41 protein-coding genes are annotated in these 56,212 nt (G+C 70.0%); 20 read left to right on the forward strand and 21 right to left on the reverse strand.

The features are described 5' to 3' along the window. On the reverse strand, positions 1-716 hold a 716-nt coding region (gene ilvC / locus ACZ6IM_RS38460), incomplete at its 3' end, for a ketol-acid reductoisomerase (protein ID WP_469563454.1). 337 nt (positions 717-1,053) lie between these two features. Between ilvC and ACZ6IM_RS38465 the strand changes: the two genes are divergently transcribed. Next, positions 1,054-2,121 (forward strand): ferritin-like domain-containing protein, encoded by a 1,068-nt coding sequence (locus tag ACZ6IM_RS38465; RefSeq protein WP_402678018.1) that lies wholly within the window; start codon positions 1,054-1,056, stop codon positions 2,119-2,121. Positions 2,122-2,341: 220 nt separating this feature from the next. On the opposite strand, the gene ACZ6IM_RS38470 is transcribed toward ACZ6IM_RS38465, so the two are convergent. Then, the gene (locus tag ACZ6IM_RS38470) at positions 2,342-2,800 is read right to left on the reverse strand and encodes a universal stress protein (RefSeq protein ID WP_402678019.1); all 459 of its coding nucleotides are present in this window, start codon (positions 2,798-2,800) and stop codon (positions 2,342-2,344) included. Between the two features lie 81 nt (positions 2,801-2,881). Continuing rightward, positions 2,882-4,186, reverse strand: a complete 1,305-nt coding sequence (locus ACZ6IM_RS38475; RefSeq protein ID WP_469563459.1) for a CynX/NimT family MFS transporter — start codon at positions 4,184-4,186, stop codon at positions 2,882-2,884. A 259-nt stretch (positions 4,187-4,445) separates the two neighbouring features. Between ACZ6IM_RS38475 and ACZ6IM_RS38480 the strand changes: the two genes are divergently transcribed. Together ACZ6IM_RS38480 and ACZ6IM_RS38485 are read left to right on the forward strand one after the other, a co-directional pair. Then, positions 4,446-4,883 carry a cupin domain-containing protein gene (locus tag ACZ6IM_RS38480; RefSeq protein ID WP_402678021.1) on the forward strand — a complete coding sequence of 146 codons (438 nt, stop codon included), beginning with the start codon at positions 4,446-4,448 and terminating at the stop codon, positions 4,881-4,883. Positions 4,884-5,011: 128 nt separating this feature from the next. Next, positions 5,012-7,954 carry a SpoIIE family protein phosphatase gene (locus ACZ6IM_RS38485; RefSeq protein ID WP_469563462.1) on the forward strand — a complete coding sequence of 981 codons (2,943 nt, stop codon included), beginning with the start codon at positions 5,012-5,014 and terminating at the stop codon, positions 7,952-7,954. 129 nt (positions 7,955-8,083) lie between these two features. Here ACZ6IM_RS38485 and ACZ6IM_RS38490 read toward each other — a convergent pair whose 3' ends face one another. From ACZ6IM_RS38490 to ACZ6IM_RS38525, 8 genes are all read right to left on the reverse strand, one after another. Further along, positions 8,084-8,917 carry an amidohydrolase family protein gene (locus ACZ6IM_RS38490; RefSeq protein WP_469563463.1) on the reverse strand — a complete coding sequence of 278 codons (834 nt, stop codon included), beginning with the start codon at positions 8,915-8,917 and terminating at the stop codon, positions 8,084-8,086. Positions 8,918-8,926: 9 nt separating this feature from the next. After that, on the reverse strand, positions 8,927-9,709 hold the full coding sequence (locus ACZ6IM_RS38495) for an SDR family NAD(P)-dependent oxidoreductase (protein ID WP_399936850.1): 783 nt from the start codon (positions 9,707-9,709) through the stop codon (positions 8,927-8,929). 64 nt (positions 9,710-9,773) lie between these two features. Then, the gene (locus ACZ6IM_RS38500; protein ID WP_402678024.1) at positions 9,774-10,715 is read right to left on the reverse strand and encodes an aldo/keto reductase; all 942 of its coding nucleotides are present in this window, start codon (positions 10,713-10,715) and stop codon (positions 9,774-9,776) included. After that, positions 10,694-11,509: an RraA family protein gene (locus tag ACZ6IM_RS38505; RefSeq protein WP_402678025.1), complete on the reverse strand. Its 816-nt coding sequence runs from the start codon at positions 11,507-11,509 to the stop codon at positions 10,694-10,696. The genes ACZ6IM_RS38500 and ACZ6IM_RS38505 overlap by 22 nt, the downstream gene beginning before the upstream one ends. Then, positions 11,506-13,524 carry a DUF8034 domain-containing protein gene (locus ACZ6IM_RS38510; protein WP_469563468.1) on the reverse strand — a complete coding sequence of 673 codons (2,019 nt, stop codon included), beginning with the start codon at positions 13,522-13,524 and terminating at the stop codon, positions 11,506-11,508. Before ACZ6IM_RS38510 ends, ACZ6IM_RS38505 begins: the two co-directional genes overlap by 4 nt. A 1-nt stretch (position 13,525) precedes the next feature. Next, positions 13,526-14,485 carry a carbohydrate ABC transporter permease gene (locus tag ACZ6IM_RS38515; RefSeq protein WP_402678027.1) on the reverse strand — a complete coding sequence of 320 codons (960 nt, stop codon included), beginning with the start codon at positions 14,483-14,485 and terminating at the stop codon, positions 13,526-13,528. A 2-nt stretch (positions 14,486-14,487) separates the two neighbouring features. Next, complete coding sequence (locus ACZ6IM_RS38520) at positions 14,488-15,420, reverse strand: carbohydrate ABC transporter permease (protein WP_399936843.1); 933 nt, start codon at positions 15,418-15,420, stop codon at positions 14,488-14,490. Beyond that, entirely contained in the window at positions 15,417-16,694 is a 1,278-nt protein-coding gene (locus ACZ6IM_RS38525) for an ABC transporter substrate-binding protein (protein ID WP_399936841.1), read from the reverse strand. The genes ACZ6IM_RS38520 and ACZ6IM_RS38525 overlap by 4 nt, the downstream gene beginning before the upstream one ends. Positions 16,695-16,830: 136 nt before the next feature. On the opposite strand from ACZ6IM_RS38525, the gene ACZ6IM_RS38530 reads away from it, so the two are divergent. Together ACZ6IM_RS38530 and ACZ6IM_RS38535 are read left to right on the forward strand one after the other, a co-directional pair. Beyond that, complete coding sequence (locus ACZ6IM_RS38530) at positions 16,831-17,493, forward strand: GntR family transcriptional regulator (protein WP_402678029.1); 663 nt, start codon at positions 16,831-16,833, stop codon at positions 17,491-17,493. A gap of 415 nt (positions 17,494-17,908) precedes the next feature. Beyond that, complete coding sequence (locus tag ACZ6IM_RS38535; protein WP_469563472.1) at positions 17,909-20,269, forward strand: carbohydrate-binding protein; 2,361 nt, start codon at positions 17,909-17,911, stop codon at positions 20,267-20,269. A gap of 126 nt (positions 20,270-20,395) precedes the next feature. Here the strand turns inward: ACZ6IM_RS38535 and ACZ6IM_RS38540 are convergent, their stop codons facing one another. Further along, positions 20,396-20,827, reverse strand: a complete 432-nt coding sequence (locus ACZ6IM_RS38540; protein WP_399936835.1) for a VOC family protein — start codon at positions 20,825-20,827, stop codon at positions 20,396-20,398. Positions 20,828-21,080: 253 nt separating this feature from the next. On the opposite strand from ACZ6IM_RS38540, the gene ACZ6IM_RS38545 reads away from it, so the two are divergent. Together ACZ6IM_RS38545 and ACZ6IM_RS38550 are read left to right on the forward strand one after the other, a co-directional pair. Then, the gene (locus ACZ6IM_RS38545) at positions 21,081-21,317 is read left to right on the forward strand and encodes a hypothetical protein (RefSeq protein ID WP_361466706.1); all 237 of its coding nucleotides are present in this window, start codon (positions 21,081-21,083) and stop codon (positions 21,315-21,317) included. A gap of 230 nt (positions 21,318-21,547) precedes the next feature. After that, the gene (locus ACZ6IM_RS38550; RefSeq protein ID WP_469563476.1) at positions 21,548-24,466 is read left to right on the forward strand and encodes an ATP-binding protein; all 2,919 of its coding nucleotides are present in this window, start codon (positions 21,548-21,550) and stop codon (positions 24,464-24,466) included. A gap of 50 nt (positions 24,467-24,516) precedes the next feature. On the opposite strand, the gene ACZ6IM_RS38555 is transcribed toward ACZ6IM_RS38550, so the two are convergent. Continuing rightward, positions 24,517-25,782, reverse strand: coding sequence for an aminotransferase class V-fold PLP-dependent enzyme (locus ACZ6IM_RS38555; RefSeq protein WP_402678032.1), 1,266 nt, complete (start codon positions 25,780-25,782; stop codon positions 24,517-24,519). A gap of 406 nt (positions 25,783-26,188) precedes the next feature. On the opposite strand from ACZ6IM_RS38555, the gene ACZ6IM_RS38560 reads away from it, so the two are divergent. After that, on the forward strand, positions 26,189-26,578 hold the full coding sequence (locus ACZ6IM_RS38560) for an SsgA family sporulation/cell division regulator (RefSeq protein ID WP_402678033.1): 390 nt from the start codon (positions 26,189-26,191) through the stop codon (positions 26,576-26,578). A 39-nt stretch (positions 26,579-26,617) separates the two neighbouring features. On the opposite strand, the gene ACZ6IM_RS38565 is transcribed toward ACZ6IM_RS38560, so the two are convergent. Beyond that, a complete protein-coding gene (locus ACZ6IM_RS38565) occupies positions 26,618-30,376 on the reverse strand; it encodes a S8 family serine peptidase (protein WP_469563480.1) in 3,759 nt (1,252 codons plus the stop codon). A 235-nt stretch (positions 30,377-30,611) separates the two neighbouring features. Here ACZ6IM_RS38565 and ACZ6IM_RS38570 point away from each other — a divergent pair, with 235 nt between their 5' ends. Then, a complete protein-coding gene (locus tag ACZ6IM_RS38570) occupies positions 30,612-31,613 on the forward strand; it encodes a helix-turn-helix transcriptional regulator (RefSeq protein WP_469563483.1) in 1,002 nt (333 codons plus the stop codon). A gap of 190 nt (positions 31,614-31,803) precedes the next feature. Next, positions 31,804-35,085 (forward strand): S8 family peptidase, encoded by a 3,282-nt coding sequence (locus tag ACZ6IM_RS38575; RefSeq protein ID WP_469563486.1) that lies wholly within the window; start codon positions 31,804-31,806, stop codon positions 35,083-35,085. A gap of 1,050 nt (positions 35,086-36,135) precedes the next feature. Here the strand turns inward: ACZ6IM_RS38575 and ACZ6IM_RS38580 are convergent. Further along, on the reverse strand, positions 36,136-38,064 hold the full coding sequence (locus ACZ6IM_RS38580) for an N-acetylmuramoyl-L-alanine amidase (protein WP_402678037.1): 1,929 nt from the start codon (positions 38,062-38,064) through the stop codon (positions 36,136-36,138). 222 nt (positions 38,065-38,286) lie between these two features. Next, complete coding sequence (locus tag ACZ6IM_RS38585; protein WP_402678038.1) at positions 38,287-38,640, reverse strand: antibiotic biosynthesis monooxygenase family protein; 354 nt, start codon at positions 38,638-38,640, stop codon at positions 38,287-38,289. 214 nt (positions 38,641-38,854) lie between these two features. On the opposite strand from ACZ6IM_RS38585, the gene ACZ6IM_RS38590 reads away from it, so the two are divergent. From ACZ6IM_RS38590 to ACZ6IM_RS38615, 6 genes are all read left to right on the forward strand, one after another. Further along, complete coding sequence (locus ACZ6IM_RS38590) at positions 38,855-39,619, forward strand: ABC transporter ATP-binding protein (protein WP_402678039.1); 765 nt, start codon at positions 38,855-38,857, stop codon at positions 39,617-39,619. Next, complete coding sequence (locus tag ACZ6IM_RS38595) at positions 39,616-40,329, forward strand: ABC transporter ATP-binding protein (RefSeq protein ID WP_469563491.1); 714 nt, start codon at positions 39,616-39,618, stop codon at positions 40,327-40,329. The genes ACZ6IM_RS38590 and ACZ6IM_RS38595 overlap by 4 nt, the downstream gene beginning before the upstream one ends. 47 nt (positions 40,330-40,376) lie before the next feature. Next, the gene (locus ACZ6IM_RS38600; protein ID WP_402678041.1) at positions 40,377-41,249 is read left to right on the forward strand and encodes a branched-chain amino acid ABC transporter permease; all 873 of its coding nucleotides are present in this window, start codon (positions 40,377-40,379) and stop codon (positions 41,247-41,249) included. Beyond that, positions 41,246-42,301, forward strand: coding sequence for a branched-chain amino acid ABC transporter permease (locus ACZ6IM_RS38605; RefSeq protein WP_402678042.1), 1,056 nt, complete (start codon positions 41,246-41,248; stop codon positions 42,299-42,301). The genes ACZ6IM_RS38600 and ACZ6IM_RS38605 overlap by 4 nt, the downstream gene beginning before the upstream one ends. Beyond that, positions 42,298-43,488 (forward strand): ABC transporter substrate-binding protein, encoded by a 1,191-nt coding sequence (locus ACZ6IM_RS38610; protein ID WP_402678043.1) that lies wholly within the window; start codon positions 42,298-42,300, stop codon positions 43,486-43,488. Before ACZ6IM_RS38605 ends, ACZ6IM_RS38610 begins: the two co-directional genes overlap by 4 nt. A gap of 152 nt (positions 43,489-43,640) precedes the next feature. Next, positions 43,641-43,862, forward strand: a complete 222-nt coding sequence (locus ACZ6IM_RS38615) for a hypothetical protein (RefSeq protein ID WP_402678044.1) — start codon at positions 43,641-43,643, stop codon at positions 43,860-43,862. Positions 43,863-43,969: 107 nt separating this feature from the next. Here the strand turns inward: ACZ6IM_RS38615 and ACZ6IM_RS38620 are convergent, their stop codons facing one another. From ACZ6IM_RS38620 to ACZ6IM_RS38630, 3 genes are all read right to left on the reverse strand, one after another. Next, positions 43,970-45,979, reverse strand: a complete 2,010-nt coding sequence (locus ACZ6IM_RS38620) for a CASTOR/POLLUX-related putative ion channel (RefSeq protein WP_402678045.1) — start codon at positions 45,977-45,979, stop codon at positions 43,970-43,972. A 181-nt stretch (positions 45,980-46,160) separates the two neighbouring features. Next, a complete protein-coding gene (locus ACZ6IM_RS38625) occupies positions 46,161-49,880 on the reverse strand; it encodes a S8 family serine peptidase (RefSeq protein ID WP_402678046.1) in 3,720 nt (1,239 codons plus the stop codon). A 297-nt stretch (positions 49,881-50,177) separates the two neighbouring features. Beyond that, on the reverse strand, positions 50,178-50,441 hold the full coding sequence (locus ACZ6IM_RS38630) for a DUF2630 family protein (protein ID WP_402678047.1): 264 nt from the start codon (positions 50,439-50,441) through the stop codon (positions 50,178-50,180). A 316-nt stretch (positions 50,442-50,757) separates the two neighbouring features. Here ACZ6IM_RS38630 and ACZ6IM_RS38635 point away from each other — a divergent pair, with 316 nt between their 5' ends. Further along, positions 50,758-51,645, forward strand: a complete 888-nt coding sequence (locus ACZ6IM_RS38635; RefSeq protein WP_469563498.1) for an aromatic prenyltransferase — start codon at positions 50,758-50,760, stop codon at positions 51,643-51,645. A gap of 258 nt (positions 51,646-51,903) precedes the next feature. Here ACZ6IM_RS38635 and ACZ6IM_RS38640 read toward each other — a convergent pair whose 3' ends face one another. After that, on the reverse strand, positions 51,904-52,650 hold the full coding sequence (locus tag ACZ6IM_RS38640; protein ID WP_399936806.1) for an SDR family oxidoreductase: 747 nt from the start codon (positions 52,648-52,650) through the stop codon (positions 51,904-51,906). Positions 52,651-53,013: 363 nt separating this feature from the next. Here ACZ6IM_RS38640 and ACZ6IM_RS38645 point away from each other — a divergent pair, with 363 nt between their 5' ends. The 3 genes from ACZ6IM_RS38645 to ACZ6IM_RS38655 all read left to right on the forward strand — a co-directional run bounded on the left by ACZ6IM_RS38645 (position 53,014) and on the right by ACZ6IM_RS38655 (position 55,442). Further along, complete coding sequence (locus tag ACZ6IM_RS38645; protein WP_402678050.1) at positions 53,014-53,604, forward strand: sigma factor-like helix-turn-helix DNA-binding protein; 591 nt, start codon at positions 53,014-53,016, stop codon at positions 53,602-53,604. 253 nt (positions 53,605-53,857) lie between these two features. After that, the gene (locus tag ACZ6IM_RS38650; protein ID WP_402678051.1) at positions 53,858-54,808 is read left to right on the forward strand and encodes a Dyp-type peroxidase; all 951 of its coding nucleotides are present in this window, start codon (positions 53,858-53,860) and stop codon (positions 54,806-54,808) included. A 196-nt stretch (positions 54,809-55,004) separates the two neighbouring features. Beyond that, complete coding sequence (locus ACZ6IM_RS38655) at positions 55,005-55,442, forward strand: hypothetical protein (RefSeq protein ID WP_469563503.1); 438 nt, start codon at positions 55,005-55,007, stop codon at positions 55,440-55,442. Between the two features lie 77 nt (positions 55,443-55,519). Here ACZ6IM_RS38655 and ACZ6IM_RS38660 read toward each other — a convergent pair. Next, a partial coding sequence (locus ACZ6IM_RS38660; RefSeq protein ID WP_469563506.1) for a fumarylacetoacetate hydrolase family protein occupies positions 55,520-56,212 on the reverse strand: 693 nt, incomplete at its 5' end.

The raw sequence follows: 56,212 nt of genomic DNA on the forward strand, positions 1-56,212 counted from the left end.
ATGAGGTCCACGATCAGCTTCAGCTCGTGCAGGCACTCGAAGTAGGCGATCTCCGGCTGGTAACCGGCCTCGGTCAGCGTCTCGAAGCCCGCCTTCACCAACGCGGTGACACCGCCGGCGAGGACGGCCTGCTCGCCGAAGAGGTCGGTCTCGGTCTCCTCGGTGAAGGTCGTCTTGATGACGCCGGCGCGGGTGCCGCCGATGCCCTTCGCGTACGACAGGGCCAGCGCGAAGCCGTTGCCGGTCGCGTCCTGCTCCACGGCCACGAGACAGGGCACGCCGCGGCCCTCCTCGTACTGACGGCGCACCAGGTGGCCCGGGCCCTTGGGGGCGACCATGCAGACGTCCACGCCCGCCGGGGGCTTGATGAAGCCGTAGCGGATGTTCAGGCCGTGACCGAAGAACAGCGCGTCGCCGTCCTTCAGGTTGTCCTTGATGTCCTTCTCGTAGACGTCACCCTGGATGGGATCGGGGATGAGCACCATGATGACGTCGGCCTCGGCGGCGGCCTCGGCCACCGACACGACGCGCAGGCCCTGCTCCTCGGCCTTGGCCTTGGACTTCGAGCCCTCGTGCAGACCGACGCGCACGTCGACACCGGAGTCGCGCAGCGACAGGGCGTGGGCGTGGCCCTGGCTGCCGTACCCGATGACCGCGACCTTGCGGCCCTGGATGATGGACAGGTCGGCGTCGGCGTCGTAGAACAGCTCAGCCATGAGGCACACCTTTCGAACAGCTCCCCGAGCGGGGGACGGAGGAACAGGCCCAGAAGGGCTCGGGCCAGAGATCGTGACCAGCGGAACGGGGCCGGGAACAAGGGCACGTCCACCCGCCAGCCGATGAGCATGACACTATCTCACCTGCACAGTGCATCGAAATGAGCAGGTGGCGTGCTGGAGACAGTGTGAACGACCTGCGGAGTCCCGGGTCCGTGTCACAGATGTCCGGCTTCGGCGGTCAGAGCAGTGACCCCAACGGCGTGCCCGTTCCGTCGGCTCCCGGGATGCCCGGCGGCCGGGTCCCCTTGCGCTACGACACCGAAATGAGCCCCCCATGTCTCAGGACCAGACCGACACGCCCGACACCGCATCGGCGACCGGCATCGCGACGCTGGACGATCTGCGCAGGCACCTGCAGTGGGCCATCGAGGTCGAACACTCCACGCTGCCTCCGTACCTGACGGCCCTCTACTCCCTGGACGCGGAGCGGAACGCGGACGCCGTACAGCTCATCAGCGGTGTCTTCGTCGAGGAGATGATCCACCTCGCGCTGGCGGCCAACCTGCTCAACGCGGTCGGCGGCCGACCTGTCCTCGACGCCCCCCACATGCTGCCGCCCCACCCACGGACGATGCCGCACGCCGACCCGTCCATCGAGTTGTCCCTCCTGCCGTTCGGCCAGGAAGCGCTCAGGCTGTTCCTGCGTCTGGAACAGCCAGCCCATCCCGGCGACCCGGCCGAGGGCGATCACTACGAGACCATCGGCCAGTTCTACGACGCGATCGAGAGGGGCCTGCGGCGCCTGTGCGCCGAACTGGGCGAGGACCAGGTCTTCGTCGGGGACCCGGCCCGCCAGGTCGCCGGCGGTCCGTTCGTCCACACGGCGGGGCGCCTCGCTCCGGTCACCGACCTCAGCTCCGCGCTCGCCGCCCTGGAGGAGATCGTCGAGCAGGGTGAGGGGGCCTCCCGTGCCGAGGTCTGGGACGGCGACAAGGACATGTTCCACGCCGGGACCCAGGCGGTCTCCCACTACTACCGCTTCCAGGAACTCGCGCTGGGGCGGCGCTACCAGACCGGTGACACGCCCGACTCCGGCCCCACCGGCGAGGCGGTGACCGTTGACGAGGCCGGCATCCGTCCTGTGCGGCCCAACCCGCGGTTGGCGGACCACCCCGAGGGCAGCGCGATCCGAGCCGCGCAGGAAGTGTTCAACCAGACCTACTGCAAGACACTCGAGATGCTGGAGCAGGCGTTCAACGGCAATCCGGCGATGCTGGGGATGTCCGTGGGCACCATGTACGCACTCAAGGCGCAGGCGCAGGGCCTGATGGCACTCCAGGACGACGACGGCCAGGCCGCAGGTCCGACGTTCGACTACGTCGCACCCGAGGACCGGTCCTAGCACTGCCCCCTGCTTCGCTACCGCCCGGATCGCCCTATGGTTCCCGGTGCGCGGCCCTCTTCTCGCCGACGGCGCTCGATGAGCCCGTCGTCCCACCCTCGACGAGCTTCCGCCACGACCGACCGGACGGCGGAGCCGGACCTGCCTGACCGACGCGCGACCGGGTACTGCTCGGTCGCGCGTCGGCGTGCGCGGGGTGCTGGACGGCTGGGACCGGGCCCTACCGTCCTGCCCCCGGGAGTTCGGCCGGATCGTTCCCGTCGCCCTCCGGCACCAGGAGCACGGCCGTGCGCCCCGCGTGGACGACGGCGTCGCTCACCCGGGGGTCCCACAAGGCGCCGAACATGTCGCGGTGGTGCGGTGTCAGAACCAAGAGGTCGGCCTTCCACTCGGCCGCGGTTTCGGAGATCACACCGGCGATCTGAGTGGTGAGCGCATGGACCATGACTCCTTCGGCCGCGACCCCGCTCCGGCGCAGCATGCCAACCGCTTCGTCGAGCACGGACTCGGCTTCGGTGTCGTCCTCGAGGGGAACGACAGCGGCAAACGTGGCAGCGGACGCGGCGACGTGCAGCACCCGGACGCTGGCACCCGTCAGCCGGGCCACCGCGGCGGCCGAGCGAACGGTGGACAGACGGGTGGGGCTGGAATCGACGGCAACGAGTATGCGTTTGAACATGGGCTTCTTCCTCTTCGTGTACGACCGCGGAAGCGCGGCCGTGTGGGTGGTGCCACGGTCCTTCGCGGCGCTCCCGCCCCGTCAACGGTCGGCGAGTTCGTCCTCGACGACGCGGTCGCGGCCCGCCACGTATCCGACGGCCATCTGCGGTACGAGCAGCGCGCTCATCACGGCGATCGGCAGACCCCAGCCGCCACTGTGCTCGTAGAGCGTTCCGATGAGGATCGGTCCCGGGATCGCCAGCAGGTACCCCACGCTCTGTGCGAAGGCCGACAGTTGGGCCACGCCCGTGCTGGTCCTGGCCCGCAGACTCACCATCGTCAGCGCGAGGGGGAACGTGCAGTTGGCGACGCCCAGGATGAGGGCCCACGCCCAGGCGCCGCCCACCGGGGCGAAGTACAGCCCGGCGTAACCGACGAGTCCCGCCACGCCCAGGACCAGGACGACCGGGCCCTGGTGCGGACGGCGTGCCGCCATCCGAGGAATGGCGAACGCGAGGGGGACACCCACAGCCATGGTGACGGCCAGCAGCAGCCCCGCGGTGCCGGCGGGCAGGCCCGCGTCGCGGTAGATCTGAGGCAGCCAGCCCATGGTGATGTAGGCACCGGTGGACTGCAGCCCCATGAAGACCGCGAGCGCCCAGGCCGTGCGGCTGCGTGACACGCGGGGTACCGGGTGGTCCGCCGCCCGCGCCCCGGCCGCCCGGCCGGGGTCGGAGAGCGCGGCCGTATCGCCCTTCCGGACGAAGTGCAGCCAGGGCAGGACGGCCGCCACGGCGAGGGCGCCCCAGACCGCGAGGCCGAGTCGCCAGTCACCTCCCAGGGCGCTCGTCACCGGCACGGTCACTCCGGCGGCGACGGCCGTGCCGAGCGAGAGGGCCATCGAGTAGAGACCGGTCATGGCGCCGACCCTGTCGGGGAAGTAGCGCTTGACGATGACCGGCATCAGGACGTTGCTGAGGGCGATGCCCATGAGGGCGAGGGCGCTCGCGGTCAGGAATCCGGACGCCGAACCGACCCAGGGACGCACGATCAGGCCCAGGGCGACGGCTGCCATGCCCAGAGCCACCACGCGGGCGGGGCCAAGGCGCCGGGCGAGCCGCGGAGCGGCGACACCGAACACGGAGAAGCACAGGGCGGGGACGGAGGTGAGCACACCGGCGACGGCCGGGCTCATGTGGAGTCCGTGCCGCACTTCCTCCAGCAGCGGGCCGAGGCTGGTGACGGCGGGCCGCAGGTTGCATGCGGTCAGGACCAGTCCGGCGACGAGCAGGCGCTCTCTCCATCGTCCGGAGCGGCCCGTGGCGCGATCCTCGGGGAGGGGCGTGGACGTGTCGATGCCGTCGCGGCCGCCGAGACCGCGCACTTGTTCTTCCTCACTGCGCATGCCCAGCATCGTAGAATGATGGGATGTTTCGGAGCGCCCCTCAGGCACACTGTGAGGTGTGATGTTGCTCATGGAATGATGGGACGCTCCCACTTCGGTGGCACTTCCCGCCACGTGGGCGCCCGCTGACGGGTTGCGACGAGCCCGTCACGCGATCACACTATCCACGGACCGACACAGTGGTAATACAGTGTGTCGTGTGAACTGGTCGCCGGTATCCCGCGGCCGGTCACCCAGTCATCTCCCGAAGGGAATCACCATGCGCACCACGTTGCGTGCAGCAGCCGTAGGAACCGCACTCGTCGGACTCTCACTGACCCCGGGCATCGCCCAGGCCACGCCCGGAGGGCCCGGCGTCAGCGGCACGATCCTGGCGCAGTGGACCGAGGGCGGCCGGGACTACGTACTCCGTGAGATCACCATCCCCGCCGGTCAGGCAACCGGATGGCACTACCACGACGGCACTCTGTTCGCCTACGTCAAGCAGGGCACACTCAGCCACTTCGACAGCAACTGCGCCTCGGACGGCGTGTACAAGAAGGGCAGCTTCCTGAAGGAGCCTGCGGGCGCCGACCACGTGCACATCGGCGAGAACCGCGGTGCGGACGACGTCGTCCTGGACGTCCTGTACGTACTGCCGCACGGCGCGCCTCTGTCCGAGGACGCTCCCGCGCCGGGCTGCGACCTGCCCAGGTAGGCTCCCGGCCACAGAAGCAAACTCTTCCGCGAACCAACCATGTTGACGACCGACGGACGATGGTGACCGGTGTGTGTTCCATCCGCTCCAAAGTCAACAATCTTCGAAGAAGCGGTAAGATTTAGGCCATGAACGCACGGCTTGCGTTGCTCGGCACCGTGGGGCCAGGTACTACGGAGAGCGAGATCTTCAGGCTGGCGCTCCAGCACGTCGTGGGTGAGCTGGGCGGCCTGGGGGGAATGATCCATCTCCGCGGCCCCATGTCCGCGCTGCGGCTGGTTTCGGCCGTAGGTCTGCCGTCGGTCGTCACGCTCCCCTGGGAGATCATCGACCAGGAGGGCACACTGGCCCCCGCCCGCGCCCTCTACGAGGGCAACGGCGTCTGGTCGCCCGCCGGAGCCGAGGCCCCCATGACGACGGAGGGGCCGGTTCAGGGCAGTGGCCTGGCCGCCGTTCCGCTGTCCGGCGGGGCTCGCAGCGTAGGAGCGCTCTCCGTCGTCATGAGCGACGGTGGAGCGCCCACGCCACAGCAGTGGGAATTCCTGAGGGCCGTGTCCGCCTGGACCGAGGAGCGCATGGCCCAGGCGCCGCCGACCGCCGGGCCGGCGCACGCCGAGGTGAGCGGTGAGCGGCTGCGTCACGCGCTTCACGAGGTCAGCGTCGGCTCATGGGAATGGGACATCCCTACCGGGCGTATCACCTGGGACGCGGCGGCCCTGGAAGTGTTCGGCACCAGAGCCGCGGACTTCGTCGGGAAGGTCGAGAACTGGATGAAGAACATTCATCCAGACGACCTGGCACCGACGCTCAGCACAGCGGAGCGCGCGATCCGGGACCACACGGTGTACGAGGCGGAGTACCGCGTCCGCCGCCTGGACGGCACTTATGGCTGGGTCCGGGCGCGCGGCAGGGCGACGTACGACGAACACGGTGAACCCGTCCGGTTGGTCGGCGTCGCCTGGGAGAACGAAGAGTCCCGGTCCGCGCGTGACGCGCTCAGCCGCGCCCTGCGCCACATGAGCGACGGGTTTCTGGCGTTCGACGACGAGTGGCGGATCGTCTTCGCCAATCGCGAAGCGGAGCGCGTGCTGGGCTCCTCGGAGGACGAACTGCTCGGCCGGGTCCCGTGGGCCCTGGCCGCGACGCAGCGGATACCGGAAATGGAGAGCCGGCTCCGCAGCGCCGTCGACGCGGACGAGCCAGTCAGTTTCGACGTGCGCATGCCCGAGGACCGCCGGTATCACCTGCGCCTTGTCCCCGGGCCGGGCGGCCGGACGCTCTACATCACCGACGTCACGCAGAAGCGGCGCCTCCAGGAGGAGCGGCGGGCCACCGAGCGCGCCGCGTCCGAGCGTGCCGCGCATGTCGCGAAGCTGACCGCCGCGCTCGCCAAGGCCACGACCTCACGCGACGTCGTGGACGCCCTCGCCCCACGCGTGCTGGCACCGTTCGCAGCCGTAGGGCTGCTGGTGCAGACGGTGGAAGGCGAGTCACTCCACACGGTGGGCGCGGTCGGCTACGACGAGGGATTCCCCAGCAGTGCCGAGGGCCGGTCCCGGGCATCCCGCGGTCCGCGCTGGGACGTCATAGCGTCCGGTACTCCCCTCTTCCTGTCCTCCGTGGGGGAACTCGTCGCACACTCGCCGGACGCCCCCGAGCTGCCGGTGCGCCCGGGCCACGAGTCCTGGGCGTTCCTGCCGCTGACGGCGTCGGGTGTCACGTTCGGCGTCTGCGTCCTGTCCTTCGACCGTCCTCGGCTTCTCACCGACGACGAACGCACCCTGCTGACCACCATCACCGCGCTCGTGGCCCAGTCCCTGGAACGGGCGAGGCTCTACGACGCCGAGCACACCCGCTCCCGCGAACTCCAGCGCGGGCTGCTCCCACGAGATCTGCCCTTCGTCTCGGCGTGCACCGCAGCGGCCCGTTACCTCCCTGCCGGACAGGGCATGGACGTGGGGGGCGATTGGTACGACATCATTCCGCTCTCGGGGGGCCAAGTCGCCCTCGTGGTGGGCGATGTGATGGGGCACGGCCTGCCGGAGGCGGCGACGATGGGCCGACTGCGTACCGCGGTCCATACCCTCGCAGACCTCGAACTGCCCCCCGACGAGATCATGAGCCATCTCAACGACATCGTGGGTGGCATGGACGAGGAGTCGTACGTCACCTGCCTGTACGCGCTCTACGACCCGACCACACGCGTCTGTTCCATCGCGCGTGCGGGCCATCCGCCACCCGCGCTCGTTCTGCCGGACGGCAGTGTCCAGTTCCCCGAGCTGGCACCCGACCCACCCCTCGGAGCGGCAGAACCACCGTTCGAGACGGTGGAGTTGACCGTACCGGAGGGCAGCCTCCTCGTGCTCTACACCGACGGGCTGGTGGAGTCGTCCGCCCGCGAGATGGACCAGGGCATGCAGGCACTCTCCGGTCTCCTGACCACCGCGTACAGTGCCGCGGCGGGTGAGGGCGGTGCGAGCCTCGATCTGGAACATCTCTGCGACACCCTGACGGCCGGTCTGCTCCCCGCCGACCAACAAGCGGCCGACGACGCGGCCCTGCTCGTCGCCCGTCTACACGCCACGCCCGAAGAGAAGATGGCCCGGTGGTCGCTCGGCGACGACCCCAAGGCCGCCGGTCTGGCACGACAACACGTCCGTGAGCAACTCGCCGTATGGGGGATGGACCACTTGATCCCCACCACCGAGCTTCTCGTCAGCGAACTCGTGGGCAACGTCGTCCGTCACGCCAAGGGCCCCATCGGCCTGCGCCTTCTGTACGACACGGAGTTGATCTGCGAGGTGTACGACGGCAGCCTGACCATGCCGCGCATTCGACGGGCGACGGACACCGATGAGGGAGGCCGCGGACTGCAACTGATCACGGTCCTCTCCCGGCGCTGGGGAACGCGCTACACCACCACGGGAAAGTGCATCTGGACCGAGCAGGATCTCGTCGGCGCCGAGGGGCGCCGCGACGATCCCTCGGAAGCCCTGGGCCTGATGTTCCCGGCCGTCGGGGAGTTCACCGGGGATCTGGACGCGCTGCCCTTCGGGGACGGGGAGCCGTGACGGGACGCCTGCCGTGCCGAGGGCGGGGCGCGATCGGACCGGCCCGGACCCGGGGTCGCGGCAGCTTGCCCGACGAGTCCTTCGCGAAGGCGCGCCCGGGGGCGTTCCGGAGCGGCGCCCGGCGGGCGGTCAGGCACCGATGCCGTACCAGCGGGCGGCCGTGGTCCCGAAGACCGCCTCGCGTTCCGCCGGGCCGAGACCCGCGGTGAGGGTCTCGGCGAGCGTGAGCACGTCATCGTACCCGGCCGCCAGCAGGCACACCGGCCAGTCCGAGCCGTACATGAGACGCTGCGGGCCCAGGGCCGAGAGCAGCACGTCGGTGAACGGGCGCAGCGCGTGGACCGGATCCCCGGTGGTGCGGGTCACCAGACCGGAGAGTTTGACGGCGACGTTGGGGCAGGCCGCCAGAGCGGCCATGTGCCCCGCCCAGAGGGCGAACGCGTCCGGGTCGATCACCGGGTTGCCCGCGTGGTCCAGGACGAAGCGGACCTCGGGCAGCTCTCGTGCCGTGCGTACCGCGGCCGGCAGTTGGCCCGGGTGGACGAGCAGGTCGTGGACGAGGCCCGCGTCGGCGGCCGCACGGAGACCGCGGCGGACCTCGGACCGCGCGAGCCAGTCCGGGTCCGCCTCGTCCGTCACGGGGTGGCGCAGGCCCACCAGGGTCTGGCCGCCGGGACCCTCGCGCAGCGCGGCGAGACGGTCGGCGACGGCCGGGTCGGTGAGGTCGGCCCAGCCGACGACCCCCCTCATGTGCGGGTCCCCGGCGGCAAGGGCCAGCAGTTCCGCCGTCTCCTCGGCCACGGCACACGTCTGCACCACGACGGTGGCGTCGATCGCGTTCCGCAGCAGGGCCGGGCGCAGGTCGTCGGCCGTGTAGGTGCGGTGCAGGACCGGACTGCCGTGGGTCCACGGCAGGTCGCGGACGGCCAGGTCCCACACGTGGTGATGGGCGTCGACGCGCACGGAGCCGGCTCACCCCTCCTTGCGCAGCCGCAGGCCGTCCATGCCGCCGTCCACGGCCAGGCACGTGCCCGTGGTGGACCCGGCGGCAGGCGAGGCGAGATAGGCGATCGCGGCGGCGACCTCGTCGGCGGCGACCAGGCGGCCGTGCGGCTGCCGGGCCGCCAGGGCGGTGTACTCGGCGGCGGGATCGGCGGCCCGGTCCAGCAGCCGGCCGATCCAAGGCGTGTCCGCCGTACCGGGGTTGACCGCGTTGACCCGGATGCCCTCCGGCAGCAGGTCGGCGGCCATGGCCCGGGTCATCGCCACCACGGCGCCCTTGCCGGCCGAGTACAGCACCCGTTGGGGCAGCCCGGCGGTGGCCGCTATGGAGCCGACGTTGACGACCGCCGCGTGGACGGAGGCCCGCAGGGCGGGCAGCGCGGCCCGGGTGACCCGGACCATGCCGACGACGTTGGTGTCCAGGACGCGGTGCCACTCCTCGTCGGAGTTGTCCTCGACGCCGCCCTGCGCCCCGATCCCGGCGTTGTTGACCACGATGTCGAGTCCGCCGAGCCGGGAGACCGCCGCGTCGACGGCGGCCACCACCGAGGCGTCGTCGCGGATGTCCGCGCGCAGGGCCGCCGCGAAGGAGGAGGGCTCCGGTTCGGACAGGTCCAGGACGGCCACGCGGGCGCCCTGGGCGGTGAGCAGCCGGGCGGTGGCCAGGCCGATCCCGGAGGCACCGCCGGTGACCAGCGCGGTGAGACCGGCGAAGGGCACCGCGCCGGGCAGTGCGGAACCGTTCGTTGTCATATGTGCTCTCTCCCCATGGTCGTCGGTCCTGGTCCTGTGTTTGCCCGTGGGCCGGTGCCCGCTGTCACGGCACCGGGACGGCCGGGTCCAGCAGGTGCGCCTCGCGCAGCTCCGCCCACATCGCGGCCGGGATCGGGTGACCGGCCAGTTCGAGATTGCCCGTCACCTCATGCGGCGACGCGGCGCCTACGACGACGGACACCACGGCCGGATGCCCGAACGGGAACTGCTGGGCCGCGGCCCGCAACGGCACACCGTGCCGCGCGCAGACGTCGTCGAGCGCCAGCGCCCGCCGCAGCACGTCGTCCGGTACGGGGTGGTAGTGGTATGGCGCGCCGGGCCGGGGGTCCGCCAGCAGCCCGGAGTTGAACACGCCACCGGCGATCACCCCGACGCCCCGTTCGGCGCACAGGGGCAGCAGGTCGGCCAGCGCGGGCTGCTCCAGCAGTGTGTAGCGGCCCGCGATCAGCACCACGTCCAGGTCGGTGCGGCGCACCAGCTCCGCCAGCGGCGCGCTGTGGTTCATCCCGGCTCCGACGGCTCCGACGACTCCTTCGTCCCGCAGGCGCAGCAGCGTGGGCACGGCGTGCCGTACCGCCTCGTCGAGATGGTCCTCGGGGTCATGCACGTGCACGACGTCGAACCGGTCGACACCGAGACGTTCCATGCTGCCTTCGAGGCTGCGCAGGACATCGTCGCGGCCGAACGCGTGCCGGGGCTCGGTGCCTTCGGCGATCTGCCAGCCGACCTTGGTGGACAGCTGGAACCGGGCGCGGTCCACGGTGGCCAGCGCCCTGCCGACCCGTCGCTCGGACAGGCCGTCGCCGTACAGCGGAGCCGTGTCGATCAGCGTGGCCCCGCCGTCGACGGCGGCGTGGACGGTGGCCGCGGCGACGTCGGGATCCACCTCGCGGTACAGATTGCCGATCGGGGCGCAGCCGAGGCCGAAGCGGGGCAGCGCGAGCCGGCGACCGGTGCGCGGGGTCACTTCTTCGAGGCGCGCCACTGCTCGTACTCCTCCCTGCTGTCGGGGCTCAGGGGGTAGTAGTCCGACAGCCGCGCGCCCTGGTCGATGCGCATCCGGCTGAACTCCTCCCACTGCTCGTGGTCAAGGGCGCTGTCGACGATCTCCTGGGCCTTGGACACCGGGACCACCACGGCGCCGTCGTCGTCGGCGACGACGAGGTCGCCGGGCAGGGTGAGGACACCGCCGGCCGCCACGGGCACGTCGTAGGCCCAGGGGAACAGCTCGGACTGGGAGGCGTAGTGCGGGGTGGTGCCGGTGCACCAGATCGGGACGCCGAGTTCGCGGACACGGGGCGCGTCCCGGATGCGCCCGTCGACGACGATGCCGGCGCCGCCCTTGCGCTTGAAGTAACGCACGAGCATGTCGCCGAAGCAGCCGGTGAAGGCGCTGCCGTAGGCCTGGACGACGAGGACGTCGCCGGGCTGGACCTCTTCGAGGACCGCCCACAGGGCCGTGTTGCGCTCGACGTACTCCTGGGCCAGGCCGCTGGCCACGTCCTCGCGCTGCGGCATGAACTGGAGGGTGCGGGCCGGACCCGTGATCTTGTTGCCGAGTTCCAGGGCGGTGGGGCCGGACAGGTAGCTGCGGCGGATGCCGAGTTCGTGGAGCTTGGCGCAGGCGGTGGCGGAGCTGACCCGGTTCAGGCTGCTCACCAGCTCGCCGTCGGGGCGGTCCCAGGGGCCACCGTGCACGGGCAGGTCCCACACGGGCCTGGCGTCAGCCGCGGCGCCGTCGGCCTCGTGGCCCGCGGGACGGGGGAGCGACATGCTCATCGGGTTCTCCGGAAGGTCGTGGGGGATGTGTGGTGGGCGAAGGGGCGGGCGTTGAGCCGCATGTCCAGCCGGAGCCGGATGCGGCGCCCCGGGGGCAGGACGATGTGGACGGCGTTGTCGTGGACCGGCGCAGAGTGCTCGGTCTCGGGGCCGGCCGGCAGGTGGTAGTCGTGGGAGTCGCCGGGATAGTGCTCGCCGCCGCCGGTCCAGTGGGCCTCGGTGATCAGGTGCTCGCCGAAGCCCCCCGCGAGCAGCCGTAGCCGGCGTGTGTGCACCGTACTGAGGTTGACCAACTGCACGGTGGTGCCGCAGGCGTCGAGGTGTTCGACGAGGGCGGCGACGTCCCAGGGGAGCCCGGGGCGGGCGGCGTCCAGGTCGTCGTAGCGCACCCGGGCGAGCGGCAGGCCGCCGTTGTAGAGGGTCTGCGGTGCTCCGGTCGTCAGCTGGGTGAGCACCTCGGTGACCACCGGGTTCACCCGCTGCCACTTGTGCAGGTCGAGGTCGTCGGTGTCGGCGTCCTCGGCCGTCATCAGGGCGGTGCGGTGGGCGACCTGCGCGAGGGCCATGCGCAGGGCCCGCTCGGGGTAGTCGGGGTTGTCGCCGTCGAGATAGGCGAGCCACGGCGCCTCGTGCCCGGCCTCCTCCTTGTCGCGGAAGGCGTGCACCTCCCGCCAGTCGTAGCCGGAGTGCTCGCGGACCTGGTCCAGACGGGCGCGGTCCTCGTCGCGCATGCCGAACCACCACAGCCAGGTCCAGTAGGCGACCTGGGCGGGTTGGTGGTCGAACCATCCCTCCGGGCCGACCCGGGTCGGCAGCGCGTTGACGGTCCTTCCCTCACCCAGGCCGAGGGCGTGGGCCCAGCCGGGGCGGCGGGTCGCGCCGGTGTCGTACGGCATGGCGGTGCGACGCTGCTCCCAGACCTGGTCCAGGGGCCGCCGGGCGAGGTCCAGCCGGGCGTCGGCGCGGCCGAGCATGCCGGCACTGATGGCTCCGACCAGCGTCGCCGCGCCGATCGAGTGCACGCCGTGCGGCCAGGTCCAGCCGTAGTGTCCGCCGTACCAGCGGCCCCCGTGGTCCTCACCGACCTCGCCGGAGGGTCCGACGTTGTCGGGCATGGCGCCGGCGGCGGCCGCGCGTTCCCGCCAGGCGTCCACGTATTCCAGGACCCAGTCCGCCAGGCGCGGGTCGTGGTCGTACAACCAGGCGTTGACGACGAGCGCCGTGGCCGCCAGGTCGACGGCGGTGTCGCCGCGGCCGAGCCGGTCGCGCATCGCGTGGCCCATCCGCACGGCGTTGTCCTCGTCGGCCAGGTCGTCCCAGGACGTGATGCCGGGGATGTCGCGCAGGGGCAGCCCGTAGGGGCGCATGCCCCGCTGCTCGTGCCCGAACCGGTCGTCCCACTGGGGGCCGAGGCCGGTCCGGGGGCCGTCCGACCCGTTGTGCGGGGCGCGCAGGGCCCTGGTGGCGGGGTCGTAGTTGCCGGTCGCGCTGTCCGGGAGGTACTGCTCGGCGAAGCGCCGGGCCCGGTCGCGGAAGCGCTGGTCGGCAGGGTCGGCGGCGCAGATGCCGTAGAACATCAGCAGGGCCTCGCCCTGATGGAACCAGTCGTAGCCGCGCTCGAACTCGTTCCGGTACAGGCCCAGTTCGGTCAGTTGTGCGGTGACCCCTTCCCAGTGGCGCTTGACCGCGGGCAGCAGGTCGTCGGCTCCGCCCAGCCGGTAGAGGGCGGGCCAGTTGAAGAACGCCTCGTAGAAGTCGTCGGCGCCGTCCCGGTCGGGGATGGTGCCGGAGAAGCGCAGCCGGCCGTCGGGTTCGGTGTATCGGTCGCTGAACAGCCGCCAGGCTCCGTCGAGTTCGTCGAAGAGGTGGCGTTGCAGCACGGCCCAGGCGGGCGGCGGCCCGGTGGGCAGGGTGGCGGTGATCTCGGTGGGGCGGGTTTCGGGGGGCGTGCCGCCGGACGGCGAAGTCCCGACGGACCTCTCCCCGGTGGCGGGTATGTCGTGTCGTGCGTTCATGTCAGCCCTTCAGGGCGCCGGAGGTCAGGCCGCTGATGATGTGCCGCTGCATGATCGCGAAGAAGGCGAGTGCCGGCGCGACGGCGAGGAGCAGGTTGGGGAAGACCACGGCGTAGTGCGTCGAGTACTTGCCGACCGCGGCGTACACCCCGGTGGTGACGGTGTAGAGGCCGCTGCCGGGTCCGAGGATGATCTGCGGGTTGGCGAAGTCGTTCCACACACTGAGACTGTGCAGGATCACCGCGGTGGCCACCATGGGCCGCATCAACGGCAGCACGACGAGCTGGAAGGTCCGCAGTCGTCCCAGGCCGTCCACGGACGCGGCCTGGTCCAGTTCCCTGGGGATGGTCCGGATGTAGGCGCTGTACAGGAACACCGACACGGGCAGGGTCAGCGCCGTCTCGAAGAGCACGAAGCCGGGGATGGTGCCCATCAGTCCGAGGTACTTGAGGACGTAGACGACCGGGATCAGCAGAACCTGGCTGGGGACGAACGTACCGGCGACGAAGAGCAGCAGCAGTGCCGTGTGCCACCGGGTGGTGCCGCGGGCGATCACGTACGACACCGGGGCGGACACCAGCAGGGACAGGACGTTGACGAGCAGTACGAACAGCAGGGTGATCCCGTAGGCCCGTACGACGTCGAAGTCCGGGTTGGAGAGCGCGTCGCGCAGCGGCCGCAGGCTCAGCCGGTTCAGCGGCAGACCGAACGGGGATTCGCGGATGTCCTGCTCCGACTTGAAGGCGTTGACGACCAGCAGCCACAGCGGGATCACCATGAACGAGGCGGACACGAGGAGCAGGGGCAGCCGCCACAGCGAGGTTCCCGGTACGGTGCCGCGGTCGCGGCGTCGCGGCCGTGAGGTGGGTGCCGGGCGCGGCGGTCCCTGGTCCGGAGCAGCGGCGGGGGCCACCGGGCCGAGGACGGCCCGGCGCGGGCTGGTGGTGGGTTCGGTGGGCATGGTCAGGCCCCCGCTCTCTCGTCGGCGCGGCGCCGCAGGAAGGTGATCGCCAAGGCGGCGATGCCGGTCACCACCGTCAGCACCATCGACTGGGCGGAGCCGTACCCCAGGGCGTTGTTCTGGAACGACTGGGCCAGGATCAGATAGGCGGCGGTCTGGGTGGAGCCGGCGGGACCGCCTCCGGTCAGGGAGAGCACCAGGTCGTAGGAGCGCAGCAGGGTCACCAGGGTCAGCACGATGTTGACGGTGACGACCGGCGCGATCATCGGCAGGGTCACACTGCGCAGGGTCCGCCACCGGCCGGCTCCGTCGATCCGGGCGGCTTCGAGCAGCGAGGCGGGGACGGTGTGCAGTCCGGCGATGTACAGCACGAGGGTGAATCCGAAGCCGGACCACACCACGACCGCGATCAGGCTGGCCAGCGCCCAGCCGGGCTGGGACAGGAACGGCAGTCCGGCGTGCCCGGCGGAGCGCAGCACGCTGTTGACCGCGCCGTTGGTGGACAGCAGCGCCGACCAGAGGAAGCCGATGATCAGCGCACTGATGACGTACGGGTAGAAGAAGACGGTCCGCAGCACGGTGTTGGTGCGGCTGGGAGTGGAGATGGCGAGGGCCAGGGCGAGTCCCACGGCGTTGACGGCGAGGGTGCCGATCACCGCCAGCAGCACCGTGATCCAGGCCGCCTGCCGGACCTCCGGATCGTCCAGGAGGGCGCGGTAGTGGTCGAGTCCCACCATCGAGGGGTGTGCCGTGTAGCCGTCCCAGTCGGTCAGGCTGAGATAGCCGGACAGCACCAGGGGCACGACCATCATGACGAGGAAGAGCGCGACTGCGGGAGCGGTCATGAGCAGCCCCGTCAGCCGGTCCCGGCCGCGGGCGGTGGCGAACAGGTCGCGCACGGCCCGCGCCGGCCGGGTGGTGGTGGGCAGACTCATCTCGTGTGCGCCTTCAGCCAGGTGTCCACGTTCTTCAGCCCGTCGGCGGCGTCGCCGCCGGTGTAGAGGCTCTGCACCTGCTTGTTCTGCTCGGCCTCGAAGCCGGTCGGCATCTGGTACTCGCCACTGCCGGCGATGGCCTGGTGGTTGGTGGACTTGTCGAGGAGCGCCTGCACCTCGTCGGCCAGCGGGGAGAGCTTGTAGGGGTAGCCGGTGCGGAACGAGGAGTCCTGCTTGAGCTGGCCGGCCACGGCGGCGCGGTCGGTGGTCAGGAACTGGACGAGCTTCTCCGAGGCCTTCTGGTGCTTGCCGGCCTTGAAGATCCGGTAGTTGGCCCCGGGGGTCACCGAGAGTCTCGGGGTGGAGGCGTCGTTGAGCTGGGGCGAGGGAAAGACGCCGACCTCGAAGTCCTTCTTCGCCTGTGCCTCGGCCGCCACGAACCAGCAGCCCATCGGGTACATCGCGGCCTTGCCGGACAGGAACTCGGTCTCCGCGTCGGCGTACTTGGTGCCCAGGGCCTGCTTGTCGAGATAGCCCTTGTCCAGCCAGTCCTTGTACAGGTTCATGGCCGGGCCGAGGTCGGTGCTCAGGGAGCGCTTGCCGGCGGAGGCCTGCTTGAACCAGTCGGGCTCGCCGGTGGTGACGGTCGGTGCGAAGAGCATCATGACCTGTGCCTGCGTGACCCACTCTCCGGCCGTCTGCATGGGCAGGTACCCGGCGGACTTGAGCTTCCGCATCGCCGCCGTCAGTTCCTGCATGGTGGCGGGCGGCTTGGCGACGCCGGCCTCCTTGAAGGCCTTCTTGTTGTAGAAGACGAGGGACTGGACCTGCTGTCCGATCGCCACGTCGTACAGGTGGCCGTCCAGTCGCTGGGCGTCCGCCATGGGCGCGTCGGCCGCCCAGCTCAGCTCGGACAGGTCCCTGAGATAGGGGAGGACCTTGTCGTTGTGCGAGCCCTCGACGACGTCGGGGGCGTTGCCCGCCGCCAGCAGTTGCTGAAGTGTGCTGTCCACGGTGCCGTCGGCGGCCGTGGGCGAGTCGATCTGTACCTTGATTCCGGGGTTGGCCTTCTCGAAGGGAGCGACCAGCTCCCGCCAGTACCCCTTGGTCAGATTCGGTGTGATGTTCACCAGCATCCGTACGGTGCCGGTGGCACCCGAGTCCGGGTCGGCGGCCGAGTCAGCCTCGAACCCGCCACTGCCGCCGCACGCGGTGGTCAGGGCCAGGCCCAACAGGATGCCTACCGCAGCGTTGATGGATCTTCTCCGGGCCATGTCGCCCTCCCTATCGATTATGTTCTATCGATAGGCGATATGATGACTCCTGTTACGTGGTTGTCAAGAGCCTGCAACCACAGACACACGATCATCGATAAGATGCGAAGACGTTCTAGGAACCTAGGGGGCCGTCATGGCGGGCGTCGGTGAGCCGCTGACCCGGGTACTGCTGTCCGATCAGGTGTACACCCGGGTGCGGGGTCTCATCGTCAACGGGGACCTCCAAGCCGGTGACCGGCTGGTCGAGGCCGAGATCGCCCGTGATCTCGGGGTCAGCCAGGCGCCCGTACGGGAAGCCGTCAAGCGGCTGGTGCACGAGGGCCTGGCCGACCACATCCCGCGGCGCGGCAGCTTCGTGGCCGACGTGTCCTCGCAGGACGCCGACGCCGCGCGGGCGGTGCGGGTCATCATCGAGGAGTTCGCGGCCCGCGCGGTCGCCGAGCGCGCCGACCCGGAGTCCGTCGAGGCGCTGCGCGCCAAGGTGCAGGACATGCGGGAAGCGGCCGAGGCCGGCGACATCGGACGCTTCCGGGACGCCGACATCGCCTTCCACCGGATCCTGTGCGAAGCGAGCGCCAACCCGTTCCTGTCCCGCATCTGGAGCCTGATGGAACCGAGCCTGCGTGCGCTGCGCGTGGTCTCCGACCCGCTGTTCACCGGTGACTGGGCCGAGATGGCAGTCCAGCACGGCGCACTGCTGGAGACGCTGGAGTCGGCCGACGCCGACCGCGCAGCCGCCGCGTTCGCGGCACACGCCCGGGGGGACGAGGGCGTCCCGCGCCTCGGCCACGGCTGAGCGGGGCGCGTCCGCCGGGCAGCGCCTGCCCCCCGCTCCGCCTGTCCGGTCAACCGACTCGGCCTGCCCTCCCTGCATGGGGACGGTCTGCGGCCCGCAGACCGTCCAATCTTTCCTGGCGATTTTGCTGTTTTGTACCATTCCCGTCAGTTCGTAGCCTTCCGGCCGTACTGTTCTTCCGTCGTCCCGGACCTCCAGATCGTTCGTGGCCGTCTCGCGTTCCGTGACTCCGCCCGAATCGCGTGCCTGACGGCGCCCGCTTCCGGGACGCCCCCGCGGGTCGCCGGCCTCCGGCGTGGAGCGACCTGCGCACTCCGCACCACACCAGACCCACGTCTCCCACTCCTTACGCGATCGCTCCGCGGGACCTATATTGATCGCCGACTCGCGATTATCGATAGGCGATTGGAGAGCCATGTACTGGAGACGCAGTGCTCTGGTCATCGGAACCGCTGCCGCGACGGTGCTCACCGCACTGACGGCCGCCGTTCCGGTATCAGCGCACACGAAGGGCACCACGCGCTATGTGAGCGTCACCGGTTCCGATGCGAACCGCGGCACCAAGCAGTCCCCGTTCAGCACCGTGCAGCAGTGCGCCGACGTCGCACAGGCCGGCGACACCTGTGTGATCGCCGCCGGAACCTACCGGGAGACCCTGACGCCGCCGCGCGACGGCACGGCATCCGCCCGGATCACGTTCCGCGCCGCCCCCGGTGCGCGCGTCGTCCTCGACGGCAGTGCCCCGGTCGACGGATGGGCGCAGGTCAGCGCCTCCGACCTGTCGGCACTGCAGGCCGCCGACCCGACGCTGAGCGGCTCGGACTTCGCCACGGCCGCCACGGCCGGGAAAATATACCGAACCGACATCGCCCTGAACCCCGCGCTGCCCGGCAACCAGCTCTTCGTCGACGGCACGATGCTGGGCGAGGCCCAGTGGCCCTACCCCGGCACCGAGCCGACGCGCCCCGACTACAACTCCGCGGACGCCGGCACCAACGACACGCTGTACGACGACGCCCTGACCCAGCCCGCCGGATACTGGAAGGGCGCCCGCCTGACCTCGCACAACTGGTTCGTCAGCCAGACGGGCACCGTCACGTCGTCCGCGACCGGCTCCGTGACCGCCTCGGGGCTGGCCACCTCCTGCGTCGGCCTCAGCCCCAACCAGCAGAACCTCTACTCGCTCACCGGCAAGCTCCAGGCGTTCAGCCATGCCGGCCAGTGGTTCTACGACGCCGACGCGCAGCGGCTCTACATGTGGATGCCGGACGGTGCGAGCCCGGCGGGGCACACCGTAGAGGCCAAGCAGCGCAACGTCGCCGTCGACCTGTCCGGGCGGTCCTACGTGTCCGTCGTCGGCCTCGGTGTCCGGGCCGCCACGGTGGCGACCTCCTCCACCTCCACGCACAACGTGCTGGACGGCATCGACGCCACGTACGTCTCGCACTACATGGACCTGAAAGTGGACCCGGGCAAGGTCACGCCCGCCGACCCCTGCGACGTGCTGACGGCGGGTGAGACCACCAGCGGCATCCTCCTGAAGGGCACCGCCAACACCCTGCGCAACAGCAGGATCGACTACAGCGCCGGAAACGGGGTGCTGCTGGCCGGTTCGGGCAACACGGTGACCAACAACCTCATCACCCGCGTCGACTACCGCGGTAGCTACGCCGCCGGGATCAATGTCCTCGGCAGCGACCAGACGATCACGCACAACACCGTGACCAACAGTGGCCGCAGCAACATCAACATTGACAACAAGGTCGCCGGGACCACGGCCTCCGGTCACGAGATCGCCTACAACGACCTGTCCGACTACGGCAACCTGGTCGTGGATGTCGGCGCGATCTACATCTGCTGCCAGGTGAACCTGGTCGGCACCGAGATCCATCACAACAAGCTCCACGACGCCGCACTGTTCGCGGCCAGTGCGCCCGCGCCCGGCGTGTACCTGGACCTGTCCACGTACAACGCCACGGTCTACGACAATGTGGCGTGGAACCGCACGACCTACGGCGTCGTCCTGATCAATCCCAACGGCGGCACGACCAGCGGCAACCGCGTCTACAACAACACCAGCGGCACCGACCGCAAGTCCGTGAGCCTCTTCCCGGGCACCTACTCGGACACCGAGGTGGCCAACAACATCGGCGACGCCGACACCATGGCCGGAGTGTCCTCCACGAACAACCTGCCCATGGCCGACGGTCCGCAGTTCACTGACCCCGCGCACCACGACTACACCCTCCGCTCCACCTCACCGGCACGCAACTACGCCCTGGTGCGGCCCCCGGCCACGGACGGCTCCACCGACCCGCAGCCCAGCGCCGGCGCCTACCAGTACGGTGCGACGCCGTGGCAGGCCGGAGCGGCCATGCAGCGCACGACGGTCCAGGCCGAGTCGTACGCGGAGGGCGGCGGCGTCGCCACCCACGCCGCCGGAACCGGCTCGGTCCTCGGCAGCTTCGACGGCGGCGACTGGGTCCGCTACGACGACGTGGACTTCGGCACCGGCCGGAATCTCCTGGTCGCGAGCATCGGCAGCGAGCGGCCGTACGCGGGAGGCCGGTTCGAGGTCCGGCTCGACTCGGCCACCGGCCCGGTCATCGGCACGGTGCGGGTGGAGAACACGGGCGGCTGGGACACGTACCTGGACCAGACGTCCACGATCACCCCGACGAGCGGCACGCACGACGTCTACCTCAAGGCTCTCGGCACGGCACCGGGCGTCGCGAACATCGATCACTTCTCGGTGGAGAAGATGATCTCCCAGTAAGGCGCTGACGATCCCGCCGACCGTCGGTCATCGGCTCCGGCCGCCGCGCACTCCCGAGTGCGGGCGCCGGGGCCCGCACCACCGGTACGACACGACCCGCCACCGGGCGAGGCGCACCCCGAGGCTCTACGGGTTCGGCACCTCCTGGAGGACCCAGCCGTTGCCGTCCGGGTCGGTGAAGTCCGCGTACGTGCAGTAGTTGCGGCGCTGAGGGTCGGGTCCGCTGATCCACTTCTCGCCCGTGCAGCGGTGGAAGATGTCGCTGGTGTCGTGGTAGATGTCGCCGACCTCCACGCCCCGGCCGACCAGCTCGTCCCGGGCCTCGAAGATGTCCGAGACGATGAGGTGGAGGCCCTTGGACGACCCGGGGGCGGCCAGAGTGACACCCGTGCCGAAGAGTACCGAGCACGGCGAACCGGGGGGTGTCATGTGGACGACCCGGTAGGTCTCGTCCGTCACGTGGTCGGCGTCCAGGCGGAACCCGACCGCCTCGTAGAAGGCCTTCGCCCGGTCGACGTCGGAGACGGGCAGCACCAGGACTTCCAGTTTGAGATCCACTTGTCGTCACTCTCTTACGTTTCACCGTGGAACGGTGCCATCGGATCAGGCGGCATAGGCCCGCTCTTTCGAGTGAGTGGTCTCCATCGGCAACCATCACACGGTGTCGCAGGATACCGCCCCGACCAAGACCGGCGGGTCAGGAGGTGAGGCTTGCCGATCTGTTGATCAACATGACACAGTGTCACACGTTATGTGTATGTGTCGTCGAGTATCGCCGACGCCGCACTGCTGAGGAAAGGAAAGGTCCCACATGACATCTCTGGGCTTGAAGAAGAAGCTCGTCTCCGCGAGCCTCGTCGCGCTGGGTGCGACGGGCGTCACGTTCGCAGGAGCGGCAGCCGCGCACGCCGACACCATGATCGGGCTCTACGACACGCAGGCTCAGTGCCTCGCGGTGCAGGTCGTCTACCAGAGCAACGACCCCGGCGGCAGCTACTACTGCGACAACGACCACGAGGCCGGCGTCTGGTACCTCTGGAAGCGGTAGGCGCTTCGGTTCACCCCGTTTCATGTCGGCCCACCGACCCGGTCGGTGGGCCGACGGCGTCCCTCGCGCACACTCCCGTCATCCCTGCCCTCCCGCGGAGGACACCCGATGACCCTGTGTCGACGACCCGACACGGTCCGCGACTCCACTGCCGAGATGAGGAGGAGCAGCGGAGGAGACCGGTCCGGGACGCCGTGGACAGAGAGAGTCATCAGGTAGTCATTCGACTGATGACCGAACCGGGCCCGCCTCAATGGAAGAGGTCAGGCACAGGTAAAATCCGGAAGTGTGGCCGATATCAGAGGTGTGCAGCAGAGGCTCAGCCCGATGCGAACGGCGGCTGCCGAGCGGCCGACCACGATGCGACTGAGGGTTGTCTTGTCCGGACCGGCCTCGGTGCTCACGGCATGATCGGTCGGGACAGGGAACTGGAGGTTCTGCACGGCCTGCTCTCCAGGACGGTGGCAGGCCAGGGTGACGCGCTGCTCGTCCGCGGAGACCCGGGGGTCGGCAAATCCTCTGTGCTGAGCACGTTCGGTTCTCATGCCGCGGACCGGGGGGTCAGAGTCCTCCGCACCTCCGGCGTCGAGACCGAACAGTGGCTGCCGTTCGCCGCGCTGCACTTGCTGCTCCAACCGGTTCTCGGCGGGGCCGAGACGTTGCCGGCCCCCTACCGGAAGGCCCTCGATGGCGCCTTCGGGGCCAGCGAGGGGGAACCCGAGATCTACCGGGTCGGGATGGCGGTGCTCGAGCTGCTCGCCGACGCCGCCGACAGCCAGCCCCTCCTGCTGCTCGTCGATGATCTCCAATGGGTCGACTCGTCGAGCCGTGACGTGCTCGGATTCGTGGCCCGGCGTACCCGGGACCTCCCCATCCTCGTGATCGGTGCGGCAAGAACCTCGTCACCGGGCACGTACAGCCTGGGGACTCACGCCGAACTCGTGCTGGAGCCCCTTTCCCCGGCAGCGGCGGCCGAACTGCTCGATGCCGACGCCCCCGGCCTGGCAGACGGGGTGCGGGCCCGCATCCTGGAGCGCGCCGCCGGCAACCCTCTCGCGCTCGTCGAACTGCCGAGGGCGGCTCAGGGCATGTCAGCCCGGCTCGACGATCTGCCTCTGACCCAGCGACTCGAGTCCGCGTTCGCCTCGCGCACCGACTCGCTCACCCGCGAGTGCAGGACGCTCCTCCTGGTCCTGGCAACGGAACCCACCGCGCCACTGAAGCAGCTCCTCGACGTGGCAAGTCGTCTCGCGGGATCGGAAGTCTCCGTGTACGCCCTGCAGGAGGCCGTCGACGCCGGATTGGTGGTTCTGACCGGTCGCACCCCGGAGTTCCGGCACCCCTTGATGCGCTCCGCGATCTACACACGTGCCACCGTCGCCGACCGTTTGTCCACCCACAGGGCCCTGGCCGAGACGCTGGAGGGATCACCTGGGCGGCGGCTCGTCCACCTCGCCGCGGCCACGCTCGGCCCGGACGACGAACTGGCCGGCCAACTGGAGCGCTTCGCGGACGACGCCCAGGAACGGGGGCAACTGGCCGCGGCCGTACCCGCCCTGCGCCAGGCAGGCGAGCTGGTGCACGACGCACGCCGCCAGACCGGCCTCCTGGTCCGTGCGGCCGAGCTGGCCAGCGAGATCAACGACCGCGTGCAGGCCCAGATCCTGCTGGACAGAGCCGACCTGGCGGAGTTGGGCCCCACGGAGAGGGCCCGCCTCATGCTGGTCTCCGACAAGGCCGCGTTCGAACCCGATGAGCCTCAACGCCGCATTCAGGACATGATCGACGCGGCAGCCGGGGCCTTCGACGTCGGCAGTACGAACGTCGCGGAGAACCTGCTGTGGCGTGCGGCCGCCCGATGCTTCTTCCAGGACGGCGACGCACGTGTGCGTGCTCAGGCCGCCGCCGAACTGGACCGGTGGAAGCCCGACCCGGACGCCCCTCACGTCCTGACGGTGCGGGCCTACACGGAGCCGTACCGCCATGGGACCGACCTGATCACACGGCTCGAAAAGCTGGAGCCGGACCGCGAGGACGGCCAGCTGCTGCATTACCTGGGCAGCGGTTCGATGGTCATCGGTGACATCGGCCGTGCCACTCGCCACCTGGCCCAGGCGGCTTCCGTGTGGCGGTCCCAGGGCCGTCTCGGGCTGCTCGCGCGATCCCTGGCGGGATCCTGGCCACGTCTGTACCTCGGGCAGCTGGCCCAGGCCCGGGAAGAGGCCGCAGAAGGGATCGCGCTCGCCGAGGAGACCGGGGAGTGGATCGTCTGGCTCGGTCTCAAGGCCACGTCGGCGCTCGCGGCGGTGCTGCGGGGAGAACGCGAAGCCGCAGCTCGGAGCGTCCGGGAGCTGAGAGCGCACAGCCTCTTCCCCGTCATGCCCTTCGCGAGCGTCATGGCGCAGCAGGTCGACGGTCTCCTCGCACTGTTCGACAGCCGTGCCGTGGAGGCGTACGACGTCCTCGCGCGTGCGTTCGACAAGGCGGACCCGCACTACCACTCGACCAGTCGCTGGCTGCTCGTCCCGGACCTGGTGGACGCGGCCGCGGCCGCGGGCCGAACCGAACAGGTGCGAGAGCTGTTGGCAGGGCTGCCGGAACTGGCAGACCGGCTGCCCTCGGAAATGATGATCGTTGCCCGGACCTACAGCGCGGCAGTCCTCGCTCCGGACGACACCGCCGAGGAGTACTACGACTCCGCGCTCTCCGCACTGCCGGACACCTGGCCGCTGTCACGTGCCCGACTTCATCTGCAACACGGCAGGCGACTGCGCCGACAGCGTCGGAACGTGGATGCGCGCAAGCCTCTGCGGCTCGCACGTGACGAGTTCGACCGAGTCGGTGCGCAACCCTGGGCCGACATGGCCCGTGAGCAATTGCGGGCAGCGGGGGAGTCGGACGGACGACGACGCCCGAGCAAGGGCGAGAGTCTGACAGTCCAGGAAAGGCAGATCGCCGAGTTGGCCTCACAGGGGCTGAGCAACCGGGAAATCGGCCAGCGCCTGTTCATCTCGCACCGGACCGTTGGAGCCCATCTGTACCGCATCTATCCACGCTTGGGCATCACCAGCCGAGGCAGGCTCTCCGCAGCGCTGGCCGCGCTCGGAGACGACCAGCCGACTTCGGATTCCACCGACCCCGCCGGATGACGGTGCGTAGCCGGCCGATGCCCCTTCGGACTCGCGCGGCCGGGACGGCATCACACGAAGGCGCCGCTTTCCTGACGGAGCGCCGCCACCAGACGGTCGAGTTCCTGGTGCGTGTTGTACAGCGTGGGGGTCACCCGGACAGCGCTGCCCTGGGCGATCCCTGTGCGCGCGACCGTGAGAACACGGTGCTTCTTGAGCAGCAGCGTCGCCATCTTCTGTGCCTGCGCGTAGTCCCTCATCGCAGGAAGCCGGAAGCTGGTCACCGCTCCGTGGCGTGCGGTGTCGTCGGGTGTGAGGATCTGCATGCCTGGGATGTCCCGCACGCGCTCCACCCAGTAGTTACGGAGCGACTGCAGGTGCCGTTGTTTCCGCGACCCCCCGATGGCACGGTGAAACTCGATGGCTTTGGGCACAGTCAGGGCCGCCGCGAAATTCACCGTGCCCACACTGGATCGGGAGCGGGTGTCGTCCGGAGGAAACATCGTGTTGCCCATGCACGGTTCGATGCTCCCCAATCGGGAACCGCGGATCCAGACGGCACCGGTACCCAGAGGCGCGCACAGCCATTTGTGCAGCGAGAAGCCGACGAAGTCCGCGTCGAGATCCGACAACGTGTAGTCCATGTGGCCGATCGTCTGGGTGGCGTCCACGATGGTGTCGACACCTCGGGCCCGTGCCATGCTCACGATCTCCCGGACCGGCATCACGATTCCGGTTCGATTGGACAGATGTGTGACCAGGAGCAGCTTCAGGCCGGCGGGCGCTTTGTTCAACTGTGATTGATAGACATCCAGGATGTTCGCGGTCGTGGCCGGTTCGGGCACGGAGAACTTGATGACCTTCGCGCCACGACGATGGGTGAGTGAATCCATCGCCTGCTGCATCTCGTCATAGTCGAGATCGGCGTACATGACCGCGTCACCGGGCCTCAGGGAACCGTACTGCAGGATCAGGTTCTGCATGGCCTCGGTGCCGTTTCGAGTGAGAGCGAACTCCTCCTTCGAAGCACCCATCAGCTGCGCCACCTCGGCTCGCACGTTGTCCATGGCTACCGTGCGCTCACGGCCCGGGATGCCGTCACGGACGAACGTGACGTTGTGGCGATTGAGATAGCGAGTCTGCTTCGCGTACTCCTCCTCGACCGATCGCGGCATGACGCCCCAGTAGGCGTTCTCCAGGTTCGCGACGGAACGGTCGACATCCCACAGCGACGGAAGACTGCGGGTGTCCGCGTGGGCCGGAGCGGACATGACCGGCAGCGCGCCTGCCGCGCCAGCCGACGCGGCGGCCGAGGCCATGAACTTACGTCGATTCACTGCTCTCCCCTGGAACCGGTCGCGGAACACCGCGAGCGAGCGTCACATGTTTCGAGCGGCCACATCGGGCACGACCGACGCGCGCCCCAAGTGCCGCCACACTAGCGTCAGGTGCCACTGTGTTGCCACCCTGCGAAGTGCTGTTGTGCTACGTGCCCGCAGCGATCCGTCGGCGTCACAGCCCGGTGAGGGCTGGTCTGCCGCACTCACCCTCTCCAGCGAGGCTCCCGGCGATGTCCGAGGGTCAACCGACGGATGAACTTCTGGCTGTCCCGGACGACAGTGATTGTGATGCCATGTCGCCCAACTGGAAGGAATCGCCGTCATGAGTGGTGACCGCCACACTGTGCAGGCACAACACTCGGCCGCACACGCTCTCCTGTCTCTCTCCTTGTGCCTCGGCCGGATGACGGGCGCTCTCGAGTGGGAGGACGTCCCGGCGGAGTTCCGTTACGATCCCGACCATCCCCTCCTCGTCACGATCCGCTTCTCTCCCGAGGGCGCCCCACCGGTCACCTGGCATGTCGGCCGTGACCTGCTTCATGAGGGCCTGCGCACCACGAGCGGCGTGGGGGACGTCCAGGTGTGGGCCGACACCCCCACCGACCGGGAGACGGCGTGGCTCCAGATCAACGCACACGGTGGCATAGCCATCTTCAGCCTGCCCGTCCCCGAACTGGGGGAGTGGCTCGACCGCACGTACCTGCACGTCCCGGCCGGTACGGAGTCGTCGCGGCTCGGGACCGACGCCTTCCTCTCCAAGCTGTTCGACGAACCCGAGGCCTCGTCTCGATGACCTCGGGACACATGGCCGGAGATGTTCACCACCCGGCGCTCACCGTAGGCCGAAGGCGCGGATCAGCGTCTGGCTGACGCCGTTGCCCTCGGTGTCCGTCGCCGTCGTCCGCAAGCTCGCATAGCGCGCCTTGCCCGGTGCGTCGAGCCGTGCCGTCCAGCCGTCCGCCGACTTCCGCAGCGCCGTCCGGTGCCAGGTGGCGCCGTCGTCGTACGACACCTCCACGGCCGCCGTGCGGATCGCGCCGGCTCCCGCCGCGCCCTTGAGGTGCGAGGCCGTGACGGTCAGCTCCGTGCGCCGGTGAGCGCGGCCCGACAGATCGGCGTCCACCGCGTAGTCGAGCTGCACCAGGGGCAGCGGTGTGAGACGGGTGGGGTGCGTGGTGGCCGAGGTGAAGTCCCAGACGGTACGGGTGCGGCTCGAGTACGGGCGGCCCGGGAGGTTCCGGTTGCCTTCCAGCACGAGGCGGTAGGGCTTGGGATCAGGCGACAGATCCCCGACCATGACGATCCGTTCGTTGACGTCCTCGCCGAGCAGTTCGTCGCCCTGGTAGAGCGAGATTCTGGACGTGTCGCCGTCCGCCCAGACGACGCCCGCGTGCCCGCCGGAGTCCCCCCACGCGGTCATGACGGAGGTACTGATGTTGTCACCGGCCCGGAAGGGTGCCTGCCCACTGGTGCCGTTGTCGTTGAGCAGGCGCGGGTGCTGGATCGGGGCGAACCAGGTCTCCCGTGTGGTGCTGCGGGGCGTGTAGGAGCGCGCCACGCCCCGCTGGCCCAGGTCGGACGTGGAGGCGAAGGACACCCACTGGACGTCGTCGTCCGCGGTGACCCACGAGGTGAGTTCACCCTGGGCCCGGACCTGGGTGGGCACGATGCCCAGCGGACGGCCGAGGAGTGAGATGTCCTGGCGGTACTCGACCGCCCGGCCCTGCGACGTGTCTCGGAACGTGTCGTCGACGCGTGCCAGCTCGTCGGCGGCGGGGCGGTAGGACGGGTCCCGGGGAACCGCGCCGTCGTGGTGGCGGACCAGGTCGTAGGCGTAGCGGGGGGCGGGGTGGGAGACGACCTGGAGCGTGATCGTGCCGGTGGCGCGGAACCGGGCCAGCAGCCGCGTGCTGTCGTCGGTGCCGAGCGACGCCACCGGCAGCGGGGCGGCCTCCGGCAGGTCGGCCCAGGGGTCGAACTTCCCGTATCCGTTGTTCAGGATCAGAAGCTGACGTGCCCCCGCCTTCGCCGCCGCGGCGGCTTGGTCCGTCGGGGCCACGGTGGCACTGCGGCGGACGACCGCAACGCGGTCCCGGACTCCGACCTCGCGGAACTCGGCCGCGGAGCCGTCACCCGCCCAGGTGGCCCGGTAGGCACGCTTGCCCTCGGGCAGCCGGGGCGACAGGCTCTGGACCGTGACGTCGTCGAAGGTCTGAGAGCCCGCGGCGAACGTCAGCGGAGGCTGGATCTGCCGCCAGCGGGTCGCGAAGGTGTACGAGCCCGTCCGCACCTTGGGCGTGGGCGTGACCCACAGGCTGTCGTAGCGCCAGTACTCGGCCACATAGCTGTCCATGAAGGGGAACAGTCCGGTGTTGCCGCGGTACTGGTCGATCCGCAGGAACTGGTTGGCCGTGGGTCGTGGTGTGACGGCGTCCGCCTTGCGCAGGCCGTCGGCGTCGAAGGCGACCGTGCGGTCCGCGTCGAGGCCGACCTCGGGTGCGGTGAACATCGCGAGGCCCAGTGTGTGCGTGCCGTCGACCCCGGGCACGGCGGAGTTCATCCACACCGAGTAGGTGCTCGGGGACAGCCGGAGGTCCAGGCGGCCCGAGGCGTCCACGGTGTGGACCTTCGGCGCGGTGTTGCGCTCGACGTCCTTGAGGATGACGGTGCCGGACAGCGGCTTGTCGTGGCGGTCCTTCGCCGTGAGCGTCAGGGTCGCCCGACGGCCCTCCTTGTTCACCCCGACCGGGGTGCGGGCCAGCACGGCTCCGTCGGCGCCGGAGGCGAGCAGGCGGGTGGCGTACGCGCCGTTGTCCTCGGCCGCGTCCAGATGCGTGATCACGCCGACGGAAGCGGTGCCGTGGGCGGGCACGGTCACCTGCGCGTCCGACAGGGTGAACAGGCCCTCGGGCAGCTCGGCGGGGCTCAGCGCGAGATCCAGCGTGACCGGGGCGGGGCCGGAGTTGGTGTAGGTGACGTCCCGGCGGACGGTCTGACCCGGGGTGTACGGGTAGTGCGTCTGCGCGAACGCGTCACCGGATGCCAGCAGCGTCGAGCGCACCGCGGCGGCGACGTCGACCCGCCCGCTGCCCGCCTCGAACGGGCTGAATCGCTGGGTGCCGGCGGCGGTGCCGACCAGCGCTTCCTTGAGCCGCTGCCCCGACCAGTCGGGGTGCTCGGCGGCCAACAGGGCCGCTGCGCCCGCCACGTGCGGTGTGGCCATCGAGGTGCCGGACAGGGACTGGTAGGCGCCCTCGCCCTCCGGCGCGTACTGCGAGCGCGCGGCGAGAACGCCGACACCCGGGGCGGTCAGGTCCGGCTTGATGGCGTTGTCGCCCACGCGGGGACCGCGGCTGGAGAAGTCCGCGAGCTGATCGACTCCCTTGCCCGGACCGTTCACCGCACCCACCGTCAGTGCCGCGTCGGCGGCAGCGGGGGTGCCCACGGTGTACGCCTCCGGGCCGGAGTTGCCCGCGGCGACGACGAACAGCGCTCCGGTCTCCGCACTCAGCCGGTTGACCGCCTCGCTGAGCGGATCGGTGCCATCGGTGGGAGAGTCGCCCAGACTCATGCTGACGATCTTCGCGTGCTGGTCGCGGACCGCCCACTCCATGCCGGCGAGGACCCAGGAGTCCTGACCGCTCCCGCTGTTGTCGAGGACCTTGCCGATGTGCAGTGACGCGCCCGGGGCGACGCCCTTCTCGACGCCGCCGGACGCGGCGCCCGTCCCGGCCACGGTGGAAGCCACATGGGTGCCGTGACCGTTCCGGTCGGTGACGTCCTGGTCCGGCACGAAACTCTCGGTGGCCGCGATGCGTCCGGCGAAGTCCGGGTGGCCCGCGTCGACACCGGTGTCCAGGACGGCGACGCCCACACCCTCACCGGTGTTCCCGCCCGACCAGGCCTCCGGGGCTCCGATCTGTGCCGTCGTGTCCGACAGCGTGGCCCGCACCTTGCCGTCCAGCCACACCTTGGCGATGCCGCCGGCCAGTCGGCCCCCGGACGCCGCCGACCGGGCCGCCGGGCCGCCGGCCGCGGTGTCCCCCGTACCGGTGAGCGAGGTCCAGAAGTCGGCCGCGCGTGAGTGCTCCGCGGAGATGGCGGCACCCTGGATGCTGCTGAGCTCCCGGGTCCGCCGGGCACCATCGGGGGTCGTCGCGCTACGGGAGCGGGCCGCCGCGTCGGTGTAGGTGACGATGAGCGGCAGACCATCGGCGCGTGCGTCGTCGTACCCGTCCTCGAGCAGCTCCGAGACGTTGAAGAGCCGGCCGTCCAGGGCGCCCGACCCGATGTACGGGACAGCCGCTTCCGGATAGACATACGTGTCCGAGCCCACCGTCATGACATGTGCGCCACCGCTCCTGCCACGCGGATCGGTCACCGACAGCACGGTCTCGGCCCCGTCCTCGCCGGTCACGGTGACCTTGTCGCCGGTGATCAGCGTCAGGACGCGGGTCGGCCCCGGAGCGGCGTGCGGCGCGGGGGGCACCGTCGCCGGGGCCGCCGAGGCGGCCGGAGCCGTCACGGTGAGGACCAGCAGGGCGGCGATGCCGACGGTCAGCCCGCGTCCGCGGGACCAGGGGATGGGCAAAGGGACCTCACCGACTAGATGTGCAGGGATCGATCGAAGTCAGCCATCCCGCTCGCGAGGCTGTAAAGACACATCTCTGGCACTTCTGTGCCATGTCACCCTGTGGACACGAAGCAAAAGGTGCAACATTCCGCAAGCGCGACACACTGCACCGTGTGTAATCCCAATGTTCCGGCGTACGGTACGCAAGGCGCACCGGATGTTTCGCGCCACAGGGGTCAGGGGTGGGAGAGCGATGGCGGAAACCGATGCGCCGATGGCGCTGGTCGGGCTCGACGCGGACACGGAGGCGGTCTACCGCGAGCTGCTCGCACGCGGCGGCGGAACCGCCGAGAGCCTCGTCACGGCATTCGGACTGGACCGCGGTCAGGCGCTGGCCCAGCTCGAACGCCTGCACCGCAACGGACTGCTCAGCCGTCGCTCCTCCGGCGAGTACCAGACCGTGGATCCGCGACACGCGCTCGCCGCCCTGGTCGAGTCGCGCACCCGGCAACTGGCGGCCGTGCGCGACGCCGCCACCTCGCTCGGTGAACTCTTCGACGAGGCACGGAGGTCGGGCACTCCCCGGCCCGACACCCGGACCATCAGCGGCGCGGAGGAGGTCGGCGACTGCTACTACCGGCTCAAACAGGCCGCCCGGCGCGAGATCTGCGAGCTGGAGCGCCCGCCCTACCTGCTGGCTCCCAACGAGCCGCTGGACGAGGCCGCGATCCGCCGTGGAGTGCGGGTACGGGCCGTCTACGCGGCCGCCAGCTTCGACGACGACGGTGGCTGGCAGGACCTGGGCAGCCTGGTCTCCCGCGGCGAGGAGGCCCGAGTGGTGCCCGCGCTGCCCGTCAAGCTCGTCCTGGTCGACCGTTCGGCGGCCATGGTGTCGCTGACCCTGGAAGGAGGCAGCACCGACTGCCTCTACACCGAGGCGCCGCCCCTGATCGAGGTGCTGTCCGAACTCTTCGACCGCTACTGGGCCGGCGCCGCCCGTCTGAGCGAGGCGGACACCGCCTCGGCACCGGGACCGGACAAAGCCGGTCCGGGTGGCGGCGCGCGGCGTCCGACCGAAGAGGAGCGCCAGCTGCTGGCCCTCTTCGCCGCCGGCGTCAAGGACGACGCCATCGCCCGCCAGTTCGGCGTCTCGACCCGGACCCTGCGCCGCCGGATCCAGAACCTGTACGCGGAGCTGGGCACCACCAACCGGTTCGGTGCCGGCGTTGCGGCAGCCCGCCGCAACTGGCTGTGAGCGGCCGGACGCGAGACCGGTTCCGGCCGCTTCGTCCGGTACGCGCACCCGGGGTCCAGGACACACCGTTGTGCCCGCCCCATGCCCGTCCAGCTGTGCCACGCACTGAGGAACACGAGGGAGACCGTTGTACTCACGATCGAGACCGACGCGCTCGGCGGTAGCCGCCGCCGCGCTCACCGTGACGCTCATGACCACCATGGGCGCCACCCCGGTCATAGCGGCCGGACCGCCCACCGGCACGGACACCGCCCCGGGCAGCCGGGCCCACACCGCCGGCGCCTCGTGGATCACCCTGATCACAGGCGATCGGGTCGCCGTCGACGCCGCCGGAAACCCGGTGGGTGTCGAGCGCGGCGACGGACGGGAGAACACGCCCGTCCGGATCAGCCGTACCGGCGGCCACGTCTTCGTCGTCCCGGAGGACGCCTTCGCTCTCATGGCCGAGGACGGGGTCGACCGCCGGCTCTTCGACGTCACCCTGCTGACCGACCTCCGGCGGCGCGCGGTGAACCGCGGGGACAAGCTGGGCGTCATCCTCACCTACCAGGGCGAGGCATCGGCCGCCAGATCCGCGGTGCGCACCGTCGGCGCGGCCGAGGTCACCCGCACCTTCGACGCGCTCAACGGGCAGGCGGTCACGGCCCGACCGGAGGATGCCGGAAGCCTGTGGAAGGCACTCACCGACGAGCAGAGCGGCTCCCCGCACGCCCGGCTCGTCCCGGGCGTGCGCAAGGTGTGGCTCAACGGTCTGCGCCGGGCCTCGCTGGACACCGGCGTCGCGCAGATCGGCGCCCCTACCGCGTGGACGGCCGGCTACGACGGCAAGGGTGTGAAGGTCGCGGTCCTCGACACCGGCGTCGACTCCGGCCACGCCGACCTGCCCCGGGGCAGCAAGGTCGTCGCCGAGCGGAACTTCACCCCCTCCGCCGACGCCCGCGACCACTTCGGACACGGCACCCACGTCGCCTCCACCGTCGCAGGCACCGGTGCCCGCTCGGGCGGCCGGTACAAGGGCGTCGCCCCCGCCGCCCAGATCATCAGCGGCAAGGTGCTCGGCGACGACGGCAGCGGCGACGACGCCGGCATCATCGCCGGCATGGAATGGGCGGTCGCCGAGGGGGCCCGGATCGTCAACCTCAGCCTCGGCTCCGCCGACACACCCGGCGCCGACCCGTTGGAAGAGGCGGTGGACCGGCTGTCGCGGGAGACCGGCACCCTCTTCGTCGTCGCCGCGGGCAACGAAGGACCCGGGGACTCCAGCCTCGGCTCGCCCGGCACGGCCGACGAGGCGCTCACCGTCGGCGCCGTGGACTCCGACGAACGGATCGCCCCGTTCTCCTCACGCGGACCTCGCGCGGTCGACGCCGCGGTCAAGCCCGACGTCACGGCCCCCGGCGTGGACATCACCGCCGCGGCCGCCGAGGGCAGCCTCTTCGACCTCGACCCCGGCATCCCGCACCCCGCGCCCGGATACCTGACCATCTCCGGTACGTCCATGGCGACCCCGCACGTCGCCGGCGCGGCGGCGATCCTGCTCCAGCGGCACCCCGGGTGGACGGGACGTCAGCTCAAGGCCGCGCTGGTCGCGTCCACCGCCGACGGCGGCCTCGGCTCCTACCTCCAGGGCTCCGGACGCGTCGACGTACCCGCCGCCCTGGAACAGCGCGTCGTCGCCGAGCCGGTGTCCCTCACCTTCGGCACCGCCTCGTTCCCGCACGGGGACGACGTGGCACAGGAACGCACCGTCACCTACCGCAACGCCGGTGACACGCCACTCGACCTGGACCTCTCCGTGTCGGGCACGGGTCCCGACGACAACGCCGCTCCCGACGGGATGTTCACCCTCGACCGGCAGCACCTGACCGTCCCCGCCGGTGGTACCGCCACCGCGGCCGTGACCGTCGACACCACCCTCGGCGGCGACCTCTACGGCGCCTACAGCGTCGAACTGGTCGCCGTCGGCGACGGACAGCACGTACGTACGGCGGGCGCCGTGGTCCGCGAGGCCGAGGTGTACGACCTGACGCTGCGTCATCTGGACCGTCATGGCGAAGAGGCGGCCGTCTTCAGCACCGTGCTGTCCGACCTCGACCGGGGGCAGTACACCCTGATCACGAACGACTCCGGGTCGACCACGTTCCGGTTGCCCCGCGGCTCCTACAGCCTGGACACCCTCATCACCGCGCTGAACGGCGGCGGCACGGCCGCGGTGGCAGCCGACCTGGTGGTCCGTCCGCTGCTGGAGCTGACCGAGAACACCACGGTGACCTTCGACGCCCGCGACGCCGAGCCGGTCACCTTCGACTTCCCGGACCGCCGGGCCGAGCGCACCGACCTGTCGACCGCGTACACGCTCGACGTCGGACAGCGGCACGTGTTCGCGCTCGGCTCCGGAGGACTGCGGGACTTCCGGGTGGCGCAGATCGGCCCCCGGCCGACCGGCGGCCGCATGCAGTCCGGTGTCGCGGCCGTCTACGAGCACGGACCCGACGTCTACAACGTGGCCTACGGCCGTACCGGTCCCCTGTACGCGGGTTACCACAAGACGGTGCGGACGGCCGACCTGGCCAGGATCGACACCACGGCCGGTGCCTCTGTCGAGGGCCGCAGGGGCGTGCTGTTCACCACTCCCACGGTCAACGACACGCTGGTCGCACCCGAGCCCGTCGAGGGCGGCCTCCCCTTCACCAAACACGTGCACGTCAACACGGACAAGGTGACCTGGGCCCAGGACTTCCTCCAGGTGGGCGGCGACGACGACATGCTCGCCGAGACGCTGTACAGCATGGAGAGCCGGCCCTTCGCCGAGCGGCACGTCTACCGGACCGTGTACAACGTGGGCGTCTTCGGACCGCGCCTCGACGCGCACTCGAACCTCTCTCGCAGCGGCAACACCGTCGACGGCACGCTGGGTCTGTTCGACGACGGCGAGGGCCACGACGGCTACTCCCAGCACGGCGCCGGAACCACCGAGATCACCCGCGACGGCACACCCCTGCAGAGCGCGGACCACTCGGTGGTCGACGGACTGCAGTTCACCGCTCCCGCGGACAAGGCGCGCTACACCATCTCCACCCGGGTACAGCGCGACACCGTCGCCTCCGTCAGCACCGAGGTACGGGCCACCTGGTCGTTCGAGTCCGCGCGGACCGACGGTGAGCGGGCGCTGCCCCTGTCGGTGGTCAGGTTCGCCCCGGCCCTCTCCGCACGCAGCACCTCGAAGGCGCGTGCGTCCGTCGCCGTACCGGTGACCGTGCAGGGCGCCGCGGCCGGCCGGAACCTGGCCTCGCTGCGGGTGTCCTACTCGACCGACTCCGGCAAGCACTGGCAGCGGGCGGCCGTGCGGGACGGCGGCGTGCGGGTGAGGAACCCGGCGGCAGGCGGCGCCGTCTCGTTCAGGGCCGAGGCGAGCGACCGCCAGGGCAACACCGTAGTCCAGACCATCCTGGACGCGTACCGCACCGCCTAGACGCACGCGGCATCCCCCGGAGCACAGCGGCTCCGGGGGATGCCGCGTATGCCCCCCGGGGCCGAAGGCCCGTCCCTCCCCCTTGACCGACAGTGTGCACGCGACCGTTGACGGGCCGGTCCCCGGGCTGTGCTCGGGGGAGAGCGGCCCCCACCGTCACCACCGACCTCGACCTGAGCGCCCGCCGGCTTCCGGTTCAGCGCCCGGGGAGATGTACCACCTGCGGGTGCACGTCACGTGGCCGGACGGCGAGCCACTCTCCGGACACCGAACGGTCGGCGTCGCTCGACGGCACGGAGCTGCGGCAGACCCGGCTGGAATCCGCCCGGCCCGCCCAAGCCGCCGACGCCCGCACCGTCTTCAGCCGGTCGTTCGCGGAGGACATACCCCCATCAACGACACCACGACGGTCGGGACCGGCTACGACAGCCGGTGGGCACTGCCCACCGGCGAGCCCTCGGGCGGCGACCTCCTGTATCCCGTCCGTTCACGCCACGAGCTGCCCCCTGCTGAGTTCACACCGAGCGCGGCTTCTCGTCCGCGCCGGCCCGGACCGGGACCGCGCCGAGGACGGGCGAGCTGTCCTCCGACGACGGGCGCATCTGGCATCGCGCCGATGTGCGGTCTGCCAGTGAAGGCGCAGTGCGGGCCCGACTGGACGCACCCCGGCGCGCCGCGTTCCTGTCACTGCGGGTCCGTGCCGCGGACACGCAGGGCGGACCGGTGACCCAGACGGTGAGTGACCCAGACGGTGACCCGGGCGACCGGCCTCGGGTGAAGGGCCCCTGATCAGGTGCTGTCCTGACGAGAAGGGCTGATGTCCGGCAACGGAATGCCCGCAGTCGGGTGACTTTCGAGGAAGGTCACCCGACCACGGGCGGAAGTGTTGCCGCGATCGGAGCGCAACCAGTACCGACGCCTGCCGAAGCGGGACCGGGCGCGAGGGACGACGCCAGAAAGGAGGTCACGCAGAAAGGAGGTCACGTCGCCGCTGACGACGCCGACGTGCCGAACCCGTCCCTGATTTACGTCACGGGACGGGCCTGACGGTCAGACTCCGTCGTTCTCCCAGTGGTGGGTCGCCGTGGTCGCGGTGACGGCGTTCGCGTAGACGAGTGCGACGCGGTGGTTGTACTGCACGGTGTACATCTTCTTCCCGCCGATGACGACCGCGCCGCTGGACGGGAAGTAGTCGTCGGTGGCCGAGGCGTCCTGGGTGGCCACGTACGCCTGTCCGGCCGGGATGGAGTACATGCCGAGCGGGGCCTGGGTGGAGGCGCCGAGACCGGCCGGATACTCGGCCTTGTCGGGATAGCTGGAGCCGTAGAGCGCCACCGGTGCGCTCCCCGCGGGCTTGATGATCTTCACTCCGTACCGGATACGGGTGTTGGTGCCGCCCGGGTTGTGGAACCACACCTTCGCGCCGCTGAACCAGACGGCGGTCCAGTCGTCCCGCACCTCTGCCACCACGAACTGCTGACCGGCCTGTGCCGTGCTGCCCCAGTCGTTCACCCGGTTGGTACCCGTGGCGGTGCCGTGGATCGCCTGGTCGCCGAAGAGCGGGGCGGTCTCGCCGGGGGCGGTGCGCAGGTAGACGAAGTTGGCCTGCTGCTGCCGCTCGGTGCAGGTGGGCGTCTGCCCGGTGGGGTCGTCGGACGGGCACACCTGGAAGGTCTGCACGTTGTCCGTGAACGAGGGCGTGATCGCCACGACCTCGCCCGGCTGGGGCACCTCGGGCAGACCGCTGACCGGAGCCCCGAGCAGGCTCATGAAGTGGTTCCAGTCCCACGCGTAGCCGGGGTCCCAGTGCATGCCGGCAACCAGCGAGGAGTTGGGCCCGGCAACGTTGTCATGGCCGATGACGTGCTGCCGGTCCAGCGGTACGCCGAAGCGGGCGGCCAGGTACTTCACCAGGTCGGCCGTGGCCTGGTACTGCGACTCCGTGTACCAGGCGGCGCCGTGAGCGGCGTAGCCTTCGTGCTCGATCCCGATGGAGTGCAGGTTGGTCGAGTAGTTTCCGGCGTGGAAGGCGATGTCCTTGGTCGGGACCATCTGGGTGACCGCACCGGACGACGACATGACGTAATGGGTCGAGGCGGGGTTCGTGGGGTTGGCCAGACCCGCGACACCGGCGTCGTAGGTGGACTCCAGGTCGTGAATGACGATGGTGTCGACGCGGATGCCGTTCGTGGGCCGGTTGGCCACCTGGCCGCCGGCCGGAGAGCCGGCGACGAAGGTGCAGTCGACCGTCGTGGGGCATTCCGTAGCGGCCGCCGTGGACGCCGTCTTCAGGTGGAGGGCGTCGATCTGCTGCCGGTCGGGGGTGACCGAGGGGCTGGCGGCCAGGCGCAGGCGCTGGCCGTCCTGAGTCGTGGCGGAGGCACCGCCCCGTATCGTGCGGAACACGCGATCGGCGAAGCTCGCCGCTGCCTTCTGCTGCTTGGCCTGGCTGTAGCGGGCCACGGCCCCGTACCACTCGGCGGGGTCCGTGGGCGTTGCGCCGACCAGTTCCCGCTCGTAGGAGGCCAGCAGCGCGGCGCCGCCCCGGATGTTCGCGGCGTCGTCCTCGCGCAGTGCCCCCGCCGACAGGCCGGTCAACTCCGCGGCCTGGTGCAGCGTGTGGAGAGCGGGGTCGGCGGCAAGAGTCTCAAGGTCGGCTCGGCCGGCGGCACCGGCACCGCCGCGGGCCAGCATCGCGGGGGTGACGTCGGTGAGATTCATCGGCCCGTAACCGCCGTCGGTGCTCGGCAGGCCACCGTGTCCGTCCCACGCCGATTCCTGGTGGGACAGAGCGAGCAGGACGGTGGGCGGAATGTGGTATTCGGCCGCCGCGGCGAGCAGGGCCTCCTGACGCTCCCCCGAGGCGTCACTCGCCGTGTCGGCCTGGGCCGCGCCCGACATGGCCAACAGGCCACCCGCGACGAGTGCGCCCACCGTGACACCGACGGGCAGAGCGACTGCCCTTCGTGACTTGTGCAAGGTGATGCTCCTTATCAAGAAAGTAACCGGCATCGAGGCGCGCCGACCAGCGGCCGTGGCAGGCCGTGGGCGCAAGGCAACTCGATGCGGGGATGACTATAGGGCGAAGCTGGTTGTAGGTGCCACGAGGGCCTGCACGGTTCAACACGGTGCGTTGTGACACTGGTCGGCGGCACTGTTGCCGCCCTCCCGCCGAGCAGTGACGTGCCGGTCGGGATCTCGTCAGGAAGGAAGGAACTCGACGACGACGCGATAGCTGGCGGGCTCCGACGTGATGTGGAGTGCGGGGTCGTCGAACAGGCGCTTGAGCGCGGCGTGCCACTCCTGATTGCCCGTGGCCCTGTCGAGTTCGGTGCCCGAGGACCACTCGGCGACATGAACGAACCGCGTCTTTGGGGCGTCGGCCAAGGGGCGGTGCAGCCGGGAGCGGATGAATCCGGGCTGCGTCGACATGATCCGGGCGTTCTCCTGGTACGCCTCGGTGAAGTGGTCGGCCTCCTCCGACGGCACGGTGTAGGTCTTGATGAGGACGACCGGATCGGCGGTGTGCGTCTTCGATTTCAGTGAGTCGGTCATGCCCATTCGACAGGCGACGGCTCGCCCCTGTGACGAGTGGTCGAAACCCCTGCAATAGCGGATTATCTTGCCGAGGTGTCACAACCACTGGGTGCCAACGGTCTAATCGGTGGCCAATAGCGCTGCTGCTGGCGCAAGTTGAGGTCCGACCCACCTGGTCGGAACAGATGTGTAGGAGAACAGTGTCAGTCATATGCGCCGTCCGGGGCGGTCGGTGACCACGTCGGTCGAGGTGTCCGCACTCACGGTGCGTTACGGCGGGGTGAAGGCCGTGGAAGACTTCACCCTCTCCCACTCCAGCGGTGGCGTGATCGGATTGATCGGCCCCAACGGTGCAGGGAAGACGACGTTGTTGAATTCCCTCTCAGGGGTGACACCTCCGACATCCGGAACCATTCGCGTGAACGGCCACGACCTCACCGGGGTCGGGCCCGTGCGCACTGCCCGCCTGGGCGTGACCAGGACCTTCCAGAACCTCCAGATCTTCGGATCCCTGACCGTGCTGCAGAACGTCATGCTGCCGCGCACAGCTCGAAGTCTGCCCCTCTCCCTCGGCCACGTCCTGGGCCTGGCCACCTCCAGGAAGCGGGTCGAGGCCGAGCGCCGCACGGCCAGTGAACTGCTGGAAAGGGTAGGGCTGGGGCCCTACGCACACCTCTCCGCGGGGAGCCTGGCCTACGGACTTCAGCGCCGGGTGGAGATTGCGAGGGCGCTGGCGGGAGACCCCGCGCTGCTGCTCCTGGACGAACCTCTCGCAGGTCTCGCGCGCGCGGAAAGCGCCGATCTGACGGCACTGTTCACCGACATCGCCGCGGAAGGTGTGACCGTACTGATGGTCGAGCATGATGTCGTCGGCGTCTTCGCGGTGTCGGACCGGGTGTTGGTCCTGGACCATGGCCGGCTGCTGGCGGACGGCCCATCCGAGCGGATCGCCGCCGACCCCGTGGTGCGCGCCGCATACCTGGGCGAGGAGATGTGACCGAACTGCTGCGGGCCACCGGGCTGGTGTCCGGGTACGGTCGGATCGAGGCCCTGCACGGAGTGGATGTCTCGGTGGGTGCCGGGCAGACCGTCACCGTGATCGGACCCAACGGCGCCGGCAAGTCCACGCTGCTGCGCACGCTGGCGGGCCTGACCCGCCCGTGGCAGGGAACCGTCGAGTTCGACGGCACGGACGTCACCCGTTGGTCGGCGGAGCAGCGGGCGCGAGTGGGGCTGGTGCTCGTTCCCGAGGGCCGTCATGTGTTCGCCGGGCTCACAGTCGAGGAGAACCTGCGGCTGGGCGGCTACGCGGCGGACCGGGCCGCAGCCGGGCTGGACGCGGTCTACGACCTCTTTCCCGCGCTCGTCGCCCGCCGACGGCAGCCCGCGGGCACTCTGTCGGGCGGCGAACAGCAGATGGTGGCCATCGGCCGGGGTCTGATGAGCCGTCCGAAACTGCTGCTGCTGGACGAGCCGTCGCTGGGGCTCGCCCCGCAGGCGGTCCGGCTGGTGACCGACGCCCTGGTGGAACTGGCCGGGCGTGGCACGACGCTGGTCCTGGTCGAGCAGAGTGCCGGCGTCGCCTTCCGGGTGGCACAGCACGGACACCTCATGGAGCGGGGGCACCTCGTGGCATCGGGACCCGTCGGCCAACTGCGCGAGGACTCCAGGGTCGTTCGAGCCTATTTGGGAGGGTCCGTCGGATGAACACCCCCGCACCGCAGTCACTCACGATCGGAACCCGGTAGCCCCGCATGGCGCAGTTTCTCGACTTCACACTCTCCGGGCTCGGAGCCGGCACCACCTACGCACTGGTCGGGTTGGGGGTCGCGTTGGTGTACCAAGTCACCGGCGTGATCAACTTCGCGCAAGGCGACTTCGTCATGCTCGGCGGGCTGGGATCCGCGGTGTTGCACGAGGCGGGCACTCCCCTGTGGGCGGCTGCCCTGACCGCGATCGCGGCCACCTCCGCCGTTGGCGCCCTGCTGGATCTCGTCGTCATCCGACGGGCACGGGACGCCGACAGCGAACGGCTGATCATCTTGACGATCGGCGCCTCGGTGACCCTGGAGGGCGCGGCGCTCCTCGCCTTCGGCGCGGACTCCCACTTCGTCCCGGCCTTCTCCGGGGGCCACGCCTTCGACGTGTTCGGGGCCCATGTGCCCCGACAGTACGTGTGGTGCGGGGTGGCCACCGGGGTGGCAGTCCTGCTGATGTGGGTGTTCCTCACCAGGACCTTGTGGGGTACCGCGATGCGCGCCACGGCCATGGAACCCGAGACCGTCCGTCTCATGGGCGTCTCGCCGGCCCGGATGAGCCTGCTGGCGTTCACCGTGGCCGCGGCGCTGGGCGCGCTGGCCGGAGTGTTCCTGGCTCCGCTCCAGCCGCCGGACGCGTCGGTGGGCATCCCCTTCGGTCTCAAGGGCTTCACCGCGGCGGTCATCGGCGGACTCGTCTCCCCGGTGGGCGCCGTGGCCGGCGGGCTGCTGGTCGGACTGGTCGAGGCATACGCCACCGGATACCTCAGCAGTGAGTACAAGGACACGCTCACCTACGGACTGCTGCTCATGGTGCTGCTGCTCCGGCCCACCGGGCTGCTTCGCCGGGCGTCGGTGGTGCGGGTATGAACGGGTCGCACCGGGCACGCGCCCTGGTCGGCTCTCGTGTCGCCGGGTACGCCGTCTTCGTCGTACTGCTGCTGACGGTGCCCGCCGTCTTCACAAGGGTGCCCTTCTACACGATGTCGGTCGCGGTGCTCATGTGTCTGCAGGCCACGGCGGCACTGGGTCTCGTTCCCCTCGTCGGCCGGGCCGGACAAATCTCCCTCGGACAGGCCGCCTTCTTCGCCATCGGCGGGTACACCTCCGCGATCCTCACCGGCAGATGGCACGTCAACGCCCTGCTCGCGCTGACCGCCGGGGCCGCGCTGGCCATGGCCGTGGCCTACGTGGTGGGGCTGTTCATCTTCCGGGCACAGGGCCAGTACCTGGCGCTGGCCACCCTGTCGTTCGGTCTGGTGGTCAGCTCCCTGGCCAATCAACTGCCGCTGACCGGCGCCTCGAACGGCCTCTCGGGCATTCCGTCGCTGGCGCCGTTCGGTGTGGAGCTGGACACCGACCTGTCGGTCTACTACCTCGTGGCCGGCGTGCTTCTGATCGCCGTGCTCTTCGTCGACGCGCTGCTGCGGTCCCCTGCAGGGGACGCGCTGACCGCGCTGGGTGACAGCCCCGTGGCGACGGAGGCTGCCGGGGTGTCGGCCGCCGCGCTGCGCCGTGGCGCGTTGGCGCTCGCTGCCGGGCTCGCCTCGATCGCGGGCAGTCTGTACGCACATTGGTCGTCCTTCATGGACTCCGGTCAGGCAGGGCTCCTCAGCTCCGTACAACTGCTCGTCATCGCCTCGGTCGGTGGACTGCGGACCCCGTGGGGCGCGCCGCTCGGTGCGCTGGTGATCATCACGTTCTCCGAGGCGTCCAAGGACTTGATCCCGAAGGTGTTCCCGTCCGCTACCGGGAATTTCGACATCATCGTCTACGGGATCGCGTTGATAGCCGTGCTGCTGTTCCTGCCCAGAGGGGTGGGCGGCGTGTCGGCGGTCCGCACAGAGCGGTCGGTTCGGAAGCGGCAGGACTCTCCTGCCCCCGCCACGACGGCTCGTACTCAGGAAAGAGAGACACAGTGATCCGGACAGGTACCTCGTTGGCGCTGACCGGCGCGATCCTTGTCGGCGCCTTGGGGCTCACCGGCTGCGCCGCGTCGGAGCAGGACGACGGGACGGGCGGGCAGTCGAAGGGGGGAGACATCGCGATCGGCGCCAGCCTGGAGTTGTCGGGGCCCACGCAGAGCATCGGCACGGCGTACAAGAAGGCCCTCGAACTGCAGGTGGACTCGATCAACGAGCAGGGAGGAGTGCTGGGCGGACGCAAGCTCAGGCTGATCGTCAAGGACAACCAGACCAAGCCCGCGCAGAACATCACGAACGTCAACGACTTGATCAACAACGATCACGTCGTGGCAGTGATCACGGGAGGCTGCTCGGCGTGCACCGTCCCGGTCACCAGCATCGTGGAGAAGCGCAAGGTGCCACTGATCTCGCTGGCCTCGGCAACGGCGATCACCAACCCCGTGGCGGAGCGTCAGTACACCTTCAAGATCTCGCCCAACCCCGCTCAGGACGCCGAAGTGCTGCTGGCCGATCTGAAGAAGCAGGGGGTGAGGAGTGTCGGCCTGCTCAATGTCGACAACCCCTACGGGCAGGAGGGCCGGGCGGCGGTCCTGGCCCAGGCGAAGAAGACCGGCATCAGGGTCACCGGCACGCAGCAGTTCGGCCAGGAGGACAAGGACATGAGCGTCCAGGCGAAACGCCTGGTCGACGACCGTCCCGAGGCCGTGGTCGTCTGGGCGGTCATGCCCGCTGCCGGGATCATCGCCAAGAACCTGCGGGACGCGGAATTCGACGGTGGTGTGTATCTGGATGCCGGCGCCGGCGCGGAACTCTTCGTCAAGGGCGCCCAAGGAGCCGCGGAGGGCGTCCACATGGTCTTCCCCCGCGTCCTGGCGATCGGTGACGTCACCCCGGGCGGTGAGAGCGTCCGGAACCAGAAGCAGTGGGTGGCGCGCTACACCGACACGTACCAGGACTACTCCGGGTTCGCCTCCTTCGGGGCGGACGCTGCCCTGATGCTGCGCAACGCCATCGCCGAGGCGGGCAGCACGGACGGACCCGAGCTGCGCGACACGATCGAGACGATCGGCTTCGACGGAGTGTCCGGCCCGATCCGGAACTCGGCGAAGGAGCACTCCGGTCTCCAGCCCGAGTCGCTCGGCGTACTTGTGGTACGAGACGGCGACTGGCATCTGGCGAACTGACGGGCGGCCGAGGGCCTGGTCACCCGTGCTTTTCGGTCTTCCTTGCGAAGGCGAGGAGACGACGCCGGATGACGGGCAGACGAAGAGTCATGGTGGACACACAACTTCGGCACGGGGAACGGACCCGGCAGGAATCCCGTGCGCGAGGAACCATGGCGATCTGGCGGTGGGCCAGGTGGGCGGCACTCCTCCTCGCCGTCGGCTGGGCGCTGAACTCGGTCGTCAAGCTGGTCGAGGGTGCGCAGGGACGCGAGCTGTGGTGGCCGTTGCTCAATACCGTCATCTGGGCCGTGGTGACCGTGAACGGGTTCGTGACCTACCGCCGTATCAGGACCAGGACACTGCCGGCCATCACCGGTCGGACGGCAGCTTGACCGTCGTTCAGCCCATGAGGTCCGTTCGCGGACTGGCGCTGTGGACCGTCATGATGCCGTTCGGCGCCGCAGGCTGCCGTCCCTCAGGGGACTGGCGCTTGCGCACCTCATGCAGGGGCGGGGCCTCGCGTCTCCCTGTCGTCCGTGCCGCGCCGGGCTTCCGGGAGGACGTCCGGACGCGCTGTGCGTGCGCCGGACGCAGCGGCTGGGGAGTGTGCACCCGTCTCCGGCGGGGTCACGACCAGGATCTCGTCCGAGGAAGTCCAGCCCCGTTGTTCCGCTTTGCCGGGAGCGAGGCGTACGTCGACCTCCCGGCGCGGGGTGCGCGCATCGTGCGCTCGGTACCCGATCGCGCACTCTCCGCGCCTGAGGGCGGACGCCACCACGGTGGCGAAGGACGCCACCCGTCCCGGGAGCACGTAGTGCGAGGCCGGGCGCAGGGCCAGGGCGCCGCCCCGTGCGGCGAAGAGCGCCTCGAACACAGCGGCCATGCCGGTGTTCTGCGCGATCCTGGTCATGACCAGGGAGGTCAGCTCGCCGCGCACAACAGCGTCCCACTCCAGGCCCAGCGGGGCCAGTGCCAGGCCGCGGTGGTCGGTCAGTTCGGCGACGACGGGCAGGGCCTGGCCCGTCTCCTCCTCGACGGCCCGCAGGGTCAGCAGCGTGAGCAGGAGCTGGTCGTCAGGTCGGGCCCGGTGTGGTCCCGCGTCCGGTCCGAGCGCGATCACACTGTCGTAACCGAACAGGTCGAGTGCGCGAAGAGTGTCGGGTCGGGTCGTCTCTCCGACGTGGTACGACACGGCGACCCTTTCGTCGTCAGTGGGGCCGGCGGCCCCCGCGCTCACCGATCCGTCGTCGGAACCGGTGACGACGTGCAGGTGTGAGCCCGGCCGTGCGGTGCGGCGGAGCAGGTCCATGACGAGTGGAGCGCGACGGTTCCACCCCAGCAGCAACGTCTTCGAGGGAGGCCGCTGTCGGTCGTGCGGGCCCGCCATGACGGTGAGATCCACAGCGGTACCCTGCTGCTTCGGAACGGGCGGCCGATCGTCCCGGGCGACGACGATCAGGCGGTCCCCGGGGCCACATCGCGTGCTGGAGGCCGGTGTGAGCAGGGCACGGCCGTCGGCCGCCAGGTACCCGACGACACAGGCTTCCTCGTACCGCGGCGAGATCTCGGCGAACGTCAGTCCCAGGGCGTCCGGTGCGTGGACCACGTGGAACTCGGCGCCCGTGAGATCGAGAAGGTCCCTCAACGCCCGCACCAAGCCGGGGTGCCGGGCGGCCTGGACGAGCAGCCGAGCCGTGGTGGACTCGACGTCCAGGACGACGCCCCGCGGTCCGGCAGCGAGCCGGGCCGCGGTCAGGAACCGCTCGTCGCGCACGGCGGCCACCACCGGTGGGCCCGCCCCGGCGCCGAGCAGGGCTTGCAGGGCCAACAGCACCCGGACCACTTCCGCGTCGGCGGCGTCATCGTCGCCCGGCAGCACCAGGACGCAGTGTGCCGCGGCGGGAGTGAGCAGCGCGAGGGCAGCGGGGTCGGTCGGCGCGCCCGTACGGCAGACGACGCGTACTCCGCGACTCACCCCCAGCACCGCGTTCAGGTCCGAGGCCATCACGGCGGAGTCGCGATCGGCGAGCACCGCGACGGCTCCCCGTACTCTGCCGACCTGGCTGATGACCATCTCACCGACAACGGTGAACACCTGATCGGACCAGCCGAGCACCACCGCGTGCCCCTTCTCCAGCACCCTGGACCGACCCCGGCGCAGTTCTTCCAAGCGGTCACCCAGCCCGGTCGTGATCACACCCACCAGGGTGGAGACACACAGCAGGGCAATCAAACCGAGAAACACCGACAGGACCATCCGGAGCGGCGCGCCGGTCACCCCGCCGAGGCGGAGGGTCTCTGCGCTCGTACGCCACACGGCGACGAGCCGTTCCGACAGGGAGCGGGGTGCCCGCGGGTCGGTCCACACCAGGAGCGTGCTGAGGGGAACGACGATCGCCAGACAGCAGGCGGCCAGCCAGCCGAGCAGGGCCCCGGTGCTTCGGGCCAGTGTCCGGTCGAAGACATAACGCGCGCGGTGTCGCCATGAAACCGGCCGCTTGCGCCCCATAGTGTGTACCCCCTACCGCCCCGCGCACCGCGTGAGCCATCAGCGGAAGAGTGCTGACGCGAGAGCCGCGACACACCGTGCCACGGGAATATTCACCCGTTCGGGAACGGCACGGCGGGCTACGGCTCCGAGCAGCGCTGCCCGGAGCCGTAGCCCGTTGTCCTGCCGGGGTGACGTCGGGTCAGCGGAGGCCGAAGGCCCGGGTGACCGTCTGGTGGACGGTGTTGCCGACCGTGTCCCGCGCACTGGCGCGCACCGTGACGAACTCCGCCCTGCTCGGGGCGTCGAGGCGGAAACCGCCGCTCCCGGTGCGATCGGCGCGGTGCCAGGTGCGGCCGTCGTCGTAGGAGAGCTCCACGGTGGGCGCGCCGAGGTGGCCGACGTGCGCGGCGCCGAGCAGGTGCGCGGCCGTCACGGTCAGCGTGGCGTGCCGCTTGGCGCGGCCGGCGCCGTCGAGCTCGACGCGGTAGTCGAGCTGTACGAGCGGCAGCACCGTTTTGGCCTCCGGGCCGGCGGCGGCACCGGAGACGAAGTCCCACTGGGTCCGGGTCGCCGACGAGTACGGCGTGAACGGCGCCTTGCGCTCACCGGTGACGACGAGCCGGTAGGGCAGCGTCCCGGGGGCCGGAGCCTTGCCTTCGACGAGCGAGAAGACTCCCTCGCCGAGGGTCGTGCCGCCCTGGGACAGGGTCATGTGCTGGGTGGTCGTGCCGGTGTCGTCCTGGCTGAGGCCGACGTGGTCCCGGCTGCCCCAGGCGGGGATGTCGATGGCCATCGAGTCACCGATGCGCAGGGGCGACCGGTACGCGTCGTTGAGGTGAGGTCGTTCGATGGGCCTGAACCACTCCTCCGACTGGCGGCTGCCGGGCAGGTAGGCCGTCTTGGCGCCGATCTCGTAGGTCACGCCTGACGCGTACGCCTCCTGGTTCCAGCGGTAGTCACCGGTGGAGACCCAGTCGGTGCGGGTGCCGCTGACGGGCTCGGGCTGGGGCCCGCCGAAGGTCCAGCCGCTGCCCGGGATCCAGTCGTAGCGGAACTCCCCGCCGGACCCGTCGGGCAGCGGGCTGTCGAAGGCCACGTCGACCCGGGCCAGGGAGCGGGAGTCCGCCCGGGTCGTCATCCGGGTCGGGATCTCGTTGTGCCAGCTCGCGAGGAGGTCGTACACGTAGGGGCTGACCGGCTGGGAGGCCACGGTGACCTGCGCACCGCGGGCCTTCGCCTGGGCGGTGAGCTTCTCGCCCTCGTCGGTGCTCAGCAGCGCGACGTCGAGGGCGACGGGCGGCCCGAAGGGCTCGCCGTAGCCGCGCACGGCACGGCCGTCCTCGTTGTTGACCACCAGAAGCAGTTTGGCCCCGGCGGCCACGGCATTGGCCGCCTGGACGCCGTCGGCGACGTCCTCGTTGCGGCGTACCACCACGGCCTTGCCGCGGGCGTCAAGCCGGGCGTAGTCGGCGCCGGCGCCGTTGCCCGCGAAGACCAGCGGCAGTGTGCGCGTGCCCTTCGGCAGTGCGGTGACGCCGTCCTGGCGCAGGACGTCCGTGAAGTCGGTGGTCCGGGTGGACACCGTCAGCGCGGGCTGCTCCTTGCGCCAGCGGGCGTTGACGAGGAAGTCGCCGTGGGTCACCTTGTGGGTGGTCGGCTGCGCCCACAGGCTGTCGTACGCGGTCTGGGTCTCCAAGCCCGTCCGGTACGTCGTCCCGCCCATGGAGCGCTGGTAGTCCAGCCGCTGATAGGTCGCCTCCGTCCGCCGGGGCACCGTCGTCTCGATGCGCTCGATCCGGCTCGCGTCGAAGGTGACCGTGGCGTCCTCCGTCAGCCGGACCTCGGGGTCACCGAGCAGTGCCATGCCCCAGGAGTGGGGGCCATGGACGCCGGGGACGGTCTTGAAGGCGAGGGCCGAGTAGGTGTCCTCCGGCAGGTACAGCTCGGTCGTGCCGCTGTCGCCCACGAGGACGGGGAGGGACTCGGAGTCCCCCGACCTCAGGAGGTCGAACACGCCCGGCACGGGGTTGCCGTCCGCGTCCTTGAAGTGCACCGTCAGCTTGTGCCGGACCGGGCCCTGGGACACCGCGGTGTGCGCCACGCCCCGCGCGTCGGCGTCCGTCGCGAGGATCTGGCCGCTGTAGGTGCGACCACCGGCCGAGCCCGAGCCGTCGATCGTCAGAGTGACACCGGCGGAGCCGTGCGCGGGCACGGTGACCCGGGAGGCCGACAGCCGGAACATCCCCTGGGGTGCGTGCGTCGCCGCGACCGACAGATCCAGGGTGACCGCGGCGCCGGTGGTGTTCGTGTACGTCACCGGGCGCTGCACGGGGCCCGGTGAGCTGCCCGGGGCGTAGGCGGTCGCCGAGGCGTACACCCCGGCGTGCACCGCCGCGTCGACGTCCACCCGGCCGCTGCCGGCCTGGAACGCGTCGTACTGCGGAGTGCGGTGCGAACTGCTGGCGAGGACGTCCTTCAGGGCGCTGCCGGTGAGGTCGGGACGGGCGGCGGCGAGCAGAGCGGCGGCGCCGGCGACGTGCGGTGTGGCCATCGAGGTGCCGCTCAGGCTCTGGTACGCGCCGTTGCCGCCTGCGGCGAAGGAGGAGTTGGCGGCGAGGATGCCGACTCCGGGGGCGGTGATCTCCGGCTTCAGCGCGCCGTCGACCCGGGGTCCCTGGCTGGAGAACGAGGCCACGGTGTCGGTGGAGTCCACCGCGCCCACGGTCAGTGCGGAGGTGGCCACACCAGGGGCGCCGACGGTGCCGGCCTCGCCCCCGTTGCCCGCGGCGACGACGAACAGCGCGTCGGTCTCGGCGCTGAGCCGGTCCACGGCCTGGCTCATCGGATCGCTGCCGTCGGACGGCTCACTGGAGCCCAGGCTCATGTTGACGATCTTTGCGTGGCGTTCGAGGGTGGCCCACTCCATGGCGGCCAGCGTCCACGAGATCTGCCCGCGCCCGGAGTTGTCCAGCACCTTGCCGATGCTCAGCCGCGCTCCGGGCGCGACCCCCTTCTCCTTGCCGTCCGAGGCCGCACCGGTGCCGGCGATGGTGGACGCCACGTGGGTGCCGTGCCCGTCGCGGTCGTCGGTGTTCTCGTCCGGTACGAAGCTCTGCCGCGCCGCTATCCGGTCGGCGAGGTCCGGGTGCCCGGCGTCGACGCCGGTGTCGAGAACGGCGACCTCCACGCCCTGCCCGGTGTTGCCGCCGGCCCAGGTTTTCGGGGCGCCGATCTGTGCGGTGCTGTCGGCCAGGTCCGCCTCGACCGGGGCGTCGAGCCAGATGTGTGCGACACCGCCGGGGAAGGCGGCGTCGGTACGTGCAGTTCCGGCGTCGTCGCCGACCGTGTTCCTTCCGGTGACGGAACGCCAGAACTCCGCGGCCCGAGCTCGGTCGGCGCTGAGCGCGGCGCCCTGGACACTGGCGAGGTCGCGCACCTTGCGGGCGCCGTCGGGGACAGCGGCCTTACGGTGCGCCGTCGCGTTCCGGTACGACACGATCAGTGGGAGCCGCTCGCGGGAGGCGTCGTCGTACCCGTCCTCGATCAGGTCGGTGACGTTGAACAGTTCGCGGTCGAGGCTGCCCTCGGCTACGAACGGCAGGGCGGACTCCGGGTACACGAACAGGTCACCGTCCGCCTCGGTGATACGCGACCGCGCGGGCTTCCCGTCGGCGTCCCGCACGGTGACCGTTCCACCGGCTCCTCCCGAGCCTTGACGGGTGGTCACCACGTCGCCGGTGATCAGTGTCACAGTGTGTTCGCCGGGGGGAACGCCGGTGGAGGAGGGCGCCTCGTGCGCGGCGAGCGTGGGTGCGGAACCGGGCCGTGCCACGGCCCGTACGCTGAGCGGTCCCGTGAACACGAGCACCGCGGCGGCGGCAACTGCCGTCACACTCCAGCATTTTGGGTGTCGCTTCAAGTGTCTGTATCTCCTGCGGTCGCGCCGGACGGGAACGATCGTCCCCTGGCGCTTCAAAGTTCACCGAACAAACGGTCGGCATCTCTGAAGCGCGGTGAGCATACGGCCACCCCGTACACCGTGTGAAGAGTGCGGGCCGACTCCTCGGACCGGCCCGGACGCCGTCCCCGAACGTCGCACGCTCGTGGGCACGTCCGAACTCCCGCCTTCTGTCACACGGCGCCCTTCAGTGCTCACCGACCGCCGGTTACCTGCCCCGGACACCCCCCTCTGTCAGCCGCGTCACTCGGCTCCGCTTCAGGAGAGGTAGTCCTCGACCTGCGAGGCGGGCCGAAAGCGCACGTTGTCGGGATCCTGACCTGCGGCGACCCGCGCCTTTCGCTGCCGGAGCAGGTCCCAGCACCGGTCCAGCTCGGCCTCCAGACGGGCCAGACGAGCGTGCTCGGTCGACTCGTCGATCACCTGCTCTGCGAGCTGCTCCCGCAGGTCCTTTTCCTGACGGATCATTTCGTTGATGCGACCGAGGATCTGTCCCTCGGCGTCGGCTTCGGAGCCGGTCATGATTCTCCCTGGGACGTTGGGTTGCCACTGTCGGTGCGGACGACGGGTCAGTCGGTCGCACTCTTCATTGTCATTCCGCTGGTCGTGTCCGGCATAAGCAAGATGACCGCTCCCCACGGGAAGCGGATGCGACTCAGACAGTGTGAAGAAATCCAGTATGGTGTGGTGGCCGAGTGACCCGGATGAGGCTCAAGTCACACTGTGTCAGACTGATAGACGGCAAGGCGGCCCCGGACGCGTTGCTGTTGCGTTTTTGGACCCCGAGCGAGTCATGTGCACAAGCACCCCTATGTGATCCGGAAGAAGCAGGAGAGCAATGCCTACTGGTAGAACGACGGATCTGGACCGGTTCCTTTACGACCTCGAGGCGTACGCGGAGCTTGCCGAGGTCAACTTCGACAACCGAGCCGTCGAGCAGGTTGTTGACGCCTTCGCGGAGCAGTTCGCCGCCGGAACCATCACGGTCCGCACGACGACTCACGAAGCCTCCGCCCGCAGTGTGAACTTTCGTTACATGTACCCGGATTCGCCCCATGATCCGGTCGGGATCGCCCGGGCACACGGACTTCTTCCCGACGCCGATCCTGCCGTCATGTCGCTGCTCGGTGAGGTCACCGACAAGATCCCCCTGTGGTGGGGGCTGGACGCGTCGGTGGGACACGGCGTACAGAAGGTCTGGGCGTTCTTCGAGCAGCCCCTGGAATTCGGTGAAATCGCTTCGCTCGAAAACATACCCCATTCCCTGCGGGACCATCGTGAACGTTTCGACGAGGCTCGTATCGACAGATTCGCGATCATGGGGTTCGATTTCCGCGACAACACGACGAACCTCTACTCCGAGATGGTCAGTCCCGGCTACTTCGACCAGGAGGACATAGCCAGGATGATCCGGGACACGGGTTCCCTCCCGCCGGACAACGAGGAGATCGGGCGCTGCCGGGGAGCGATCAACGTCTACTACACGTTCGACTGGAATTCCCCGCAGGCCCGCAGGCTCTGCTTCGCCGTCCCGGCGAGGGAAGGGGAGTTCCCCTCCCATCCGCACCCGCTCGCCGCCCGCTTCGCCGCCGAGGCTCCGGTTCAGGCGGAGCGCAGGGACCTGATCTTCAACCCCACCTTCGGTGCGCGTGGAAAGTACCTGAAGATGGAGGCGGACTACACCGGTGACGCCGCGTCCCGGGTCTTCGGCTACTGGAACCGCTGATCGTCCCCCGGACGCATCCATCGCGGTCACGGCCCCCGGAGGCAACGCTCCGTGGGGCCGTGCTTGTCGGTGAGCGCCGGCGCCGACGGTTCATGGGGCGGGTCTGCGGGGGTTTGTGCCGGAGGTGGGCCGGTGCCCGGCTGGCCCCGTGCACTCCTGTGGGACCACCAGGCGGACCTGCGGGAGCACAGTCGTACCTGCACCGCCCGCAGACCGCATGGCCGGCCGGAGATCCCAGCGGTTCCCGGAAACGCGGGACTAGCGCTGCCCTGCGGCCCACTCGTCGAAGTGGGTCTCCGCGATGCGGGCGTCTGCGCCGGGGAGCAGGTCCGACTCCTGGAGTGTGATGCCCCAGTAGAGACCGTTCGGGTCCGTCACGACGGTACGGGTGTCCTCCCGCACGGCCAGGCCCTTGCGGATGAAGTCCTCCATTCGGAAGACGTCGGGGCCCGCGACCTCGACCGTGCCGTTGAGGGGCGAACCGACGGCCGTGCGGCCCACGGCCGCGGCCACGTCGCCCGAGAAAATGGGCTGGATCTTGATGGGGGCGACGCTCACGGTGTCACCCTCCGTGGCCGAGTCCGCCAGGCTCTTCGCGAACTCGAAGAACTGCGTGGCGTGCACGATCGAGTACGGAATCCCGGACTTCTTGATCATGTCCTCCTGGGCCTGCTTGGCCTGGAAGTAGCCACTCGCCTGAAGACGGTCGGTCCCCACGACGGAGAGCGCCACGTGGTGGGCGACACCGGCCTCCGCCTCGGCCTTCAGCAGGTTGGTCGTCGAGACGCGGAAGAACTCCTTGACCGCGTCGTCCGCGAACGACGGAGAGTTCGACACGTCGATGACGACGGAGGCGCCTCGCAGCACCTCTGCCAGGCCCTCGCCCGTCAGCGTGTTGACACCGGTGTTCGGGGAGGCCGCGACCGCCTCGTGCCCGTGCTCGCCCAGCCTGGCGACGACCTGCGAGCCGATGAGCCCGGTTCCGCCGACAACTACAACCTTCATCGGAACGCCTTTCGGAGGGTTCTCTCGGGCGGCGTCCACCGCCGCGACCGAGCTGTCATTACTTAAGCAATGACCGGGCAGGAGTGCCACCTGTGACAGGAGGGAAGAGCGGGCGCCCGCAACCTCTCCTTGACTCCCCACATGCTGCTTCCTCCACCAGAGAATGACTGTGGAATGACTGTCGCCCCCTCAGTGCGCGCCATCGCCTCCGGCGGCGGCGTAGGTTCGGCCATGAAGTACCACGACGTCTGAACGAGGCCCTTGGTCGGTTACTCGTCTCGGGAAGGAAACGTGGAAGCTATGGGCGCCAAGAGGGTTGAGAAACACAGCGGGGTCGACGAGCGGGGACGTGCGCATCGCTCGGTGACAGCGCATGAGCCACCCGCCGGGCCGCCTGGTCGGGGAGAGGACGTCTTCGCACGGCTGGGGCCGCGACTGTTCGGGATCGCGTACGGCATGCTGGGCAGCACCGCGCAGGCAAGAGATCTCGTGCGGGACGTCTGGCAGCGCTGGCAGACTACCGACCGTGCGGGGGTCGCCGATCCGCGGGCGTACCTGATCATGGCCACGACCCGGTTGTCGATCGACGTCGCACACTCCGCGCGGTTGCGGCGCGCGTCCTACGTCGGCCCCTGGCTGCCCGAGCCCCTGGACACCGGCGATCATGCCGGGACCGGCGCCGCGCGCACGGAGGCGGTCGAGTACGACGTCCTGGTCATGATGGAACAACTGGACCTCGTCGAACGTGCGGCCTTCGTGCTGCGGGAGACGCTGGCTTCCCCCTATTCCGAGATCGCTGCCCTCCTCGACATCGACGAGGCCCAGGCCCGGCACCTGGTGCACCGAGCACGACGGCACCTCGCCACCGACCTCGCCACGGACCGGCAAGGCCGTGAGGACACCGCCGGTCAGACGCGCGGGGGTGACGGGGCCGAGGATTACGAGGCCGCATGACCGGGCCGGCGCTTGCCGACCGTCCGCGTCGTCGTGCCTCTCGCCGGTTCCATGCATCTTCGCGGGTGACGTCGTCATGGACGAGCACCCGGCGATCGTGGAGACCGCCAACGGCCGATGCGGACGCGCGGGCCCGGGTACCGTCGGGGTCCCGTGCGCACCACATTGGGTACGTGATGCCCGGCATCACCCACCCACACTGATGTGACAGGGTGTGTGGAGGTACGAGTCAGTCGTGGGAGGATGTTCGTTCATGGGCGGAGAAGTCGAGGAGCCGGAGCCCCAGATGGTTCTGTCCCCGCTGACCAGTGCGGCGATCTTCCTCGTCGTCACGATCGACAGCGGCGGGGAGGACACCGTCCGGGACCTGCTGTCGGATGTCGCCTCGCTGGAGCGGGCTGTAGGGTTCCGCGCGCAGCCCGACGGCAGGCTGAGCTGCGTCACCGGCATCGGTTCGGAGGCATGGGACCGTCTGTTCTCAGGAGCGCGTCCGGCCGGGCTGCATTCCTTCCGGGAGCTGGACGGGCCGGTGCACCGGGCGGTCGCCACCCCGGGTGACCTGCTCTTCCACATCCGGGCTTCACGGTTGGACCTGTGCTTCGCACTCGCCACCGAGATCATGGGCCGGCTGCGTGGCGCGGTGACGCCTCAGGACGAGGTGCACGGTTTCAAGTACTTCGACGAACGCGACATGCTGGGTTTCGTCGACGGCACGGAGAACCCGACGGGAGCCGCGGCACGCAGGGCCGTCCTCGTGGGTGACGAGGATCCGGCCTTCGCGGGAGGGAGCTACGTCGTCGTGCAGAAGTACCTGCACGACCTGGGCGCGTGGGAAGGGCTCTCCGCCGAGGGCCAGGAGCGGGTGATCGGGCGCCGCAAGATGACCGACGTGGAGCTGTCCGACGATGTCAAGCCGGCAGACTCGCACGTCGCGCTCACCAGTGTCACCGGTCCGGACGGCAGCGATCTGGAGATCCTGCGGGACAACATGCCCTTCGGGTCGGTGGGCCGCGAGGAGTTCGGCACGTACTTCATCGGCTACGCCCGCACCCCCGAGGTGACGGAGACGATGCTGGAGCGGATGTTCCTGGGCACCGCGTCGGCACCGCACGACCGCATCCTGGACTTCTCCACCGCCGTCACCGGCTCGCTCTTCTTCACACCGGCGGCGGACTTCCTGGAGGACCTCCCCGCTCGACCCTGAGCGCTGAACGACCCCCGTGCCCGACGCGAGGGTGGCGGCTTCTGGTAGAACCGGGCCGTGGTTCCTCGGAGCCGGCCCAAAGACTTCTTCGTCCGACAGCGGCCCGTCCGCTGCCCCGGACTACACCCTGGAGCCCGCTTTGTCCTTGCGAGCAGCTCGCACCCGGCCTGTATCCCTTCTCCTGGCCACCGCGCTGGTGACCTCGGCACTCACCGGCTGCACGCTGATGGATCTCGCCCGGGACTGCGAGGGGACCGCCGCCCGGGTCGAGGAGCTGGCGGCGCTCCGCGTCCTTGACTCCCGGCCCGACGAGGCCACCGTCGCCCGGGGCTTCGAGGAGGTCGACGCCGGCTGCTGGTCCGACAGCGGCGAAGTCACGGTGTACGCCGAGCGGACATACGCATGTCCCGGAACCCGGGCCGGCGTGGCAGCGCATTACCGGACAGCAGCGCAACAGGACGGATGGAGCCCCGACCCCGACGCCGCGCCCGGCGACCTGATCTTCGTCAAGAAGACCATGAACTTGCGGATCACCTTCCTCACCGCCGAACTGCTCGCGGAAGGGGGCCATGGAAGCCGCCCCGACCTCAGCACCGGTGCCGGTTACTCGATCACCGTCGACTCGTACGCATAGCGGCACCGAGGCGGACTGCCGGACGTCGGCATCGAAGAGAGGTCCGCGACCGACGATCCCGTGGAGATCCGGCGCGGTCAGCAGGAGCGGAGCGTCTGACGCTGGCGCCCCAGCCCCTCGATCTCGATCTCCATCACGTCACCTGGCCGCAGATAGGGGAAGCGGCCGGACAGGGCGACGCCCTGTGGGGTGCCGGTGTTGATGACGTCCCCGGGGTCCAGGACCATGTACTGGCTCAGGTCGTAGACCAACTGGGCGACGGAGAAGATCATGTCCGCGGTGCGGGAGTCCTGCCGCGGTTCGCCGTTCACGAAGGAGCGCAGCCGCAGGTCCTGTACGTCGGGTATCTCGTCGGCGGGTACGAGGTAGGGGCCGAGCGGGTTGAACGTGGCGCAGGACTTGCCCTTGGACCACTGGCCGCCGGAGTGCTCCAGCTGGAAGTCGCGCTCGGAGACGTCGTTGGAGACGGTGTAGCCGGCCACGTGCTCCAGGGCCTGTTCGGGGGAGTCCAGGTAGCGCGCCGTGCGGCCGATGACGACGGCGAGTTCGACTTCCCAGTCGGTCTTGGTGGAGCCGCGGGGGATTTCCACCTCGTCGTGCGGGCCGACCACCGTGTTCGGGGGTTTGAGGAAGATGATCGGGCGGGCGGGCGGCTCGCTGCCGGACTCCGCCGCATGGGCCGCGTAGTTCTGCCCGATGCAGACCACGGCGCCGGGCCGGGCGACGGGCGGCCCGAAGCGCAGCCCCTCGGCCTCCAGCACGGGCAGCGT

Source organism: Streptomyces sp. NPDC042336, assembly GCF_055581985.1.

What these genes read in the sequence shown, in the direction of transcription:
- ACZ6IM_RS38465 (WP_402678018.1), top strand. Translation starts at nt 1,054, where the DNA reads ATGTCTCAGGACCAGACCGACACGCCCGACACCGCATCGGCGACCGGC.
- ACZ6IM_RS38470 (WP_402678019.1), bottom strand. Translation starts at nt 2,800, where the DNA reads ATGTTCAAACGCATACTCGTTGCCGTCGATTCCAGCCCCACCCGTCTG.
- ACZ6IM_RS38475 (WP_469563459.1), bottom strand. Translation starts at nt 4,186, where the DNA reads ATGCGCAGTGAGGAAGAACAAGTGCGCGGTCTCGGCGGCCGCGACGGC.
- ACZ6IM_RS38480 (WP_402678021.1), top strand. Translation starts at nt 4,446, where the DNA reads ATGCGCACCACGTTGCGTGCAGCAGCCGTAGGAACCGCACTCGTCGGA.
- ACZ6IM_RS38485 (WP_469563462.1), top strand. Translation starts at nt 5,012, where the DNA reads ATGAACGCACGGCTTGCGTTGCTCGGCACCGTGGGGCCAGGTACTACG.
- ACZ6IM_RS38495 (WP_399936850.1), bottom strand. Translation starts at nt 9,709, where the DNA reads ATGACAACGAACGGTTCCGCACTGCCCGGCGCGGTGCCCTTCGCCGGT.
- ACZ6IM_RS38505 (WP_402678025.1), bottom strand. Translation starts at nt 11,509, where the DNA reads ATGAGCATGTCGCTCCCCCGTCCCGCGGGCCACGAGGCCGACGGCGCC.
- ACZ6IM_RS38510 (WP_469563468.1), bottom strand. Translation starts at nt 13,524, where the DNA reads ATGAACGCACGACACGACATACCCGCCACCGGGGAGAGGTCCGTCGGG.
- ACZ6IM_RS38515 (WP_402678027.1), bottom strand. Translation starts at nt 14,485, where the DNA reads ATGCCCACCGAACCCACCACCAGCCCGCGCCGGGCCGTCCTCGGCCCG.
- ACZ6IM_RS38520 (WP_399936843.1), bottom strand. Translation starts at nt 15,420, where the DNA reads ATGAGTCTGCCCACCACCACCCGGCCGGCGCGGGCCGTGCGCGACCTG.
- ACZ6IM_RS38525 (WP_399936841.1), bottom strand. Translation starts at nt 16,694, where the DNA reads ATGGCCCGGAGAAGATCCATCAACGCTGCGGTAGGCATCCTGTTGGGC.
- ACZ6IM_RS38530 (WP_402678029.1), top strand. Translation starts at nt 16,831, where the DNA reads ATGGCGGGCGTCGGTGAGCCGCTGACCCGGGTACTGCTGTCCGATCAG.
- ACZ6IM_RS38535 (WP_469563472.1), top strand. Translation starts at nt 17,909, where the DNA reads ATGTACTGGAGACGCAGTGCTCTGGTCATCGGAACCGCTGCCGCGACG.
- ACZ6IM_RS38545 (WP_361466706.1), top strand. Translation starts at nt 21,081, where the DNA reads ATGACATCTCTGGGCTTGAAGAAGAAGCTCGTCTCCGCGAGCCTCGTC.
- ACZ6IM_RS38550 (WP_469563476.1), top strand. Translation starts at nt 21,548, where the DNA reads ATGACCGAACCGGGCCCGCCTCAATGGAAGAGGTCAGGCACAGGTAAA.
- ACZ6IM_RS38560 (WP_402678033.1), top strand. Translation starts at nt 26,189, where the DNA reads ATGACGGGCGCTCTCGAGTGGGAGGACGTCCCGGCGGAGTTCCGTTAC.
- ACZ6IM_RS38570 (WP_469563483.1), top strand. Translation starts at nt 30,612, where the DNA reads ATGGCGGAAACCGATGCGCCGATGGCGCTGGTCGGGCTCGACGCGGAC.
- ACZ6IM_RS38575 (WP_469563486.1), top strand. Translation starts at nt 31,804, where the DNA reads ATGACCACCATGGGCGCCACCCCGGTCATAGCGGCCGGACCGCCCACC.
- ACZ6IM_RS38585 (WP_402678038.1), bottom strand. Translation starts at nt 38,640, where the DNA reads ATGACCGACTCACTGAAATCGAAGACGCACACCGCCGATCCGGTCGTC.
- ACZ6IM_RS38600 (WP_402678041.1), top strand. Translation starts at nt 40,377, where the DNA reads ATGGCGCAGTTTCTCGACTTCACACTCTCCGGGCTCGGAGCCGGCACC.
- ACZ6IM_RS38605 (WP_402678042.1), top strand. Translation starts at nt 41,246, where the DNA reads ATGAACGGGTCGCACCGGGCACGCGCCCTGGTCGGCTCTCGTGTCGCC.
- ACZ6IM_RS38615 (WP_402678044.1), top strand. Translation starts at nt 43,641, where the DNA reads ATGGCGATCTGGCGGTGGGCCAGGTGGGCGGCACTCCTCCTCGCCGTC.
- ACZ6IM_RS38620 (WP_402678045.1), bottom strand. Translation starts at nt 45,979, where the DNA reads ATGGGGCGCAAGCGGCCGGTTTCATGGCGACACCGCGCGCGTTATGTC.
- ACZ6IM_RS38630 (WP_402678047.1), bottom strand. Translation starts at nt 50,441, where the DNA reads ATGACCGGCTCCGAAGCCGACGCCGAGGGACAGATCCTCGGTCGCATC.
- ACZ6IM_RS38635 (WP_469563498.1), top strand. Translation starts at nt 50,758, where the DNA reads ATGCCTACTGGTAGAACGACGGATCTGGACCGGTTCCTTTACGACCTC.
- ACZ6IM_RS38640 (WP_399936806.1), bottom strand. Translation starts at nt 52,650, where the DNA reads ATGAAGGTTGTAGTTGTCGGCGGAACCGGGCTCATCGGCTCGCAGGTC.
- ACZ6IM_RS38650 (WP_402678051.1), top strand. Translation starts at nt 53,858, where the DNA reads ATGGGCGGAGAAGTCGAGGAGCCGGAGCCCCAGATGGTTCTGTCCCCG.